This window comes from Streptomyces sp. NTD107, assembly GCF_059510435.1.
Map to the genome: position 1 here is coordinate 1 of NZ_JCAJZV010000006.1, position 57,671 is coordinate 57,671.

Sequence of the window (57,671 nt, forward strand, 5' to 3'; positions counted from 1 at the left end):
ATGAGTGAGCCCTACCGGGTTATCCGGTAGGGCTTACTTGTGTTGTGGGTATACATAGGGCATGGATATTCAGGCACTTCAGCAGTCGCTCGACGATGTTTTTGATCAGGCCCTGGTGTACCACGGTTTCGTTGACTACATGCGTGACTACGAGGTCATTGTCTACGCCACGGCCGACCCCCGGACCGGGGTTCCGCCGGCCCATCTGCGTTATCTCTTCCGGCACTGCGTGGAGGCCCGCTGCCAGAGCGCTGTCGATCCGGCCGTCTGGCAGGAGTCGCTGGACGACCGGCTCACCGTCGATCCGGCTCTCGACCCTGCTGTGAGCCTCATGGAGGGGTATGTGTGGGGCGTGCGATGGCACGCCCTGTACCCGGGGGCGAGCGTTGTCGCCGATTCGACGGCAGCCGCCCGATGGTCGGGTGTCGTCGGGATTCCGTTTCATGAGGTGTGGATAAGGACCAGCGCCCATGATCTGACGCTGGTCTTCTCCGAGCTGGAGGTCAGCGAGGTGGATCCCGGCTATCGGCCCTTTGCCGTCACCTGATGCGAGCCGGGAAGGCTCAGAGCTTGCCGGCCGCCTTCAGCGACAGGTACGCGTCCGCCACGGCCGGGGGGAGATCCGCCGGAGGAGCTTCGACCACCGTCACCCCGAGTTGGGCCAGCCGGGCCTTGGTGTGGCGGCGTTCCGCCTCGTGCTGGGCAGCAGCCGCCGCCTCGTAGACGGCCTGGGCGGTGCCTCTGGCCTTGCGCATCTCCTCGATGCGCGGGTCGCCGACCGCCGCCACCAGCACCGTGTGGCGCTGGGTCAGCTGCGGGAGGACGGGGAGCAGGCCCATCTCGACGGGGGCGGTGTCCAGGGAGGTGAAGAGCACGATCAGTGAGCGGCGCGGGGCGCCGGCCCGGGCGGCGGTGGCCAGGGCGGTCATGTCGCTCTCCACCAGCGCCGGTTCGAGGGGGGCCAGGGCCTGGACGACGGCCGGCAGGACGTCCTTGCCGGTACGGCCGCGGACCGAGGTACGGGCGCGGCGGTCGAAGGCCAGCAGGTCGACGCGGTCACCGGCCTGGGCGGCCAGCGCCGTCAGCAGCAGGGTGGCGTCCATGGCCGCGTCGAGGCGCGGGATGTCGCCGACCCGGCCGGCCGACGTACGGCCGGTGTCCAGGACCAGCAGCAGATGGCGGTCGCGCTCCGGGCGCCAGGTGCGGACGGCGACCGCCGACTGGCGGGCCGTGGCGCGCCAGTCGATGGAGCGGATGTCGTCGCCGGGGACGTAGTCGCGCAGGCTGTCGAACTCGGTGCCCTCGCCGCGCAGCAGCACGCTGGTGCGGCCGTCGAGTTCGCGCAGCCGGGCCAGCTTGGACGGCAGGTGCTTGCGGCTGGTGAACGGCGGCAGGACCCGTACCGTACCGGGGACGCGGTGGCTGCCCTGGCGGGCGGCCAGGCCGAGCGGGCCGTACGAGCGGATGGTGACCCGGGCCGCCTCGCGGTCGCCGCGGCGGGTGGGGTGCAGCACGGTGGTGACGCGGCGGCGTTCGCCGGCCGGGACCGTCAGGTGGTGGCGGGCCGCCGCGTACTGGGTGCCGGGCTGCCAGCTGCTGGGCGGCCAGGCGTCTCGTACATCCGCCTTCAGCTCGCGGCCGGACGGGTTGGTGACCGTCAGATCGACCGGGGCTTCCTCGCCGAGGCGGATCGAGAGGCGCTCGGGGCGGGACAGCCGGAGGGTGCGGATCGGGGCGGCGCGCAGCAGGTCGTACGCGATGGCGGCCAGCAGCGGCAGGCCCACGGCGGCGATGCCGGCCCAGCCGGGCAGCAGGCCGGCGATCAGCGCGCCGAGGGCGGCGATGAGGGCGGTGCGGCCGGTCAGTGCCATCAGCGGGGGACCGGGACGTGGGTGAGCAGGCCGGTGATGACGGTGTCGGCGGTGATGCCTTCCATCTCGCTCTCCGGGCGCAGCCGGACGCGGTGCCGCAGGGTGGGCAGGGCGAGGGCCTTGACGTCGTCGGGGATGACGAAGGCGCGTCCGGACAGCCAGGCCCAGGCGCGGGCGGTGGAGAGCAGGGCCTTGGCGCCGCGCGGGGAGACGCCGAGGGCGAGGGAGGGGGAGGTGCGGGTGGCGTGGCAGAGGTCGACGACGTAGCCGCTGATCTCGGGGGAGACGGCGACCCCCGCGACCTCTTCGCGGGCGGCGGCGAGATCGGCCGGTCCCGCTACGGTGCGGATGCCGGCGGCGGCGAGGTCGCGGGGGTCGAAGCCGGCGGCGTGCCGGTTGAGGACGTCGATCTCCTGCTCGCGGGTGGGGAGCGGGAGGGTGAGCTTGAGGAGGAAGCGGTCGAGCTGGGCTTCGGGGAGGGGGTAGGTGCCTTCGTACTCGACGGGGTTCTGGGTGGCGGCGACCATGAAGGGTTCGGGGAGCGGGCGGGGGGTGCCGTCGACGGAGACCTGGCGTTCTTCCATGGCTTCCAGGAGGGATGCCTGGGTCTTGGGCGGGGTGCGGTTGATCTCGTCGGCGAGGAGGAGGTTGGTGAAGACGGGCCCGGCCTGGAAGGAGAATTCGGCGCTGCGGGTGTCGTAGACGAGCGAGCCGGTGATGTCGGAGGGCATCAGGTCGGGGGTGAACTGGACGCGCTTGGTGTCGAGTTCGAGGGCGGTGGCGAGGGTTTTCACCAGCAGGGTCTTGGCGACGCCGGGGACGCCTTCGAGGAGGACGTGGCCCTTGCAGAGCAGGGCGACGACGAGGCCGGTGACGGCGGCGTCCTGGCCGACGACGGCCTTGCCGATCTCGCCGCGCAGGGCTTCCAGGGCGGTGCGGGGGGAGGACAGGGAGGACGGGGTGGTCACTGGCTCGGGTCCTTCGGGGTGTTGGGGTTGCTGGGCGTGTCCGGGGTGAGGCCGGCTTCCAGGGTGTCGAGGTCGTCGGCGAGTTGGACGAGGGCCGGGTCGTCGGGGGGTGGCGGGCCGAAGAGGAGGGTGTGGAGGTCTGCGGAGTGCATGCCGGTGTGGGCGGCCAGTGCGTGGATGAGGGTTTCGGGGGTGTGGGCGGCGGCGTGGGCGACGCCGGCGCGGGGTGCGAGGCGGGTGCGGGCGGCGGTGCGCAGGGCTTCGGCGGCGCGGTCGCGGGTGCCGTTGCGGTGGTAGAGGCGGGCGCGGCCCTCGGTGGTTTCGGCGGCGCGTACCGAGATGGGGAGCCGTTCGGTGAGGACGGGGCCCAGGCGTCGGCCGCGCCAGAAGGCGGTGAGGGCGGCGGCGATGGCGAGTTGGAGGGCGGCCCAGCGCCAGCCGGGGGCCATGAGGTCGGTGAGGCTGCGTTCGTCGGCGGTGCCGGGGGCTTCGGCTCCGGTGGGCAGGTACCAGATGAGGTGGTCGCGGGCGCCGAGGAGTTGCAGGGCGAGGGAGGCGTTGCCGTACGCGTCGAGGTTCTGGTTGTAGAGGAGGTCGGGGGCGCCGAGCAGCACGGTTTCGGTGGGGGCGCCGGCGTGGTGGGTGACGAGGGTGGGCAGCCCGGGGGCGTACGGGTAGCAGGCCGCGGCGGCGGTGGCCCGGTCGGTGTCGGGTGGCAGGAGGTAGCCGTGGCCGCCGAGTTGGGCGCTGCCGGCCCGGTCGGTGAGGTCGGTGGTGCAGCCGGGGTCGAGTTCGCCGGTGGGGACGTACGGGATGGCCTCGATGCCGGGGGTGAACGCGGCGGTGGTGTCGGGGCCGGCGCCGGCCAGGACCGTACGGGTGCCGGTGCGGAGGGTTTCGCGGCGCAGGGCGGCGCGGCGTTCGGGGGTGAGGGCTTCGGGGCGGGTGATGAGGAGGGTGGCGGCGGGCCAGTCGTTGCGGTCGAGCCGGTCCAGTTCGGCGAGGGCTTCGTCGGCGGTGGTGACCAGGGTGATGTCGATGCCGTGGTCGGTGAGGAGTTGGGCGAGGGCGCGGCTGCCGTGCGGGGTGGCGGATTCGGGGTGCAGGGTGCCGTTGTCGCCGGTGCGGAGCAGGGCGAGGACGAGGCCGGTGATGAGGAGGGCGGCGGCGGCGATGAGCAGGCCCCGGCCGCTTCGCCACAGTCGGCGGGCGTCGGGGGAGACGGAGGTGCCGGGTCCGGTGGCGGTTTCGGTGGCGGTCATCGGGGGGCTCCGGTGAGGTCGGGCTTGGTACGGAGCACCGTCTGGTCCAGGTCGCGGAGTTCGTGGTGGTCGGTGGGGGTGGCGTGGCGGTCGCCGTAGGTGATGGCGTCGAAGGTGGTGGCGGCGGTGCGCAGCCGGGTGGCGAGGGTGGGCATGACGCGGGCGGCTTCGGCTGCGGCCTCGTCGGCGGTGCGGCCGGGGCGGGTGTCGAGGAGGGCGCGTTCTTCGAGGGAGCGGACGAGGGCGCGCAGTTGTTCCTGGACGGCTTGGTCCCACTGGCCGAGCTGGGCGTGCCGGTTGGCGGCGGCGCGGTGTTCGGCGGCGGTGCGGGGGCGGTCGTGGAAGAGGGTGCCGGTGGCGGCGGCGCGGGCGGTGCGCAGGGCGCCGAGGCGCAGTCGCAGGGCGATGAGGAGGCCGGTGACGACGAGGGCGATGATGAGCAGTCCGAGCCAGCCGCCGGGGGCGTGGAAGGCGACGGAGTCGAGGGCGCCGAATATCTGGTCGATGACCCAGTTGAAGACGCGGCGGACGAGGCCGGGTTGGTGTTCGGCGTATATCTGCTTGGACAGTTCGCGTGTCGCCGCTTCGCGGGCGGCGTCGCGGTCGATGGTGAGTGGTGGCTCCGTACTGGTGATCATGTTGGTGTTCCCCCCGTGGCCCTGGCCGCCCCCCGCATGGTGTCAGTTGCCCGGCTGCGGGGCGATGCCGGCGGCGCGGGCCAGCTCCAGGTCGAGGGCTTCGCGGCGGATGCGCAGGTCGATGTAGAGCAGGGCGGTGACGCCGGCGCCGATGGGGAGGGTGACGGCGGAGGCCAGGACGGCGCCGATGCCGGAGATCAGCAGGTAGGTCCAGGTCAGGTCGGTGAGGGAGCCGCTGAGGAAGCTGTCGAGGCTGCCGTCGGAGCCGACGATTTCGGCGATGACGGTGAAGGGGAATTCGAGCATGCCGCCGACGATGGCGATGAGCACGGTGACGAGGAGCTGGATGCCGAAGACGCGCCACCAGGAGTTGCTGACGAGCTTGTAGGAGCGGCTGAGGGCGGTGAAGACGCCTTGGCGTTCCAGCATCAGGGTGGGGGCGGCGAGGGAGAGGCGTACCCACAGCCAGACGGCGAGGATGACGCCGCCGAGCATGCCGACGATGGCCAGGGCGGGGCTGTTGAGCCAGATGCCGAGGAGGACGGGGCCGATGATGGCGGCGGCGATGATGAGGAAGGTCAGCAGGGTGAGGCCGAGGAGCCGGTGCAGCTGGCGGCGGGAGTCGTCCCAGGCTTCGCCGAGGGTGACGCCGCGGCCCAGGACGGCGCGGCTGACGACGATGGTGAGCATGGCGGTGGCCAGCACGGAGCCGATGAGCATGGCGATGCCGGCGACGGCGGTGAAGGAGCCGATGTCGAGGAGACCGTCGCGTACTTCCTCGGTGGTGGGGTTGGGGTTGTTCTCCAGGGCGGCGATGCCTGAGCTTTCGGAGAACCACAGTTTCATCGCGATGCTGGAGAGCAGCTGCATGGTGATGGCGATGCCGAGGGAGATGGTCAGGACGGTGCGCCAGTGGGCGCGGGCGGTGGAGACGGCGCCGTCGAGGATCTCGCCGAGGCCGAGCGGGCGCAGTGGGATGACGCCGGGTTTGGCGGCGTACTCCTTGGAGCCCCAGGCGGGGGGCGGGGTGCCCCAGCCGGCGGGGGGCTGCTGGCCGTAACCTGGCTGTTGTCCGTGGCCGGGGTGCTGGCCGTACGTGCCGGGGCCGCCCTGGGGCGGGACGCCGGGGCCGGCCGTCCAGCCCTGCGGCTGCTGCGGCTGCTGCGGCTGGTGTTGTGGCTGCGCGGGGGCCGTGGTGCTGCGGTCCGGGTCGTGCTCGGGCGGCTGGGAGCCGGGCGAGGTCCAGCCTGGCGCGTCACTCACGGCTTCTGTACTCCTACGCTCGTATCGCTGGTGCTTGTTGTTTCAACGGGATCCGGGTGCACATCGTGCCATGACGGGTCTGATGGGTGTACGGGCTGTGGTACTTCCCGTACCCGGGGCGCCATGCGCTCGCTCGGGATGTGTTACAGATCACGTTCGGGGAAGTCACGATCAGGGGATGGGATGATGAAGGCATGAAGGGACGCGTACTCGTCGTCGATGACGACACCGCGCTGGCGGAGATGCTCGGCATCGTGCTGCGCGGCGAGGGGTTCGAACCGTCGTTCGTGGCAGATGGCGACAAGGCGCTGGCGGCCTTCCGGGAGATCAAGCCGGATCTGGTGCTGCTCGACCTGATGCTGCCCGGGCGGGACGGCATCGAGGTGTGCAGGCTGATCCGCGGCGAGTCCGGGGTGCCGATCGTCATGCTCACCGCCAAGAGCGACACGGTGGATGTGGTGGTCGGCCTGGAGTCCGGGGCGGACGACTACATCGTCAAGCCGTTCAAGCCCAAGGAGCTGGTGGCACGGATCCGGGCCCGGCTGCGCCGCTCGGAGGAGCCGGCGCCCGAGCAGCTGGCCATCGGCGATCTGGTGATCGATGTGGCCGGGCACTCGGTGAAGCGGGGCGGTGCCGCGATCTCGCTGACGCCGCTGGAGTTCGATCTGCTGGTGGCGCTGGCGCGCAAGCCGTGGCAGGTCTTCACCCGTGAGGTGCTGCTTGAGCAGGTGTGGGGGTACCGGCACGCGGCCGATACGCGGCTGGTGAACGTGCACGTGCAGCGGCTGCGTTCCAAGGTCGAGAGGGACCCGGAGCGGCCGGAGATCGTCGTGACGGTGCGGGGGGTCGGTTACAAGGCCGGATCCAGCTGAGGTGAGCGGCGTCCGGCAGTGGCGGCGTGGATCCCGGCTGCTCCCCCAAGGGGCGACGAGCGGCCGGGCCCAGCCCGCGATACGGATATTCGGCCGGTGGGCGCGTGGCCCGCTGCTGCCGGTGCTGCGGCTTTGGCGGCGCAATATCCAGCTGCGGGTGGTGGCGACCACGCTGCTGATGTCGGTGGCGGTGGTGCTGGTGCTGGGCATCGTCGTGATGGGGCAGGTGCGCAACGGGCTGCTTGAGGCCAAGCGGCAGACGGCGCTCAGCCAGGCGGACGGCGGGTTCGCGGTGGCGGAGGATCTGGCGGGCAGCGCGCACGACACCTCGGATCCGGTGCCCGGTCAGTCGGCGACCGATCCGGGGTCGTGGATGACGGGGATCGTGGAGCAGCTGGCCTCCGGCGGCCAGGGGGTCTACTCGGTGGTGGCGCTCAGCTCTCAGCTGTCGTCGACGCCGTTCACGGGGGAGAGCGGCCCGGCGCTGCGCGGGCCGCGGGCCTCGGCGGACATCCGGCCCGAGGAGAGCATTCCGGCGGAGCTGCGGCAGGCGCTGGACCGGGATCCGGCGACCCACCGGCAGTACGGGACGATCGTGCGCCCGGACGGCAGCGCGGAGTCGGCGCTGATCGTGGGGCGGCGGCTGACGGACAACGAGGGCGGCCAGTACCAGCTGTACTACCTTTTCCCGTTCACGCAGGAGGAGAAGTCGCTCAGCCTGGTGATGGGGACCATCGCGACCGCCGGGATCTTCCTGGTGGTGCTGCTGGGCGCGATCGCCTGGGTGGTGGTGCGGCAGGTGGTGACGCCGGTGCGGATGGCGGCCGGGATCGCGGAGCGGCTGGCGGCCGGCCGGCTCAAGGAGCGGATGAAGGTCAGCGGTGAGGACGACATCGCACGTCTTGGCGAGTCGTTCAACAAGATGGCGCGCAATCTCCAGGTGAAGATCTCCCAGCTGGAGGAGCTGTCCCGGATGCAGCGGCGATTTGTCTCGGATGTGTCGCACGAGCTGCGTACTCCGCTGACCACGGTGCGGATGGCGGCCGAGGTCATCCATGAGGCGCGCGAGGAGTTCGACCCGGTCACGGCGCGTTCGGCCGAGCTGCTGCTGGGGCAGGTGGAGCGGTTCGAGTCGCTGCTGGCGGATCTGCTGGAGATCAGCAGGTTCGACGCGGGCGCGGCCAGCCTGGAGGCGGACCACAGCGATCTGCGCGATGTGGTGCACCGGGTGGTGGAGGCCGCCGAGCCGCTGGCGGAGCGCAAGGGCAGCGCGCTGTTGGTGCGCGGGGCCGAGCGGCCGGTGATCGCCGAGGTGGACGCGCGGCGGATCGAGCGGGTGCTGCGCAATCTGGTGGTCAACGCCATCGAGCACGGTGAGGGCCGCGATGTGGTGATCCGGCTCGCGGAGGGCGGGGACGGTACGGCGGTGGCGCTGGCGGTGCGCGATTACGGCATCGGGCTGGGGGAGGGCGAGGCGGAGCGGGTGTTCAACCGGTTCTGGCGGGCCGATCCGGCGCGGGCGCGTACCACCGGTGGTACGGGGCTCGGTCTGTCGATCGCGGTGGAGGACGCCCGGCTGCACGGCGGGCGGCTTGAGGCGTGGGGCGAGCCGGGTGGGGGCGCGCAGTTCCGGCTGACGCTGCCGAAGGTGGCGGGCGGGGTGCTGCGGGGTTCGCCGCTGCCGCTGGAGCCGGCGGACGCGCGGCGGCGGGTGCTGACGTCGATTCCGGCGCAGGGCCGGGGCGGTGCCGGAGGTGCCGGCGGTGCCGGTGGTGCCGGGGCGGGGCAGGCGCCGGCGACGGTGGAGGAGGACAGTGGCCGTGGCAGGTGAGCGGTGGCGTGGCGGGGTGAAGTCGGTGGGGCTGCTGCTGGCCGGCGGGATGCTGGTCGGCGGCTGCGCGGCGATGCCCTCCAGCGGGCCGGTGCAGCGGGTGGACGCGTCGGACCGGGCGGAGAACGAGTCGCCGGTGCGGATCTTCGGGGTGTCGCCGCAGGAGAACGCGACCCAGCAGCAGATCGTGCGTGGCTTTCTGGAGGCGATCACCAGCGATGAGGCGCAGTTCGACACGGCGCGGGAGTATCTGACGGCGGAGCGGCGCGAGGAGTGGGATCCGTTCGCGAGCACCACGGTGCTGGCCGCGGGTTTCCAGCTCATCAGCCGGGTGCCGGACGGGGAGGCGCCGGTCACCGTCACCGAAAGCGGCAGCGGCAGTGGCAGTGGCAGTGGAACCGGCACCGACGCCGACAGCGACGAGTCGGCCACGCAGTCGGCCGTCGCCGAGACGGCGGTGGTCGATGTGGGTGGCTCGCTGCTGGCGACCGTGGACGCGGCGCACGGTTACACGCCCCAGGAGGGCGACTACCGGGAGGCGTTCCGGCTCAAGCGGGTCGAGGGCGAGTGGCGGATCGACGATCTGCCGGACGGCCTGGTCATGGGCGAGGCCGATTTCCAGCGCAACTACCACTCCGTCAACACGTTCTATTACGCGGACTGGGGTCCGGAGGCGGGCAAGGCCGGCGAGAGCGGCAAGGCGCTGGTCGCCGACCCCATCTACGTACGCTGGCGCATCGACCCGGTCGGCGAGGCCGTCACCGAACTGCTCGCCGGGCCCGGCGAGTGGCTGGCCCCGGTGGTCAGAACCGAGTTCCCGCAGGAGGTCGGTCTGGTCCCGGAGCGCAACGCCATCTCCATGGACTCCGGGGTGCTCACGGTGGCGCTCACCGGCGTCGACCCCGGGCTGAACCCCGCGCGCTGCGAACTGATGGGCGCCCAGCTGCTGCACACCGTGCAGGCGCAGTCCTCGGGCGAGGTCTCCGAGGTCCGGCTGACCGACCCGGAGGGCTCCCGGCTGTGCGCGCTCTCCCGCGCCGAGGCCAAGACCCTGGCCCCCGGGCTGCTGGACGCGCGCTCGGGCAGCTCGTACTTCCTGGACGAGGAGGACCGGCTCATGACGGTCCCCGATGTGGACGCCGAGCCGCAGGCGGTCACCGGGGCGCTCGGGCAGGGCGGGCTGCCGCTGCGCGAGGCGGCCGTCAGCCGTGACGAGACCCTGGCGGCCGGCATCACCGAGGACGGCGCCGGGCTGCTGGTCACCGAGATGTGGGGCACCGACCCGGCGCCCGAGCCGCTGTGGCTGAGCCAGGCACAGGGCCCCGACGCCGGTCTGTCCCGGCCCAGCTGGGACGGGCTCGGCGATCTGTGGGTCGCCGACCGCGATCCGGCCAACCCCCGGCTGCTGCGGCTGTCGGGCGGGGTGGGCACCGCGCAGGAGATCCCGGTGCCCGACCTGCCGGCCGGGCAGCACATCGACTCCGTACGGGTGGCCTCGGACGGGGTGCGCATCGCGATGCTGCTCGCCGGGGACGACGGCACCGCCACGCTGTGGCTGGGGCGTATCCACCGGGCCAGCGCCGGGGAGGCCGTCGAGGTCTCGGTCCAGGGGCTGCGCGCGGTGACCCCGGTGCTGGAGAAGGTCACGGCGGCCTCGTGGGCCGGGGTGAGCCGGCTGGTCGTCGTGGGACGCCCGGCGGACGGCGTGGAGCAGTTGCAGTACCTGGCCACCGACGGCTCGCCGGCCAGCACCTCCAACATGCCGGGCCTCAACGATGTGACCGGGGTGGCGGCGGCCGAGAACGACTCGCTGCCGCTGCTGGCCGAGACCAGCGCCGGCATCGTACGGCTCCAGGACCGCGGCCAGTGGAAGCTGGTGACCGATCGGGGCTCCGCACCGTTCTACCCGGGGTAGGGGCCCGTCACGGGCCCGTTCCCCGGTGCTGGTGGTCGTGGTGGTGGTGACGCGTGTTGCGGGTCTGGTGGCGCGAGATGGGGGACCTGGTGCTGCCGGCCGGCTGCGCGGGGTGCGGCGGGCCGCGCACGCTGCTGTGCGTGCCGTGCCGCTCGCTGCTGTACGGAGCGGGGGCGGGGACCGGGGCCGGGGCCGGGGCGCGCCGGGTGCGTCCGGTGCCGGAGCCGGCCGGGCTGCCTGCGGTGTACGCGGCGGTGGAGTACGCGGGCCCGCCCCGGTCCGTCCTGCTGGCCCACAAGGAACGCGGGTCGCTGTCGCTGGCCGCGCCGCTTGGCCGGGCGCTGGCGCTGAGCGTAAGCGCGGCCCGGGCGCACGGCGACAGCACGGTGGGGCGGGCCGGGGGCGAGGTGCTGGCGCTGGTGCCGGTGCCCTCGGCACGGGCCGCGCGGGCGCGGCGCGGGCATGATCCGGTGCGCCGGATGGCGGTGGCGGCGGCGGCCAGGCTGCGCCGCGAGGGGGTGGCGGTGCGGGTGCTGCCGGTGCTGCGGCAGCGGCGGCCGGTGGCCGATCAGGCGGGCCTGGGGGCGGAGGCACGCAGGGCCAATCTGGCGGGCGCGCTGAGCGCGGAGGGTGGCCGGGTGCTGGCTGCCGGTGGTCCGGTGGTGCTGGTTGATGACGTGGTGACCACGGGTGCGTCGCTTGCCGAGGCGGCGCGTGCGGTACGGGCGGCGGGTGGCCGGCTGCTGGGTGCGGCGGTGGTGGCGGGGACACGGAGTGCCGGGCAGGAACGCGGGTAGGGATCTACGCGTTGGTAGGGGTGCCGAAGATGGGCCATTGGAGGTACTTTCGAAACAAGGCGTGGTGGTGCGAACCACCGTAAAAAGTGCATATTCGTTCTGTACCAAGGGGGCCGCTCCGCCGGCGCAGGCGGGGCGATCCGGGAACGGAGTTCTGCGTGGACATCGTCGTCAAGGGCCGCAAGACGGAGGTACCGGAGCGATTCCGGAGGCACGTGGCCGAGAAGCTGAAGCTGGACCGGATCCAGAAGTTCGACGGCAAAGTGACCAGCCTCGACGTGGAAGTGTCCAAGGAGCACAATCCGCGCCAGGCAGACCGCTCCGACCGGGTGGAGATCACGCTGCGCCACCGCGGGCCCGTGGTCCGCGCGGAGGCGTCGGCGACCGATCCCTACGGTGCGCTCGACCTGGCCGTCGAGAAGCTGGAAGCCCGGTTGCGCAAGCAGCACGACAAGCGCAAGTGCCGTCGTGGCAAGGGCCGTATCCCCGCCAGTGAGGTGGGTGACGCCGTGCGCGACGCCGCTGTGATCAACGAGGAGGGCGAGTTCGGCGCCGGCCCCGGGGAGCCGGAGCCCGCGGTGGCGGTCCGCCGGGTCGGCTCGATCGAGGTGCAGGGCGACGGACCGCTCGTCGTCCGGGAGAAGACCCACACCGCCGCCCCCATGTCGCTGGAACAGGCGCTGGAGGAGATGGAGCTGGTGGGGCACGACTTCTATCTGTTCGTCGACATCGACACGAAGCAGCCCAGCGTTGTCTACCGGCGGCACGGGTATGACTACGGCGTGATCCACCTTGAGGGTGATCCGCTGGCGGAGCGGGCCCCGGCCGGCGCGGGAGCCGCGCTGGGCGGCTAGCCGCTGCCGCCGCGGCCGTGTTGGCCGGTGACGGGCGCCCCTTGGCCGGATCATGGACCCGGCGGGGGCGCCCGCCATGGAATCATGGGCCTGCCAACTGGCATACGGTGGCCATCCGTTGTCCGGTGGGCGGTACCGGCCTGTGCAGGGGGATTCGACGATGGTGGACGGCTTCGGGCCCGTGATGCCCCGCACCGGCGCGGAGCTGTCGCGGCGGGAAGCGCCGGACGGCGGGCCGCCCGGGCGGCCGGAGCCCATCCGGGTGCTGGTGGTGGACGATCACGAGCTGTTCCGGCGGGGCCTGGAGATCGTGCTCGCGCAGGAGGAGGACATCCAGGTCATCGGGGAGGCCGGGGACGGCGCGGAGGCGGTGGAGAAGGCCGCCGATCTGCTGCCGGACATCGTGCTGATGGATGTGCGGATGCCGCGGCGCGGCGGGATCGAGGCGTGCACCTCGATCAAGGAGGTCGCCCCCAGCGCGCGGATCATCATGCTGACGATCAGCGACGAGGAGGCGGACCTCTATGACGCGATCAAGGCCGGGGCCACCGGCTATCTGCTGAAGGAGATCTCCACCGACGAGGTGACCGCCGCGATCCGGGCGGTGGCGGACGGCCAGTCGCAGATCAGCCCGTCGATGGCGGCGAAGCTGCTGACCGAGTTCAAGTCGATGATCCAGCGCACCGACGAGCGGCGGCTGGTGCCCGCGCCCCGGCTCACCGACCGGGAGCTTGAGGTGCTGAAGCTGGTGGCCACCGGCAAGAACAACCGGGACATCGCCAAGGCGCTGTTCATCTCGGAGAACACCGTGAAGAACCATGTGCGCAACATCCTGGAGAAGCTTCAGCTGCACTCCAGGATGGAGGCCGTGGTGTACGCGATGCGGGAGAAGATCCTGGACCTGGAGACGGGTTAGCGGCGGCCCGGCAGCCCGGCAGCCCGGCAGCCCGGCGGCGCGGCAGTCAGCGGTAGGCGGCCCGGCAGCCCGGCGGTCAGCGGTAGGCGGCCCGGAAGGCGTCGGCCACCTCGCGCTCCAGCGGGGCGCGCAGTTCGGCCGGGGTGACGCGCTCGACCCGTACGGTGTCGGCGCCCACCCAGGACGCCGCCTCCACCAGGGCTTCGGCCATCGCCGGGACGGCCTTGGCGGCGCGCTGTGCCGGTCCCTCGAAGGCCGTGTGCCGGGCGATGAGCGCCGAGCCCTCGCGGGCCGGGTCCACCCGGCCCAGCAGCTTGCCGCCGGACAGCAGCGGCATGGCGAAGTAGCCGTAGACCCGGCGTGGCCTGGGCACGTACGCCTCAAGCCGGTGCACGAAGCCGAACATCCGCTCGGTGCGGGCACGGTCCCAGATCAGGGAGTCGAACGGGGACAGCAGCGTCGTACGGTGCCGGCCGCGTGGCGGGCTCGCCAGCGCCGCCGGGTCGGCCCAGACCCGGTCCCGGTCCCGGCCGCTGTCGCCGCCCCCGCGCGCGGAGCCCCAGCCGGCCACGGTGACCTCCACCAGACCGGTGTCCTCGATGACGGAGGCGACCTGGGCGGCCTTGAGCCGGTGGTAGTCGGCCAGATCGGCCTGGGTGGCCACCCCCAGCGCGGCGCCCGCCTGGGCCACCAGCCGGCGCAGACAGGCGGCGTCGTCCAGGTCGTCGTGCAGCAGCGCGTCCGGCACGGCCCGCTCGGCCAGGTCGTACACCCGCTTCCAGCCGCGCCGCTCCACACACACCACCTCCCCGAACATCAGTGCCCGCTCGACGGCGACCTTGGCGTCGCTCCAGTCCCACCACGGGCCGCCGTTCTTGGCCCCGCCCAGCTCGGTGGCCGTCAGCGGCCCCTCCGCCCGCAGCTGGTCGATGACCCGCTCGTACACGCCCTCGCCCAGCGCGTGGTACCAGGACTCGCGGGCCCGGAAGGCGCGGCGCCGGAAGGCGAACAGCGGCCACTCCTCGATCGGCAGCACACAGGCCGCGTGCGACCAGTATTCGAACGAGGCGCCGCCCGACCAGTACGCCTCCTCCACCGCCTCCCGGCCGACCGCGCCGAGCCGGGCGTACGGCAGCAGCTCGTGCGAGCGCGCCAGCACCGAGATGGTGTCCAGCTGGACCTGCCCGAGGTGCCGCAGCACCCCGCGCACCCCCGCGCGGCGGTCGGGGGAGCCCAGCAGCCCCTGGGCGCGCAGCGCGATCCGGCGGGCCTCGTCGGTGGTCAGACGCATGGCGGGAACAGTCATGGGGGCGATCGTAGGGCCGACCACTGACAGCCGCGTCGGCGCTCGCATACCATGGCCGGTGCGGCGGGGCCATTCTCGCTGTGCCCGCGACCCAGCAGGCCCGACCCAAGGAGACCAGCCCTCGTGTCCGTCTTCAACAAGCTCATGCGTGCAGGCGAAGGCAAGATCCTGCGCAAGCTGCACCGCATCGCCGCTCAGGTGAATTCCATTGAAGAGGACTTCCTTGATCTCTCCGACGCGGAGCTGCGGGCGCTGACCGACGAGTACAAGGAGCGTATCGCCGAGGGCGAATCGCTCGACGATCTGCTGCCGGAGGCGTTCGCCACGGTCCGGGAGGCCGCCAAGCGCGTCCTCGGGCAGCGTCACTACGACGTGCAGCTGATGGGTGGCGCCGCGCTGCACCTGGGCTATGTCGCGGAGATGAAGACCGGTGAGGGCAAGACGCTGGTCGGCACGCTGCCCACGTATCTGAACGCGCTGTCCGGCCAGGGCGTGCACCTGATCACCACCAACGACTACCTGGCCCAGCGTGACTCGGAGTGGATGGGCCGTGTCCACCGCTTCCTGGGGCTTGAGGTCGGCTGCATCACCGCGGGCATGACCCCGGCGCAGCGGCGCGCGCAGTACGCGTGCGACATCACCTACGGCACCAACAACGAGTTCGGCTTCGACTATCTGCGCGACAACATGGCGTGGTCGAAGGACGAGCTGGTGCAGCGCGGCCACAACTTCGCCGTGGTGGACGAGGTCGACTCGATCCTCATCGACGAGGCGCGTACCCCGCTGATCATCTCCGGCCCGGCGGACCAGGCCACGAAGTGGTACGGGGACTTCGCCAAGCTGGTCAAGCGGCTGGAGAAGGGCGAGGCGGCGCAGCCCACCCGGCAGATCGCCGAGACCGGCGACTACGACGTGGACGAGAAGAAGCGCACGGTCGCCATCCATGACGCCGGGGTGGCGAAGGTCGAGGACTGGCTGGGCATCGACAACCTGTACGAGTCGGTGAACACTCCGCTGGTCGGCTATCTGAACAACGCGATCAAGGCCAAGGAGCTCTACAAGAACGACAAGGACTACGTCGTCATCGACGGCGAGGTCGTGATCGTCGACGAGCACACCGGCCGTATCCTCGCGGGCCGCCGCTACAACGAGGGCATGCACCAGGCGATCGAGGCCAAGGAGGGGGTGAAGATCAAGGACGAGAACCAGACGCTCGCCAAGATCACCCTCCAGAACTACTTCCGGCTGTACAGCAAGCTGTCCGGGATGACCGGTACGGCGATGACCGAGGCCGCCGAGTTCCACCAGATCTACAAGCTGGGTGTGGTGCCGATCCCCACCAACCGGGGCATGGCGCGGCGCGACCAGGCGGATCTGATCTACCGCACCGAGGTCGCCAAGTTCAACGCGGTGGTCGAGGACATCGTGGAGAAGCACCGCACCGGGCAGCCGGTGCTGGTGGGCACCACGTCCGTGGAGAAGTCGGAGTACCTGTCGCAGCAGCTGAACAAGCGCGGCGTGCGGCACGAGGTGCTCAACGCGAAGAACCACGAGCGGGAGGCGGCGATCGTCGCCAAGGCCGGCCGCAAGGCGGCGGTGACGGTGGCCACCAACATGGCCGGCCGTGGCACCGACATCAAGCTGGGCGGCAACCCGGACGACATCGCCGAGGCCGAGCTGCGCAAGAAGGGCCTGGACCCGGCCGAGCACGTCGAGGAGTGGGCGGCGGCGCTGCCGCAGGCGCTGGAGCGGGCCGAGAAGGCGGTGGAGGACGAGTTCGTCGAGGTCAAGGAGCTGGGCGGGCTGTACGTCCTGGGCACCGAGCGGCACGAGTCGCGGCGCATCGACAACCAGCTGCGCGGCCGGTCGGGGCGGCAGGGGGACCCGGGGGAGTCGCGGTTCTATCTGTCGCTGGGCGATGACCTGATGCGGCTGTTCAAGGCGCAGATGGTGGAGCGGGTCATGGCGATGGCCAATGTGCCCGACGATGTGCCGATCGAGAACAAGATGGTGACGCGGGCGATCGCGTCCGCGCAGGGCCAGGTCGAGCAGCAGAACTTCGAGATCCGCAAGAACGTTCTGAAGTACGACGAGGTGCTGAACCGGCAGCGCGAGGTCATCTACAGCGAGCGGCGCCGGGTGCTGGAGGGCGAGGACCTGCACGAGCAGATCCAGTTCTTCATGGACGACACGATCGACGCGTATGTGCAGGCGGAGACCGTGGAGGGGTTCGCCGAGGAATGGGACATGGACCGGCTGTGGGGCGCGTTCAAGCAGCTCTACCCGGTGAAGACCACGGTGGAGGACCTGGAGGAGGAGGCGGGCGGCCGGGACGGGCTGACGCCGGAGTTCATCGCGGAGTCCATCAAGGCGGACGTCCACAAGCAGTACGACGCCCGGGAGGAGGAGCTGGGCGCCGAGGTGATGCGGGAGCTGGAGCGGCGCGTGGTGCTGTCCGTGCTGGACCGCAAGTGGCGTGAGCACCTGTACGAGATGGACTACCTCCAGGAGGGCATCGGGCTGCGCGCGATGGCGCAGCGGGACCCGGTGGTGGAGTTCCAGCGCGAGGGCTTCGACATGTTCACGGCCATGATGGACGGGATCAAGGAGGAGTCGGTCGGCTATCTGTTCAACCTGGAGGTCCAGGTGGAGCGGAAGGTCGAGCAGGTCCCGGTGCAGGCGGCGGCCCCGGGTGGTGCCGCGCCGGGCGGGCCGGTGGGCCAGGCGGTGCCGAAGATCCTGGCGAAGGGCCTGGAGGCCCCGAAGCGGGCGGATCGGCTGCACCTGTCGGCCCCGTCGGTGGACGGGGAGGGCGGCGTCGTGGAGAGCGATGTCGTGGCCGACGGCGACCAGGCGACGACAGGCGGCCGGGCCGACCGCAGGAAGGCCCAGAAGGGCGGCCGGCGCCGCAAGAAGTAACGCGACACCGCTCGCCGCGGCGGGTAGCGGCGAGTGGGGCCCCGGAGGGGCGGTGCGACCCGGCTTTTCAGCCGGCTCGCACCGCCCCTCCGGGCTTTCGCGGTCGAACGCCCGGCCGGGGATGACGGCCGAGGCAGGGGATTGACGGCCCGGCCGTGCCGCCTCGGAACAGAGGGGTGACATGGGGTACACCGAACAATTCGCTCTGGCCGGACCCGATGAAGCGAAGCGCTAAGCCGGGCCGCGAACGCGGCGACCGCCCCGCTGCGGTGGCCGCTGTCGGATCACAGCGTGCGGCCCCGGGGGTGTCCCGCCGGTGCGGGACGCCCCCGGGGCCGTGACGTTCCTCGGTGGGGTGCCGGCCGGGGCTCGCTTCCGGCCGGTCAGCGGCGGCCCTTGGTGTTGCGGCGGCGGCGGGGTGGGATGGTGGGGTGGGGCGGGTCCTGGTGGCCGGGGTGCATCGTGTCCAGTTCCAGCGCCGCGCAACGCCAGTGGCCGTCGGGGCCCTGTTCCAGCCGGAACGCGATCGCTCTCGTGCGGTCGCCCGTGCTCACCCGGGCGAACACCTCCAGGGCGTCCCGGGACGGCCGGGTGGCGCCCACCCGGCGCAGGACGGGGGCGGTGGGCGCGGCGAGCGGGGCGTGGTCGGCGGCGCGGATGAGGACCTCGTACGTGGCGGCCGTGGTGTGTCCCATCAGCAGATGGACCGGACGGCGCCCGCTGAGGATCAGCAGCAGCCGTTCGGCGAACCAGTGCTGCGGGCCGCGTGCCGCTGTGGCGCCGGCGCGGGGCAGGGGGATGCCGGGGCGGCGGGAGTCGGTGCGCCTGGTGCGGGGGGCGCCGGGCCCCGCACCGCCTGCCGGGGGGCGCCGGTCGATTCTGCCCGGGCCGGTGCGCATTGCCATCCATCCCCCTGTGTCTACTGGCGGGTAACTATGACGCAGTGTAGTCACGCGATAGCGGAGCGGCAAGGCGTACCCTGGAGTTCACACTCCTCAAGTCCTGTGATGAAAGCGGCAGTCCATGCGTGTCTACGTCCCCCTCACCCTCCCCGGGCTCGCCGCTCTGCACCGGACGGGAGAGCTGGGGCCCGCCCCGCTGCACGCCTGGGCCGTCACCCCCGCGCTGCGCGCCTGGTACGGCGACGGGGCCGACGAGGAGGAACTGGAGTACGGCGCGCTGGGGGCCGCTGCCGCCGCCTCGCTGGAACTGCTCGCCGCCGATCCGGCGGTCGTACGGCGGCGGGTGGTCGTCGTCGCGGAGGTCGCCGACCGCACGGTGGACACAGCCGCCGACGCCGGCCACGACGCGCCCGGTGCCGTCACACTCACCGCCCCCGTACCTCTGAAGAAGCTGGCCTCCGTGCACGTGGACGCCGCCGGAGCCGGAGCGGACGAGGACGACGAACTGCTGTGGTACGGGGTTCAGGAGATCCCCCAGCTGCTCTGATACCGGTTCGCGACTGTCAGTGCCGCGCCGTACCGTCGGGGGCATGGTTCCGGACACCGATACCGACATCGACACCCAGACTCCCGCGTCGGCTCCCGCGCCCCGCCCGGCCCACATCGTGTGGGACTGGAACGGCACGCTGCTCCACGACACCGAGGTCGTCGTCGAGGCCGTCAACGCCTGCCTCGCCGTCTTCGAGGCCGGTCCGATCACCGTGGAGCGGTACCGCGACGAGTACCGGGTGCCGATACCCGACTTCTACCGGGGCCTGCTGGGCCGCGAGCTGAGCCAGCCGGAGTGGCAGCGGCTGGACGCCGCCTTCCAGCGGCACTACACCACCCACGCCGGCCGGGCCGCCCTCACCGAGGGCGCGGGCGAACTGCTGGTCGCCTGGCGACGGGCCGGCCACACCCAGTCACTGTGCTCGCTGGCGCTCCACGACCAGCTCACTTCGCTGCTCACCCGGCTCGGCATCGCCGGCCACTTCACCCGCGTCGACGGCAGCACCGGCGACGGCAACCGGCTCGGCAAGGCCGAGCAGATGGCCCGTCATCTCGCGGCCCTCGACGCCCTCGGCGCGGGCCCCGTGCCCCCGTCGCGCACCGTAGTCATCGGCGACGCCACCGACGACGCCGTGGCCGCCGCGCACATCGGCGCGCACGCCGTTTTGTATACGGGCGGTTCGCACAGTCGTCGTAGTCTTCAGCGGGCCGGCGTCCCCGTCGTGGACAGCCTGGCCGAAGCGGTCGCCCTGGCAGCGGAGCTGGCGGCATGAGCGGCGCCCCGCCCAGTGCCGCGCCACACCTCCTGACCCGGCCCTGTACTGCGATTTTGTTCACACCGTTCTCATCCGCTCGTCCCATCGGGGGCGATAGCCTTGCTTCCGTGATCAGTGCGATATCGGCAGGAGGCGGTGCCGCCTCCCCTCGGGTCCCGGTTCATGGGGCGAGGTCCGCCACTGATCCGTTCTGCCGGGAGCATCCGTCACGTGAGATCGAGCGCTGCCCGGTGACCGTTTCCCGACGTCACGCAACGGCGCGCGACAGGAGCCTGAGGACATGCACACCAAGCTGGATGAAGCCAAAGCCGCACTGCTGGCGCAGGCCGCCGAGGTAGGGGGAGGGGAAGACGGCCCGGCCGGCATGGACGCCGCCGCCTTCACGGCCTACCTCCAGCGGTACTACCAGTACATCTCGCCCGAGGACATCGGCGAGCGCGAGCCCGTCGACCTGTACGGCGCCGCCCGCGCCCATCTGCGGCTGGCCGCCACCCGCCCGCAGGGCACCGCCAATGTGCGCGTGTACACGCCGACGGTCGACGAGATGGGCTGGACGTGCAGTCACACGGTGGTGGAAGTCGTCACGGACGACATGCCGTTCCTGGTGGACTCGGTCACCAATGAGCTGTCCCGCCAGGAGCGCGGCATCCACATCGTGATCCACCCTCAGGTGATCGTGCGCCGCGACGTCGCTGGCAAACTGCTGGAGGTGCTGGACGCCGGCCGCGACCCGTTCGGCCCGTCCGCCACCACCTACGACCCGGCCGAACTGCCCGCCGACGCCGTCACCGAGTCCTGGATCCACGTCGAGATCGACCGCGAGACCGACCGCGCGGACCTCGCCCGGATCGAGACCGACCTGCGCCGCATCCTCAGCGACGTACGCGAGTCGGTCGAGGACTGGCAGAAGATGCGCGGCGCCGCGCTGCGGATCGCCGACGAGCTGCCCACCGAGCCCAAGTCCGACGAACTGCGCTCGCAGGAGGTGGAGGAGGCACGGGAACTGCTGCGCTGGCTGGCCGCCGACCACTTCACCTTCCTCGGCTACCGCGAGTACGAGCTGACCCGGCACAACGGCGCCGAGCACGACGAACTGCGCGCCGTACCCGGCAGCGGCCTGGGCATCCTGCGCTCCGACCCGCAGCAGCACGACCCGGAGGGCCACCCCGCGTACCCGGAGCCGCTGAACCCGGCCACCTCGCCGGCGTTCGGCCGGCTCTCGCCGTCCGCGCGGGCCAAGGCGCGCGAGCCGCAGCTGCTGATCCTCACCAAGGCCAACAGCCGCGCCACCGTGCACCGGCCCTCCTACCTCGACTACATCGGGGTGAAGAAGTTCGACGCGGACGGGCGGGTGATCGGGGAGCGGCGCTTCCTGGGGCTGTTCTCCTCGGCCGCCTACACGGAGTCGGTGCGCCGGGTCCCGGTCATCCGGCGCAAGGTCTCCGAAGTGCTGTCGGCGGCCGGCTTCGCCCCCGACTCGCACAGCGGCCGTGATCTGCTCCAGATCCTGGAGACCTACCCGCGCGACGAGCTGTTCCAGACCGAGGCCGAGACACTGCGGTCCATCGCCACCGCCGTGCTGCACCTCCAGGAGCGGCGCCGGCTGCGGCTGTTCCTGCGGCAGGACGACTACGGCCGGTACTACTCGGCGCTGGTCTATCTGCCGCGCGACCGGTACACCACCTCGGTACGTATCCGGCTGATCGACATCCTCACCGAGGAACTGGGCGGATCGAGCGTCGACTTCTCCGCCTGGAACACCGAATCGGTCCTGTCCCGGCTGCACTTCGTCATCCGGGTGGAGCAGGGCACCGATCTGCCGGTGCTGACCGAGGCGGACATCGACCGGATCGAGGCACGGCTGGCGGAGGCGTCCCGGTCCTGGAGCGACGGCTTCGCGGACGCGCTGCTCGCCGAGTGCGGGGAGGAGCAGGCGGCCGAGCTGGGCCGCCGCTACCACAACGCGTTCCCCGAGGGCTACAAGGCGGACTTCCCGCCGCGCGCCGCCGTCGCCGACCTCCAGTACGTCATCGGGCTGCGACCCGAGGAGCCGGGCGCCGACTTCGCGCTGAACCTGTACGAGCCGGTGGGCGCGGCGACCGGCGAGCGGCGGTTCAAGATCTACCGGCGGGGCGAGCCCGTATCGCTGTCCGCCGTGCTGCCGGTGCTCCAGCACCTGGGCGTCGAGGTCGTCGACGAGCGGCCGTACCAGCTGCGGCCGGCCGACGGCGCGCCCGCCTGGATCTACGACTTCGGGCTGCGGATCCCCGAGACGCTGGCGCCGCTGCTGGGCGGCGACGCCCGGGAGCGGGTGCAGGAGGCGTTCGCGGCGGCCTGGACCGGGCAGGCGGAGAACGACGGCATCAACGCGCTCGTCATCTCGGCCGGTCTGACGTGGCGGCAGGCGATGGTGCTGCGCGCCTACTCCCGCTATCTGTGGCAGGCGGGCGCGCGGTTCGCCCGCGAGACGATGGAGGCCACGCTCCGCCGCAATGTGCACACCACGCGGCTGCTGGTGTCACTGTTCGAGGCGCGTCTCTCGCCGCAGCGGATCAGCGCCGGGCGGGAGCTGACGGACGGTCTGCTGGAGGAGCTGGACGGCGCGCTGGAACAGGTCGTCAACCTGGACGAGGACCGCATCCTGCGGGCGTACCTCAACGTCATCAAGGCGACGCTGCGCTGCAACTACTTCCAGCGGGACGACGAGGGCCGGCCGCACCCGTACCTGTCGCTCAAGCTCGACCCGCAGGCCATCCCCGATCTGCCGCAGCCGCGCCCCGCCTACGAGATCTGGGTGTACTCGCCCCGGGTGGAGGGCGTGCACCTGCGGTTCGGGAAGGTGGCCCGCGGCGGGCTGCGCTGGTCGGACCGCAAGGAGGACTTCCGTACCGAGATCCTGGGCCTGGTGAAGGCGCAGGAGGTCAAGAACACGGTGATCGTGCCGGTGGGCGCCAAGGGCGGCTTCGTCGGCAAGCAGCTGCCCAGCCCGGCGGAGGACCGCGACGGCTGGCTGGCGGAGGGCATCGCCTGCTACAAGACGTTCATCAGCGGGCTGCTCGACATCACGGACAACCTGGTGGACGGGGTCGTCACCCCGCCGCGCGACGTGGTGCGGCACGACGGCGACGACACGTATCTGGTGGTGGCCGCCGACAAGGGGACGGCCACGTTCTCGGACATCGCCAACGAGGTCGCGCAGTCGTACGGTTTCTGGCTGGGCGACGCGTTCGCGTCGGGCGGCTCGGCCGGCTACGACCACAAGGGCATGGGCATCACGGCGCGCGGCGCGTGGGAGTCCGTCAAGCGGCACTTCCGGCAGCTGGGCCACGACACCCAGAGCCAGGACTTCACGGTGGCCGGCATCGGCGACATGTCGGGTGACGTGTTCGGGAACGGGATGCTGCTGTCGCGGCACATCCGGCTGGTGGCGGCGTTCGACCACCGGCACATCTTCCTGGACCCGGAGCCCGACGCGGCGGTCGGCTACGCGGAGCGGCAGCGGCTTTTCGACCTGCCGCGCTCGTCGTGGGCGGACTACAACACCGAGCTGATCTCCAAGGGCGGCGGGATCCACCCGCGTACGGCGAAGTCCATCGCGATCACCCCGCAGGTGCGGGCGGCGCTGGGCATCAGCCCCGGCATCGTGTCGCTGACGCCGGCCGAGCTGATGAAGGCGGTGCTGAAGGCGCCGGTGGATCTGCTGTGGAACGGCGGCATCGGCACGTATGTGAAGTCGTCGGCCGAGACGCACGCCGACGTCGGTGACAAGGCGAACGACGCCATCCGGATCGACGGGCGGGACGTACGGTCCCGGGTCATCGGGGAGGGCGGCAACCTGGGCCTCACCCAGCGCGGCCGGATCGAGTACGCGCAGGCGGGCGGGCGCTGCAACACGGACGCCATCGACAACAGCGCCGGGGTGGACACCTCCGACCACGAGGTCAACATCAAGATCCTGCTGAACTCGCTGGTGGCGGGCGGCGATCTGACCATCAAGCAGCGCAACACGCTGCTGGCCGCGATGACGGACGAGGTCGCGGAACTTGTGCTGCGCAACAACTACGCGCAGAACGTGGCGCTGGCCAACAGCGAGGCGACGGCGCCCGGGCTGCTGCTGGCGCACCAGCGGCTGATGCGGAAGCTGGCGGCGGACGGACGGCTCGACCGGGCGCTGGAGTTCCTGCCCGACGACGAGGAGATCTGGGACCGGCGGGCCGCGGGGAAGGGGCTGACCCAGCCGGAGCTGTCGGTGCTGCTGGCGTACGCCAAGCTGTCGGTGACCGCCGACCTGATCGGCAGCGCGCTGCCGGACGACCCGTATGTGAAGCGGCTGCTGGCGCAGTACTTCCCGAGCGCGCTGCGGGAACGGTTCCCCGAGCGGATCGAGGGGCACACACTGCGGCGGGAGATCATCACCACGCTGCTGGTCAACGACACGGTGAATACGGGCGGCAGCTCGTTCGTGCAGCGGATGGGGGAGGAGAGCGGCGCCTCCACCGAGGAGATCATCCGCGCGCACACCGCGTCGCGGGCGATCTTCGGGCTGAACGCCATCTGGGACGCGGCGGAGCGGCTGGACAACCAGGTCGCCGCCGATGTCGTCACCCGGCTGCGGCTGCACTCGCGGCGGCTGGTGGAACGCGGCGCGCGCTGGCTGCTGAACAACCGGCCGCAGCCGCTGCAACTGGCCGACACGATCGAGCTGTTCGAGCAGCGGGTCGGCCAGGTGTGGGCCGAACTGCCGAAGCTGCTGCGGGGCCAGGACCTGGAGTGGCACGGCAAGATGTTCGACGAGCTGGTGGACAACGGCGTACCGGCGGATTTGGCGCAGCAGGTCGCCGGGTTCTCGGCGGCGTTCTCGGCGCTGGACATCGTGGCGGTGGCCGACCGCAGTGGGCGTGAGCTGTTCGATGTGGCTGAGGTGTATTACCACCTCAGCGACCAGCTGGGTATCTCGCAGCTCCAGGACCGGATCAGCGAACTGCCGCGGGCCGACCGCTGGCAGTCGATGGCGCGCACGGCGATCCGCGAGGACCTGTACGCGGCGCACCAGCTGATCACGGCGGACGTCCTGGCTGCGGGCGAGGCCGAGGCGGGCCCCGAGGAGCTGTACGCGGCCTGGGCCGGCCGGCACGCGGCGATCCTGACCCGGGCGCGGGCGACCCTGCGGGAGATCCAGTCCTCGGACTCTTTCGACCTGGCCAACCTGTCGGTGGCGATGCGGACGATGCGGACGCTGCTGCGCAGCAACCGCTGAGCGGCGAGCCGGCCTGAGCGGACGGGCCCGCGCATGAGTAGCGGTACTCATGCGCGGGCCCGTTGCGTTGGCTAGCATCCTGCGTTGAGTCGGATGTCCGATATCCGATGGGGAGGGGGATGCGATGACATCGCAGGACGCGGGTGTCGGGACCCGGCTTAACGGGTGGGACGAGGGGCCGGGGCCGGAGGGTGCGGACGGCTCCGGGATGTTCGATCTCCAGATCGACGGCGGGACGCTGACTCAACTGGGCACGGACGCACACGCCCTGGGCGGGGGCCTGACCCAGGTTGTCCTGCCGGGCCTCACCGGGGACGAGGAGGAGACGGGCGCGGGACTGGAGTCGGAGGCGGCGCTGCGGTCGGTGCTCAGCGCCTGGCGGGACCGGCTGAGTGATGTGGAGGCGGAGTGCGTCCGGCTGGGCGAGGGTTTCACCTCGGCGGCGGGCGGGTTTGCGGAGACGGAGGCGCAGGCGCGGGCCGAGATCGAGCGGGTGAACCCGTCGTGGGTGGATGAGGTCCTGGCCGAGGACGGCGCCCGGTGATGACCGTGACCCAGTTGCGGGATCTGCGGACCGAGATCCTGACCGGGCGGGCCGGTGCGTGGCAGACGGCGGCCGAGTGGGGCGAGTTGGGCCGTTCGCATGTGGACCGGCAGATGCTGGCGCCACTGCGCGGCACCCTGCGGGGCGAGACCGCCACGGCCGCCGAAGAGCGGCTGCAACTCATCGCCGACAACTGCGAGTACACCAGGATCCAGACCGGTCTGGTGCACGCCGCGCTGCTGGGCCTGGCCGAAGAACTGGCCGAGGCGAAGGCGCGGCTGCGCGCGGCGCTGGACGAGGCGGCCGGGCACGGCTACCAGGTGGACGACACGGGGGCCGTCTCCTACCCGGAGACCCTGAACGAGGACGGCACCGTCCGCCACAACGCAGGCACCGCCACCCGGACGGGCAGTTGGCTGGACCGGGCGATCGACCGTGGCGGCTTGTTTGTCCACGGCCACCCGGCGGTGGCCCAGAATCTGGCCAACACGATCGGCGGGACACTCCAGTCGGCGAACGACATCGACGCACGCTACGCCCGGACCCTGCGCGAACTGGTCTGCGACCGGGGCATCGTGATCACGGACGCGATGTGGCGCGACGCCCAGTCCGACCTGGAGGTGGCCGCCACCTCGATCCGCGGCCTGGCCGACGTGTCCGACATCCCGTCGGGAGCGACCCCGCAGGAGAACCGGGAGTGGTGGGACGGCCTGTCGGCGGACGAACAGGCCGCATATCTGTCACTCCACCCGGCGGAGATCGGGGTGTTGGACGGCCTCCCGTCCGAAACCCGGGACACGGCGAACCGGGCCGTGATGCAGATGGAGGAGGCCCGGTTGCGGCAGGAGTTGGATGAGCTGTTGCGCGAGGAGCCGGAGAAGGAGGGGCCGATCACCTACAACAGCCAGAAAGAGGGGGTGCAAGTATCTGGGTACGGCGTCACCAGTGAATGGACAGAGTGGAACGAAAGGCGAGAACTTATCGAAGAGCAATTGAATGGAATAGATGCCATTAATGGCCGGTTCGCCGAGACGGGCAAGGACGGATTGCCTGAGGCTTATCTCCTTGGTTTCGATACCGACGGCCTCGGTCATGCCATCATTGCGAACGGAAATCCGGACACTGCGGACCATACTGCAATCTATGTGCCGGGAACCACTGCCCGTCTCGGAGACGCTGATACCGATGTGGAGCGCATGACGCGTCTGTGGCGTGCCACCGAGCCGATGGGTGCCGGCGATGTATCAACAATTACATGGATCGGATATGACGCCCCGCAGCACGTTACCAGGGATGCGACAATTCGTGATTACGCGAACGACGGGGCCCCCTTGTTCGCTGACTTTGCCATGGGCCTTGAAATCGCGCAGGGGGGATCCGATGCCAGTCACACCACCGTGATTGCCCACAGTTATGGGAGTACCGTCGTCGGCGTGGCCTCGCGGCAGAGCCCGTTGCCCGTGGACGACATCATTGCTGTCGGCAGTCCTGGAATGACAGTGAGCCATGCGAGCGATTTGGGCATCGGGCAGGAGCATGTGTGGTCGATGGCGGCCGGCATCCTCAATGATCAAGTGCCGCTCGGAGGCGCTCCTTTCCACGGCGGAATGGATTGGTCCCTCATCAATGAGGGGCCATTTGGTATCCCATACGTCAGCCCCATTCCCAAGCCGATTGTGCCGTCTGCCGACGAATTCGGGGCCACGATCCTGGCTACTGACTCGGGAAACCATGGAGGATATTGGGATGAGAATTCTATCAGCCTTCAAAATCAAGCGAGAATTGTAATTGGCAACTATGATGAGGCGGTCAGTGGATGAGGAAAGTCGGGTCCGTATTCGGATGTCGCGGCGCTCTGCCTGGACTGCTCCTTGTCTTGTTCATGGTATCGGGGTGCCAGGCGATGGATGAGCGGCGGGGGAGCGAACTGGATTATATTCCCACCACCAAGTCAGTGGATCAGGCCCGCGCTGACACCCGCGAACTTTCCAGCAAGATTCTCGATTTCACGGAACTTCGTGGGGAGGTATCTGAACCGGGGCCCGGTATTTCCGTGTGTGAGGCTGATCCAGAAAGAGATCGCCTGTATACGGTTTACCATTACTGGTCCGTCTCGAAGCTCTCCCGGGATGAGCTGAGAAACGGAATGGACAGATTGCGTGAAGTGCTTCCAGGGGAAGGGTGGGAGGTTGTCAGTGATGGCGAGCTGAACAATGCCAATCGGACACCTGAGATTCTCTTCGAGAACACCGAGGTCGAGTACGCCATCAACGTCACACTTCCCGGAAAAACTGACGAGGACTCCTTGTTGTACGTCGCTGTCGTATCCCCCTGCCTGAGCACTCCGGAGGGGGAAAGCCCCAAAGGTTCCTACTGACTTCCCTCCGCCCCCGCCGGGCGGAGTTCGATCAGGGTGACCTCGGGGGGTGCCCCAACCCGGACCGGGGGGCCGAAGAAGCCGGTGCCGTTGGTGACGTACAGGGTGGTGTCGTCCACCTTCCCGAGGCCCGAGACCACGGGCTCCCACAGGCGCGAGAGCTGGGTGATCGGGAAGAACTGGCCGCCGTGGGTGTGGCCGGAGAGTTGGAGGTCCACTCCGTGGCGGGCGGCCTCCGTCGCCTGGATGGGCTGGTGGGCCAGCAGGACCACCGGGCGGGTGGGGTCGCGGCCGTCCAGGGTGCGGGGGAAGTCGGGGCCCCTGCCGTACTCCTCGCCCGTCACGTCCTCCACGCCCGCCAGGTCGAGGATCGCGCCGTTGTGGTGGATTTCCACTCGTTCGTTGAGCAGGCCGCGGACGCCGAGGCCGTGGAGTTCGGTCACCCAGGCGTCCGCGCCGTCGTACAGATACTCGTGGTTGCCGGTGACGAAGAAGCTGCCGTGGGTGGACTCCAGGGAGCGCAGCGGGCGGGCCGCCGCGCCCAGTTCGGCGGGGAGGCCGTCGGCCAGGTCGCCGACCACCGCCACCAGGTCGGCCTCAAGGCCGTTGATCTGCCGGACGATGCGTTCCGTGTACGAGCGGCCCAGCATCGTCCCCAGGTGCAGGTCGCTGACCACCGCGATCCGCAGGCCCGACAGGCGGGGGTCCAGGCGGGAGAGGCCGATCGGGACCCGCTGGATGCGGGGCGGGCCCAGGGCTGAGTTCAGGCCGTAGCCGGTCGTCGCCACCGAGATCACGCCCGCCGTCACGCCTGCTGTTCGGTTCAGGAAGAGGCGTCTGTTCAGTTCGCCCGGTGCGGGTTCGGCGGGGGTCGGCTCCTGCTCCTTCTTCTTTCTTCTCGATTTCAGCCAGGCCGCCGCCCTGATCAGCTCCACCACCAGCAGCGGCAGCGCCAGATACAGCAGCACCGCCAGCCAGATGTACCCGGGCCAGGCCAGCCAGCGGCCCGTGTCCGGGCCCAGCGCCGGGACCAGGATGCGGGGGGCCGCCGCCAGGGTGGCGGAGGCGGCGGTCAGGGCGGTGCCCACCCGGCGGGCGCGGGTGCCCGGCCGGGTGGTGTCGCGGACCAGGCGCTTCCACAGCCACCAGTGGACCAGCGCCGATGCGACGACGATGAGCAGGTTCGTTCCCCAGCCGAGCATGCCGTGCTACCCCGCCACCCGTTCCCGGACCTCCGCCGGCGTCTCCGCCGGCGGGGCCTCGCTCAGGCCGATGCGGTCGTGCAGCCGGCGCAGCGCCGGCGGCGCCCACCAGTTGGCGTTGCCCGCGAGCCGCATGAAGGCCGGCACCAGGATCGTACGGATCACCAGCGCGTCCACCAGTACGGCGAGGGCCATGCCCACGCCCAGCTGCTTGAGGAAAACGACCTGCCCGGTGGCGTACGCGGCGAAGGTCAGGGCCAGGATGCCGGCCGCCGCCGTGATGAGCGGGGCGCTGCGCTGGATGCCGGCGGCGACCGCGCGGGTGTTGTCGCCGGTGCGGTCCCACTCGTCCTTGACCCGGGCCATGATGAACACCTCGTAGTCCATGGACAGTCCGTAGGCGATGCAGAACATCAGGATGGGGATGCTGGGTTCCATCCGGCCGGTGGCGGTGAAGTTCAGCAGCCCGGACAGGTGGCCGTCCTGGAAGACCCACACCAGCGCGCCGAACATCACGGTGAGGCTGAGCACGTTGGCGACCGTCGCCTTGGCCGGGATCAGGACGCTGCCGGTCATCAGGAACAGGATCACGAAGGTGACGATGAGGATCAGCGCGATGACCAGCGGCAGCCGGTCGAGGAGCGCGGAGCGGAAGTCGGTCATCGCGGCCGGGAAGCCGCCGACCAGGACGTCGTACGGGGCGTCCAGCGCGCGCACTTCGCTCACCAGGTCGGTGATGTCTCCCGAGAGCGCGTCCTGGCCGGGGATCACCGTCAGCCAGACCGCGTCGGGTGTGGTGAAGCGGTCCGATGCGGCCGATGGGTCGGCGGTGCGGGTGCCGTCCCGGTACGAGCCGGTGTAGGTGTCGACCTGGAAGACGCCGGGGAGGGCCGACAGGCGCTGGGCGTATTCCTCGGTCCGGCTCGCCAGGTCCTGGCCCTCGCCCACGCCGGTGGCCACGATCTGGAGGGCGTCGGTCTCCTCGGCCGGGAAGTTGTTGCCGATCTGTTCCTGGGTGACGCGGGCCGATGCCGAGGACGGCAGGACGCGTTCGTCGGGCAGGCCGAAGTTGGCGCCCAGGAACGGCGCGCCCAGCGCCAGCAGCAGGATGAGGGCGGGGCCGCCGTACAGCAGCGGGCGGCGCATGACGCGCAGCGCCATCCGGTACCAGCGGCCCTCGCTCACCTCGCCGGTCGCCGCCGTGGGCACCGGGCGCAGCGTACGGTGGCCGACCGCTGCCAGTGCGGCGGGCAGCAGGACCACCGCGCCGAAGGCCGCGGTCAGGACGACGGCGATGCCGGCGTATGCGAAGGAGCGCAGGAACGGGAAGGGGAACGCGAACAGCGCCGCCAGCGACGCGGCCACCGTGATGCCGCTGAACAGGACGGTGCGGCCGGCGGTTTCGACCGTACGGATCACGGCCGCCGCCCGGTCGCGGCCGGTGGCGCTCTCCTCCCGGAAGCGGGCGATGACGAACAGGCTGTAGTCGATGCCGAGCCCAAGTCCCAGTACCAGGGCGAGGTTGGCGGCGAAGGTGGAGACCTCGGTGAAGGCGGTGACGCCGCGCAGGAGCGCGAGGGTGGCCAGTACCGAGAAGATGCCGACGCCCATGGTGAGGGCCGCCGCCGACCAGCGGCGGTAGGCCCACACCAACAGGAGCAGCACGACCGGGATGATGACGAGTTCGGCGCGGATGAAGTCGCGGGCGGACTCCTCGCCGACCTGCCGGAAGATCTCGTCCTGGCCGCCGGGCTGGATGGTCAGCACGCCGCCGTTGTCCCGGTCCAGGAAGTGCTGTGAGATGTCGAGCAGTTGTTCGCGGACGTCGGTCGCGTTGCCCGACAGCCAGGCGACGATCAGGGCCTGGGTGCCGTCCGTGCCGGCCAGGGTGGGGGTGTGCTCGCGGGACCAGTACGAGCCGGTGGTGGTGACCGCGGTCTCGGCGGCGAGTTCGGTCTCGATGGCGGTGGCTTCGGCGGCGACCGCCGGGTCGTCGATGGTGGCGCCGTTCTGGGCGGTCAGCAGCAGCACGTAGTTGGGGCTGTTCTGCCCGAACTCGCGCTCCAGGATCTCGCCCGCGCGGTAGGAGGGCGAGCCCGGGGACTCGAAGCGGGACAGCGACAGGGCGTTCATGGCCCCGGCGCCGATGCCGGCGGCCAGGACGAAGAGCAGCGCGCCGGCGATCAGTACGGCCCGCCGCCGGGTCGCTGCCAGCGTGCCGAGCCGGCGCAGCGGTGTGGGTGGGGGTGGTGCTGCGGGCATGGTCAGTGCTCCTCGGTCGGTTTGATGAGTCGGTCGGCTTGATCAGTCGGAGACACGGTCCAGCCAGGCGGCCAGCGTGTCGTGGACGAGTGGTGCTTGGCGTTCCAGGCCCATGTAGTGCCCGGCGTCGGGGACTTCGAGCAGTTCGGTGTCGTCGGTGCCGGTGAACAGCGCCTCGTGCTCGGCGCCGCCCTCGACCCGGGCGTCCTTCTCGCCGTACAGGAAGAGCACCGGGACGGTGATGTCGCTCAGGTGCCGCAGATCGACGAGGACGCCGCCGAGTTGGGCGACCATGTCGCCGCACGGGTGCGCGTTCTGGTGCGGCAGGGCCAGGCGCAGGACGTCGGGGTCGGTGTCGTTGAAGTTGCCGTCCCGGAATTCCTCGGTGCCCAGGTCGTAGTGGACGTAGCCGTCGCTGTGGCCGCCCGCGCCGTTGAGGCAGGTGTTGAGGGCGGTGAAGAAGCGGGCGTTGGCCTGCGGGGTGAGGCCGAGGTCGGTCCAGTCCATGATGACCAGGCCGTCGATGTCCTGGAAGGAGTAGGCGGCGATCTGGGAGATCTGGCCGCCGTTCGACTGGCCGGCCAGATAGACGCGGTTGAACCGGGTTGCCTCGCCGTCCTCGTTGAGCGTGTAGCTGCCGTCCCGCAGCGCCCGGGTGATCTGGTGGGCGATGTCGGCCTCGCCGCCGATGCAGGCGAGGTAGCCGTCGGGGTGGTCGCTGGCGCCGTAGCCGAGCCGGTCCACGGTGACGGAGGCGTGGCCGCGCAGGGCCATCTCCTCCGCGTGGTGGTAGCCCTCGGCGTCCAGCCGCCAGTACCACTCGCCGGCCGCTATTCCGTGTTGGTAGAGGGTGACGTCCGGGGCGGCTCCCGCTTCGGCCGTTTCCAGCAGGGTGCGGGGTGCCGTCAGGTGGCCCTCGATCCGGTATGTCTCGCCGTCCACCGGGCATTCGGCCAGCGTGCGGTTCTGGTTGACGACGGTGAAGGAGATGGGGATGTCCACGATGTCGGCCGCCGCCAGCCGGTCGGCGGTCGCGCCGGCGGCGATCGCGGCCTCCTCGGGGGAGGCCATGTCGATCACCTCGCCGGCGGCGTCCGTGGTGGTGCCGTCCGCCCCGGGCGCGGCGACGGCCCAGTACACGGGGGCGGCCACCAGCAGCGCCGCCGCCGTACCGAAGGCGAGCACGGAGGTACGGGTCCGGGTCATGCGGCGGGCTCCTTGGTGTCGTGGTCCAGCGCCCCGGTGGCCCGGTACCAGGCGGCCTCGTCGGCGAGGGTTTCGGCCAGCGGCCGGAAGCTGACGCCGAGTTCCCGCTGGGCGCGGGCGGAGGTGATGCGGGTGCGGTTGCCGTCGAGCAGCGCGCGTACCCCTTCGCGGGTGGCGATGGGCGGCCGGCGGCGCAGCTTGGCGCCGGTCTCCAGCACGGTGGCGAAGCCGAGTGCCGCCGCGGCCGGGATCTGCCGGGGCGCGGTGGCCCCGGTGGCCTCGGCGATGCCGGCGGTGGTGGCGGCCAGTGGCTGCCAGCGCCCGGCGACGATGTAGCGGCGCAGCGACTCGCCGCGCTCGGCGGCGCGGACGCAGGCGAGGGCCACGTCGCGGGCGTCCACCAGGTGGTTGCCGGCCCTGGGCACGGCGCGCAGTTCGCCGCGGGCGACGGACAGGAACAGCCGGCCGGCGGAGGTGGGGCCCTCGTCGCCGGGGCCCCACATCCAGCCGGGGAGTACCAGGGGGACGCGCAGCCCGGGGTGTTCGGCGCAGAACCGGGTGATGGCGGCCTCGGCCCGTACCTTGCTGGCCCGGTAGCCGTTGCGTTCCCAGCGCGGCGGCAGGCCGGCGTCCTCGTCGGCGGGGGCCTGTTCGCTGCCGGGGGCGAGGGTGTTGATGGAACTGGTGTGGACGACGGCCGGTACGCCGGCGGCGACGGCCTCGGTGAGCAGGGTGGTGACGGCGTCGACGTTGACGGCGTGCAGCCGCTGGGCGTCGGAGCCGGGCGCGTAGTACTCACGGAAGTACGCGGCGGTGTGGATGACGGCGTCGGCGCCGGGCAGGGCGTCGCGGTAGCCGGCCGGGTCGGTGATGTCGGCGGTCACCACGGTGAGCCGGCCGGGGCCGGTCGGCGGCAGCAGCCGGGCCGCTTTGGCGGGGTCGCGAACCACGGCGATCACTTTGACGTTGTCGTCGCGGGCGAGGAGTTCGCCGACGACGGCCCGGCCCAGCAGGCCGGTGGCCCCGGTGACGACGACCCGGTGGAGGGGTAGCTGTTCTGCGGTGGTCATGGGGTCTGGGTCTCCTTCCGCATGGGTACGGCGTCGGGTTCCTCGCGCAGTCCGAACCGCCGCTGGAAGCGGCGCAGCGGGGCCGGCGCCCACCAGGTCGCGGGGCCGCACAGCCGCATGACGGCGGGCAGCAGCAGCGCGCGGACGACGGTGGCGTCCACCAGGACGGCCAGGGCGACGCCGAGGCCGAGCATCTTGGTGTTGGTGATCTGCGAGGTGCCGATGGCGATCAGGACGACGGACAGGATGAGCGCGGCGGCGGTGATGATGCCGCCGGTGCGCTGGATGCCGGCGACGATGGCGCGCTGTGCGTCGCCGTGCCGCTGGTGCTCCTCGGTGATGCGGGCGAGCACGAACACGGTGTAGTCCATCGACAGGCCGAAGGCGACGCAGAACATCAGCACCGGGAGGGTGGTTTCCACGGTGCCGGTGGCGGTGAAGCCGAGCAGCCCGGACAGGTTCCCGTCCTGGAAGACCCACACCACCACGCCGAACATGGCGCTGAGGCTGAGCGCGTTGAGGGCCACGGCCTGGAGCGGGATGACGACGGACCCGGTGAGCAGGAACATCAGCAGCAGCGACGCGGCCACGATGATGAGGGCCGCCCAGCCGAGCCGGGCGCCGATCGCCGCCTTGGAGTCGACGAGTTGCGCGCTCTGCCCGCCGACCACCGGGGACAGCGCCCGGTGGCCGGGGTCGGCGGCGCCGATGTCGCGTACCTGGCGGACCAGTTGCTGGGCTGCCTCGTCGGTGGCTTCCACGCCGGGGACGGGGGTGAGGGTGAGGTGGCTCATGCCGGCGCCGGCCCGTACCGCGTCGGCCGGGGTGGCCGCCGCGTCCAGGGCGCCGTTCTGGTAGCCGCCGAGGGGGGTGTCGACGCGTTCCACGGCGGGCAGTTCGGAGAGCGCGGCGGCGTAGGAGCGCAGGGCCGCCGCGTCGTCGGGGGCCTGCGAGTCGGCTGTTCTGGCCAGCACTTCGATGGTGCCGGTGGTGGTGTCGGGGAACTCCGCGCGCAGGGTGTCCTGGACGGTACGGGCCTCCGCGCCGTGCGGCAGTTGCCGGTCGTCGGCGGCGCCGAACGCGATCCGCGCGAACGGCAGTCCGGCCAGCAGCAGCGCGCCGGCGACGGCGACGGTGACCAGGGGGGCGCGCCGTACCGCCCAGGTCACCAGGCGCCGCCAGCCCGCGCCGCTCCCGTCACCGCCCGCCACCGTGCCGGGGCGGCGCCGTACCACGCGCAGCGCGTCGACCTTGTGGCCCAGCAGCCGCAGCGCGGCGGGCAGCAGAAGCAGCGCGGCCCCGGCGGCCAGCGCCACCACACTGATGCCGGCGTAGGCGAAGGACCGCAGGAAGTACAGCGGGAACACCAGCATCGCGGAGAGCGCCATCATGATCGTGAGCGCGGAGAACAGCACGGTGCGTCCGGCGGTGCGCACCGTGGTGGAGACCGCGGTGTGCGGGTCGGCTCCGGCGGCGAGTTCCTCGCGGTAGCGGCGCACGATCAGCAGCGCGTAGTCGATGGCCAGGCCGAGTCCCAGCGCGGTGGTGAGGTTCTGGGCGAAAACCGACACCTCGGCGAACTCGGTGATGACGCGCAGCACGGCGTTGGTGCCCAGCACGGCCACGATGCCGACCCCGAGGGGGAGCAGCGCGGCGACCAGGCCGCCGAAGACGACGACGAGGATGAGCAGGGTGATGGGGATGGCGATCAGCTCGGCGGTGAGCAGATCGGCGGCGATGGTGGACTGGAGCTCTTCGAGGACGGCGATGGGGCCGCCGAGTTGGACGGTCAGGGCGGGCAACCCGTCCGGGCTGCCCCGGTAGTCGGGCACCAGCTGCCGGAACACCGCCTTGGCGGCGTCCTCGTCGCCGCGCACCTGGGCGAGGATCAGCGCCTGGCCACCGCTGTCCGACCGCAGTTGCTCGGCGCCGGTCTGCCAGTACGACAGCACACCGGTGACGCCGGGTTCGAAGGCGAGCCGGGCGGCGAGCGCGCTGCCCTGGGCGGCGACCTCGCGGTCGTTCACACCGCGGCCGTCCGTACCCGAGACCAGCAGCACCAGGTTGGGCTGGGCGGCCGGGAAATGCTCGCGCAACAGTTCCCCGGCGAGGGTGGATTCGGCGGCCGGGTCGTCGGTGCCGCCGCCGCGCAGCCGGTCTGTGGCGTCCGCGCCGACGATCAGCGCGTCGATGACGAACAGCAGGCCGAGCAGCAGGACGGCCCAGGGGGCCCGGCGCCCCGGGGGGCGGGCGGCCGGGCCCCCGCCGGGGGCGGCGGCCCGGCCGGGGGAGGTGGCGGTCAGGGCCATGGGTCCGCGTCCCCCTGGGCCGGGATACGGGCCAGCAGCGCGTCGAGCGCGGCGGGCGAGCCGGGCAGGCCCAGTACGGCGCGCCCGCCGACGACGCCGTCGGGCCGTACGTACACGGCCTGGGCGCGGTACCCGTGGGCGGCCTCCGCCCGGTCGTACCGCAGGTCGGCGTCGGCGTCGGTGGCGGTGGCGGTGGCGGCGGTACTTGCCGTGCCGGTGGTACTGGCCGTGCCTGCTGGTTCGGCGGTGCCGCCCGCGCCGCCCGTACCGCCCGCGCCGGGGTGGGTGCCGGCGATCAGCAGCACCTCGCCCGGGCCGCAGCGGCGCGCCGCGTCCCGGCCGGTGTCGGTGGTGTCGGCGAGCACCACGACGGTGTGCCGGCCGGCGGCCAGATACTGGTGCAGGGTCCCGGCGCCCGCCCCCGGGGAGCCGGCCGTGGTGTGCCGCAGGGTGAGCGGCAGATCCGGGACCCGGCGCCCGGTGCGCAACGCGCCGTCGGCGCCGTCCGCCCCCGACACGGCCGGAGAGCCCGTCAGATCGAGGTCCACCTGGGCCAGTTCGGGAACGAACCGCCGCTCCAGTACCCCGCGCCGGGACAGTACGCGCATGGCCGTGTCCCGTACCGCGCGGGCCGGACGCGACCGCAGCAGCCACAGTTTGGTCTGCCGGTCGGCGTTGCGCACCGCCGTGACGGCGGTGGGCCGCCGCTCCGCCTCGTAGGAGTCGAGCAGCGCCGGGTCCGCGCCCCGGCACACCGCCGCCAGTTTCCAGCCGATGTCATAGCCGTCCTGTACGCCGGTGTTCAGGCCCTGCCCGCCCGCCGGGCTGTGGCAGTGCGCGGCGTCCCCGGCCAGGAACACCGCGTCCCGCCGGAACGCGGCGGCGACCTTGGTGTGCACCTGGAAGCGGCTGGACCACCACAGGTCGCCGAGCTGCCAGCCGCCGGGGCCGCGCGCGTCCAGCAGGGCCTGGAGTTCGGCCCGGTCGGGGGGTTCGGCGGCCCCGCCCGCGCCCTGGTCGAAGAACACCCGGTGGCCGCCCTTGGGCAGCGCCACCACCACCAGCACGCCGTGCGGGGTGAGGTGGTACTGCGCCTCGCGCTCCGGCAGCGGCACCGGCCCTGCGGCGCTGAGTACGGCGTCGCCGAGCAGGAACTCCCGCCCGTAGGTGCTGCCTTCGAAGGGCACGCCGAGCCCGGTGCGTACCGTGCTGTGGGTGCCGTCGGCCGCGATCAGCCAGCGGGCGGTGACCGTCTCCTCGCCGCCAGCGCCATGTGCCGCGCGCAGCACGGCGGTTGCCCCGTCCGGGTTGGTGGTCGCGGACTGGACCTCGGTGTCCCACTCCACCGTGCCGCCGAGCTGGGTGAGCCGTTCGTACAACAGTTCCTCGGTGATGGGCTGCGGCACGCACAGCGGGCCGGGGAAGCGGGTGCCGGCCAGCGAGCCGAAGCCGACCCGGGCGACCTGCCGGCCCCGGGACCAGTACGAGGCGCCGGCCAGCGGCAGCGCCCGCTCGCCGAGCGCGGCGGCGATGCCGAGCCGGTCCAGGACCTCCAGCGCGCCGCTCCACAGGATCAGCGCCTTGGGGGTGGTGGAGGGGCCGGAGCGGCGTTCCACCACCCGGACGGGGACGCCGTTCCGCAACAGGGTGCAGGCGGCGGTCAGGCCGGTGGGGCCGGCCCCGGTGATCAGCACCGGCGCCGCGCCGTTGGTGCCGTTCGCGCCGCTCATCGGGTGCCTCCCGCCGCGCTCAGGCCCAGTGCGTCGCGTACGTCGGCGATGGCCTGCGCCGGGTCCTTGAACAGCACCGCCCGCAGGCCCAGCCGCTCGGCCGCCACCGTGTTCTCCTCCGTGTCGTCCAGCAGCAGACAGCTCCCGGCGGGCGCGTGCAGCCGGGCCAGCAGCCGCCGGTAGATCTCCGGGTCCGGCTTGCGCACCCCCTCCTCGCTGGAGTCCACGACCACGTCGAAGAGTTCGTCCACCGGCAGGGTGGCCCGCCAGCGCGGCCCCCACTCCCGTACGTTGTTGGTCAGCAGCGCCACCCGGCGCCCGCTCGCCCGCACGTCGCGGACCAGCGCCAGCACCTCCTCGTTGGCGCGCCGGCCGCGGAACCACAGTTCGCCGAACGGCCGGCCGGCCAGTACCTCGGCGGCCTGCGGCGGCAGCCCGGCCAGCATCCGCTCGGTGAACTCCGCCTCGGTGATGTCGGCGACCTCAAGCGCGGCCATCGGGCTGATCCCGTACCGCGCGGTGGCGGCGGCGAAGGCCGCGGCGATCGGCTCCAGGCCGAGGCCGGTGGCGCGGGCGAAGACGGCGTACGTCTCGGCCAGCGGATTGGTCAGCACCCCGCCGTAGTCGCACACCAGGATCTCGGGCCGGTCGGTGTCGGTCAGGTCCACGGCGCGACCTCCATGGTGATCTCGCTGACGGTGGCGGAGCCCTGGGTGAGCAGCACGGTCACCGGCACGGCGATCACGCCGAGTTCGCCGGCGTGCCGCACCCCGCCGACCTGGGCGGTGGCGGTGGTCGTACGGTCCAGCTCGGCGAACGCCCCGAAGGTCGCGGCGACATCGGTCACCACCAGCGCGGCCGGCGACAGGCCGTGCAGCCGGGCCACGGTGGCCACGGCCAGCTGCCGGGCCGCCTCCAGCTGGAGGTTGCCGGGTATGTGGTCCAACTCGTGGTCGAACAGATGTGGGTGGCCGGTGTTGACGACCAGCCGGGCCAGCGAGTTCCCCGAAGGGTCCACGGTGGGTTCGGTGATGACCACATTGCGCGGGTCGCGGCGGCCCACCGAGCGGGCCTCGGCCGGCATCAGCCGCGGGCTGAGCACCAGCGCCGACGCGCCGCCCGGCTCCTGGCCGCGGCCCTGAGCACGCAGCACGCCGAAGGCGCGGTGGCTGACGAAGGTCAGCTTGCCGGTGGCGTCCAGGGCGGTGTGCCCGTCCACCAGCAGGGCGCCGGTGAAGGAGAACCCGAGGACCCGGCCGGCCCGGTTGCGGTCCGGCAGCACCGTGATCCGGATGACGGCGTGCGCCGGTCTGCTGCCGATCCGCAGGGCGGGCAGCGAGCGGACCGTGAAGCCCAGTTCCATGAAGATGAAGGCGCTGGCCAGCGGCACATCCAGGTGCCGGTGCGCCACCAGCACCCCGGACTGCCGGAGCACTTCGACGAGCAGCAGGAAGTCGTACGCGGCGGAGTGCTCCCCCACGACATGCCCGCGCGGCAGTTGGGCGGCGACTTCGAAGGACAGTGGACCGCCGGCGGCATCGGTGGCGGTGGTGATGGGTACGTCCGTCCCCGTGGCGGCCGAGTCGGTGACGAACACCTCGGCCACGGACATGCGGTGAACCAGCGCTCGCGGCACGGTGGTGTCGTACCGCAGCTGGTCGGACGGGGCGGTCGTGGGGAGTTGGGTGGGCATGGTCACGGCCGTTCTCCTCCAGGTCCGGTGAGCAGCGCCGAGCGGATGATGCGCGCTGCTTGGTACGTCCGGGTCCGACGATGGCGGGGGGCGCTGACCGATCGCTGGAAGATCCGCTGAAGAACGGCTGAAGCGGGCTCCACCCGCCCGTTGCGCATACTCATACGGGGGCTGGTAGAGACATCGGCCGAAATGTGAAGGGTTGGTGCCGCTTCCCGGAGACGGTCTTGTGAACTCTGGGCTTCGGCGGTAGCGGCGCCTGTCGCCAGGAACCTATGATCCGAATCGACTTCAGGGGGAAGCCCATGGCGAAGAACGCGATCCGTTGTGAAGTGCTCGGCCCGTTACGGGCCCTGGACGGAACCACTGAAATCGACCTGGGCCCGCCCCGGCAGCGGGCGGTGCTGGCGGCGCTGCTGCTGCGCGCGCCGCGCCCGGTCACGGTCGACGGGATCATCTCGGCGGTGTGGGGCGGCTCTCCGCCGGGCCATGCCGTCAACCTCGTGCAGAAGTACATCTCGGGGCTGCGCCGGGCGCTGCCGGCCGGCACCCCGATCACGCTCACCGGCACCGGCTACGTCCTGCATCCGGCGGGCGGCCTTGACCTGTGGGAGTTCGAGGAACTGTACGCGCGGGCCCGGGCGTTACGGGAGGCCGGGCGGCCGGCCGAGGCGATCGACGCGCTCGGCCGGGCGGTCGGGCTGTGGCGCGGCGACTTCGTCGAGGGCACCGACGGGCCCGGCATCGAGCTGGAACGCGACCGGCTCACCGAGCGGCTGGTGGCCGCCGAGGAGGAGCTGTACGGGCTCGGGCTGCGGCTGGGCCGGGGCGCCGAGCACGTACCCGAGCTGGTGCGGCTGACCAGCCGGTATCCGCAGCGCGAACGGCTGCACGGGCTGCTGATGCGCTCGCTGGCCCAGTCGGGGCGGCAGACCGAGGCGCTGGATGTGTACACCCGGGTGCGTCGCCGGCTGGCGGAGGAGTACGGCGCCGACCCGGGGCCCGAACTGCGGGACGCCCACCAGTGGGTGTTGTCCGGCGCGGCCGACGAGCAGGTGGCGGAGACCGGGGACGGGGCGGGATACGGGGCCGGGGCCGAGGGCGACACGGTCGCCGCGCGGCCCGCCGGGCCGGTACCGGCGGCGGTCGCGGGGGCCGTTCCGCCGGCCACCAGGGCCGTACTGCCGGTCGCCGAACCCGCCCAACTGCCCTACCCGGTCTTCGGCTTCACCGGCCGCACCGCCGAGGTCAAGCGCATCACCTCACTCCTGCTGTCCGGTGGCATGCCGGTGGTCTGCGTGGAGGGCACCGCCGGCATCGGCAAGACGGCCCTCGCCGTGCGCTGCGCCCAGCAGGTGGCGGGCTCGTTCCCGGACGGCCAGCTCTTCGCCGATCTGCGGGGCTTCGACCCGCTCGCCCCGGTCGAATCCGGCCAGATTCTCGGCGAGTTCCTGCGCTCGCTCGGCGTCCCGCCGCGCCGGATCCCGCCCGCCGTGCACGAGCGGTCGGCCCTGCTGCGTTCCGTACTCGCGCACCGCCGCGCGCTGCTGGTGCTGGACAACGCCGCCGACGCCGACCAGGTGCTGCCGCTGCTGCCCGGCTCCGAGCACTGCGCGGTGCTGATCACCAGCCGCCGCCGGCTGACCGGGCTGGCCGTGCACAGCGGGGCGCACCGGGTGCAGTTGCCGGTGCTCAGCGTCCGGGAGTCGGACGCCCTGCTGCGTACCGTGCTGGGCCCGGCGGCGGCCGGTGACGACGCGGCGATGGCGGAGATCGCCCGGCTGTGCGGCCATCTGCCGCTCGCGCTGCGGGTGGTGGCGGCCCGGGCGGCGATCTCCCCGCACATTCCGCTGGCGGCGGTCGCCCGCCGGCTGGCCGAGTCCGGGCCGCTGGCCGGGGTGTCGGCGCCGGAGCCGGAGGACGAGCGGGTTTCGGTGGCCGCCTCGCTGACCCTGTCCTACCGGGGGCTGGACGCCACCGTGCAGCGGGTGCTGCGGCACATCGGGCTGATCCCGGGTCCTGATCTGACCCAGGCGGCGGCAGCGGCCGTGGCCGGGGTCGCGGAACCGGTCGCCGGGCGGGCGCTGTCGGTGCTGTCGGCGGCGCATCTCATCGAGCAGCACCACGCCGACCGGTTCCGGTTCCCGCACGATCTGCTGCGCGAGTACGCCCGGCAGCGGGCCTACGCCGAGGAGAACCCCCGGGAGCGGGAAGCGGCGATACGCAGGCTGTCCGCCTGGTATCTGCGGACCGCGTCGGTGCTGGGCGGCGGCTCGGGGCACCGCCATGTGGTGGGCCCGCACGGCCGGATGGAGACCGCCGAGGGCGGTCGGGACGGTCCCGTCACCTCGGATTCCGCGCTGGTGAAGGCCGAGGCCGAGCTGCGCAACTACGCGGCGATGGCCGCCCATGCCGCCCGGCACGGTCCGTACCCGGTGGCCTGGCGGCTCGCCGGGCTGCTGCACGACCTGTGCAAGCGCCGCTCGCTGGTGTCCGAGTGGCTGACCATGGCGGAGGCGGGCCTGCGGGCCGCCGAGGAGGCCCAGGACGCGCGGGCCGCCGCCGAGCTGGCGCTGACGCTGGTGGACGCCTCGCTCACGGCCGGTCTGATGGCGCAGGCCGAGCAGCACGCCCAGCGGGCCCTGGCCATCGGGGAGGAGCACGGCTGGCCGCGGATCAGGGCCGCCGCCCACGAGCAGTTGGGGCGCGGCCGGTGGACGGTCGGCGAACTCGGCGCCGCGCGCGAGCAACTGGTGGAGTCGGTGCGGCTGTACGGGGAGGGTGGGGAGGGTGGCCCGCTCAACACGGCGATGGCGCTGTGCGCGCTGGCCCGGGTGGAGGCCGATTCCGGGGTGCTGGAACGGGCTTTCACGCTGTACGGGAAGGCGCTGCGGCTCAGCCGGGCGGCGGGCGTGCCGCATCTGGAGTCCATGGTGCTGATCGAACTCGGCCTGGTACACGCCGCGTTGCACCGCCCCGAGTCGGCGGCGCTGTCCTTCGAGGCGGCGCTGGCACGCAGCCGGGGCAGCTACACCGGGCACCGGCCGCAGGCGCTGGCGCTGGGCTATCTCGCCGAACTGGACGCGGCGCGCGGCCGGGACGAGCGGGCGGGGGAACGGGCCAGGGAGCGTGGCGCGCAGGCGGTACGGATCGCCCGGGACCAGGGCGACCACTGGGCGCTGGCCGAGGCGCACAACGCGGCCGGCCGCGCCCTGGCCGCTCTCGGCGACCCGGTGGCGGCGGCCGGCCACCACCACGCGGCGCTGGAGCTGGCCGGCCTGCTGACCTATCGGCGCGCCGAGCTGCACGCCCTGGCGGGCCTGGCCGCCACCACCGACGACCCGTCCTGGGCCCGCCGGGCCACCGCCCTGGCCACTGCGCACGGTTACGACCTCAGCCGGCTGCTGGGTCCTGCGGGTACGAGCTGATCTCGATCAGGTTGTGGTCCGGGTCCCGCAGGTAGACGCTCAGGATCGGGCCCAGCGCCCCGGTTCTGGTGACCGGGCCCTCCTCCACCGGGACGCCGTACGCCGCCAGCCGGTCCATGATCGCGTCGGGGGGCAGGGTGGTGAGCAGACACAGGTCGGCGCTGCCCGGGGTGGGGTGTGCGGCGCGCGGGAGCAGTTCGTGGCCGGCCAGGTGCAGGTTGATCTTGCTGTCGCCGAAGCGGAGCGCGCGCCGCCCGGTGCCGAAGGTCACCGGCCGCATGCCCAGCACCCGCTGGTAGAAGTCGACCGTGCGCTCGATGTCCGCGACGGTCAGCACCAGATGGTCGAGCCCGGTGATCCCCAGCCCGCTTCGGTCCGCGCTTCCGTTTCCGCTTCCGATTCCGCTTCCGTCTCCGCTTCGGTCCGCGCTTCCGTTTCCGCTCATCGGCCCAGCATCCCAGCTATCGGTCGATCTCCTCGAACAGATTCTCCCAGCGGTCCAGTACCCGGGGCAGATTCAGGGCGGCCACATGGTTCCGGGCCGCCGCGCCGTAGTGGTGCCGGCGTGGGGTGTCGGTCATCAGCCGGGTGAGCGCCGTCGCGAAGGCGTCGGTGTTGCCCGCCGGGACCAGGGTGCCGGTGTGGCCGTCCCTGATCAGCTCCCGGACGCCGGCCGACAGATCGAAGCTCACCGTCGGCACTCCGCAGGCCGCCGCCTCGGCCACCGCCATGGGGCGGCCCTCGCGGTCGCTGGTGAGGGCCAGCAGGGACAGTTCGCGGTAGGCCGCCGTCATGTCCCGCACGCTGCCCCGGAAGTGCACCCGCTCCGCGACGCCCCGGCTCCTGGCGTGCGCCTCCAGCGCGCCGCGCAGCGGCCCGTCACCGAACAGGTGCAGCTCCCATTCACGCCCGCCGGTGTCCGCGAAGGCGTCGATCAGCCGGTCGAGCCGCTTGACCGGCTCCAGCCGCCCCACCGCCCCGATCCGCCGGGTGTCGAGCCGGGCGGCGAGCCCGGGGCTGAACGGCAGCGGGTTGGGGATGGTGGCCGCGTTCGGCAGCCGCTCGCGGCGGAACAGCGCCGCGTCGCCCTCGCTGAGGAAGACGGACTTCTCCAGCTCCGGGTAGTGCCGCAGGATCAGCCGCAGATTGGCGGAGGCCCGGGCCTGCTCGTACGACTCGTGGTACTGGCCGATGCCGCGCAGTCGTGGCCACTCCACGGCGCGCAGCCAGTCCACCGCCCACGGCGAGCCGATGATCAGATAGCCGGTGTCGACCGCCGTCAGCCGCTCCGTCAGCTTGCCCAGCGCCTCCTCCCGGTGCCCGGCCCGCGTCCGCTGCTGCTTCACCCGCGACCAGTTCAGCCGCTCCGCGAAGGTGTTCGCCCGCCACGGCGGCGGCGTCGGCTCCGGGTAGAGCGTGGTGTGCCGGTAGCCCGGGTCGCTGTGGTACGTGTGCGGCTCCGCGCTCGGCCGGATGCCGATCAGCTCCACCCGGTGCCCGCGCCCCGCGAACCCCTGGGCCAGGGTGTGCAGCACCCGCTGCGAGCCGCCCATCGAGTCCACGTCGATGCCGATCAGGAAGATGTTGCGGTGTTTCATCGGACCAGCCCCTCGAAGAAGCGTTCCACCACGGCCCAGGCGGCGCCGCCCGTCTCGTACGTCGTGAAGCGGGCGGCGAAGGCGGCGTACCGGTCCGCGTGTTCCTTCTGCACCCGGTCCAGGTCGTTCACCACCTCCACCACCTCGTCGGTGCGGGTCAGCACCGGGCCCGGCGCGATCTCCGCCAGGTCGTAGTACGTGCCGCGCGCGCTGTTGCGGTAGTGCTCGTAGTCGTCGGCGAACAGCAGGATCGGCCGGCCCAGATTGGCGTAGTCGAACATCACCGACGAGTAGTCCGTCAGCAGCGCGTCCGAGGCCAGCAGCAGCTCGTTGATGTCGGGGAAGCCGCGCCCGTCCCGTACCACCGGGGCCACCTCGCGCGGCACCTCGAACCGCTCGTAGTAGTGCGGGCGTACCACCACCGTCCACTCGTGCCCGATCCCGGCCGCAAGCCGCTCCAGATCCACCCGCAGCGACTCGCCGGTGTTCCGCGCCCCGTCCCGGAACGTCGGCGCGTACAGCAGCACCTTGCGCCCGTCCGGGATCTGGAGCCGCACCCGTGCCGCCTGCGCCCGGTCGCGGGCCTCCACCTCCCGCCAGCGCACCAGCACGTCGTTGCGCGGCAGCCCGCAGCGCAGCAGCTCACCCGTGTAGCCATTGGCCCGCACGAAGGTGCGTTCGAACTCCTCGCTGGGTGCGATCAGCAGATCCCAGCGCGCCACCGCGTCCCGGTGCAGCCGCTGCTTGTCCTCCGGGCCGAACCGCAGCTCCGGGATGTCGAAGCCCATGTGTTTGAACGCCTGCCCGTGCCAGGTCTGGAGGTAGCGGGTGCCGCGCGGTTTGCCGTACGCGGCCGGGAAGCCGTGCGAGTCGACCCAGTAGCGGGCGCGGGCCAGGGTGCGTACGTACTCCCAGCTGCCGCGCCGCACCAGCGGCACGCCGGGCGGGAAGCCGGCCGGGTCGCCCGCGTACGACCACACCGCGTTGAGCGGCAGCCCGCGCCGCACCAGCTCCTCGTAGATGTAGCGGGGGCTGTCGGCGTAGCCGCGCCCCTCAAGCGCCTCGAACACCACCAGATCGCGGTCCCTGGGCAGCCGCTTGAGCTCCTGGTAGCTGAGGGCCTTGAGCCGGGGTCCGGAGAGCCGGCGGCCGAGTTTGGCGGACTTCTCGCGCACCGGGCCGAGCCGGGGCGCGATGACCTCGGCGCCGGCCAGCAGTCCGGAGCGGGCCCAGGTCAGTTCGAGCCGGCCGGCGCCGCGCTCCTCGACGGCCACGGTGATCGAGTGGCCGGCCAGCCGGGTACGGCGGGCGGGCAGGTCGCCGGGGGCCAGCAGCATGTCGGTGCGGCGCAGGCCCAGCCGCTCCAGGGCGATCACCGGGTGGCGGCGGCCCTTGAAGCCCTTGGCGGTGAGCGGCACCTTCCGCAGATCGACCTCCAGTTCCGCCTCGTAGCGGTCGGTCCCGGCCGGCACATAGGCGAAGGGGACGCGCAGCGGCTCGCCGGCGGCGGCCAGCCACAGTTCGGCGGTGACGCCGTCCGGGTCGGCGAGGAGGCGGGCCGGGTCGTACGTGCGCAGGCCGAGCCGCAGCCGGGCACCGTCGGTGCTGACCCGGGTGAGTTCGTGCCGGATGGGGCGGGAGGCGAACGGCTGGGACGCCGGCTGCCACTCGGTGATGTCGAGTTCGGCGAGCGCGGCCGGGTCGTCGGGGAGCGTGTCGCCCCAGTACGTACGCTCCCCGTCGCGCACCACGGCGCGCGGGGCGAGCAGCGGGCGGCCCAGGGTACGGGCGGCGGTCTGGGCGTCCTCGAAGCGGCCGGCGGTGAGCAGGTACTGGCAGATCCGCTGTTCGCGCGGCAGTGCCCGCCGGGCCTCGTCGGTGATCTCCTCGCTCAGATAGGGGCCGATGACCTGGGTGAACTCCTCGATCCAGGGGTGGTCGCGGAACGGCAGGTCGCCCAGGTAGAGCCGCAGGTCGTGCTTGAGGAACTTGGCGTCCTTGGCGGGGCGCAGCGCGATGTTGCCGCTGTCGGTGAGGAAGGTGTCGATGAGCCGGGCGGCGTGCACCCGGTCGCGGACGTTGGCCATCTTGTGCCGGCTGGAGGAGATGGAGAGCTGGCCGGGGTCGTGGCCGAGGTTCCAGGTGTAGACGGGCCAGGGGACGACGGCGAACCGGTCGGCGAGGGTGAACGCCTGGGCGGTGAACAGCTGGTCCTCGTAGTGCATGCCGGCCGGGAAGCGCAGCCGGTGGCGGGCGATGAAGGCGGCCCGGTAGAGCTTGTTGGTGGACAGGTGGTCGGTGAAGAACTCGGGCGCCTGCGCGATGCCTTCGACGACCCGCACATCGGAGTCGAACAGCTCCGGGTACCACAGCCCGGTGGCGCCGTTCTCCTCGTTCACGCGGGTGACCTCGCCGGTGACGAAGTCCACCCCGGTGGCCTCGGCGGTCAGCAGCAGTGACTTGCAGGCGTGCCGGGGGAGTTCGTCGTCGCTGTCGAGGAACATGAGGTACGGGGCGCGGGCGGCGTCGATCCCGGCGTTGCGCGGGGCGCTGCATCCGCCGCTGTTCTCCGGCAGCCGGATGGACCGGACCCGCGGGTCGGCGGCGGCGAGCGCGGCGGCGACCTGTGCGGTGTCGTCGGTGGAGCAGTCGTCCGCGATGATCACCTCCAGGTTGCGCAGGGTCTGCCGCTGTACGGAGCCCACCGCGCGGGGCAGCCGGCGGGCGTCGTTGTAGGCGATGACGACGACCGTGACATCGGGCGTCTGCGTCGGCGTCTGCGTCGGTGTCGGGTCGGGGCCGGGGCCGGGGTCGGTCATGGGGTTGCGCCCCCTCGGGGTTGGGTGGGTTCGATCTGGTCCACGCGGTAGAAGCCGGCGACGCAGCGGGCGGCCCAGTCGCCGGAGGAGTTCTTCGCCATGAACGGCTCGGTGAGCCCGGCGATGTGGAGGGGCGTGTAGCCGACCGTGGTGGCGCCGGCGGCGGCCTCGGCGCGGATCCGGGCGTGCTGCGCGTCCCAGGCGGCGGCGCGGGCCCTGGTGTCGTCGGCGAGCGACCGTACCTGGGGGAGCAGTCCGGCCAGCGCGGCCAGGGTGGCGGCGGTGGCGAGCAGCGCGGCGACGGTGCGGGTGCGGGCACGCAGCCGGCCGGCGAGGGACTGGCCGATGAGCACGCCGTAGCAGCACAGGGCGAGCAGCGCGGGCAGCAGGAAGCTGTTCCAGGTGCGGTAGTACGTCCAGCCGCCGTTGCCGTAGCCCATGCGCAGGGAGGCGACGACGGCGAGGGAGGTGAGGGCCACGGCAACGGCCGGGGCGGCCAGGGCGAGCCGGCCGGGGAGGGCGACCATCCCGGAGTCGGCGCCGGGCCCGCGGACCGGGCTGGCGGCCGGCAGCGGGCGGGGGGCGGACAGCGGGGGCAGCGACAGCGGGGCGCCGCGCAGGGCGAGGCCGAGCAGGACGCCGGCGGTGAGGGCGCCCAGCCACACCCAGGAGCCGGTGGCGGCGGCGAGGTGTTCCCACACCCGCAGCCAGTCGCGGCCGGTGGCGGTCAGTTCGGCGGTGGAGAACGGGTCGCCGGGCGGCGGGTGGACGCGGCGCCGGGCGCGGGCGCCGGGGGAGGTGTAGAGGAGGGCGAGCCCGGCGACCAGGCCCAGGCAGCCGGCGGTGCACCAGGCGAGGACGTACCGGCCGTCCCGGGTGCGGCGGCGGCGCCGGGTGAGGGCGGTGAGTCCGGCCAGGCCGGCCAGGGTGCCGGCGACCGCGCTGAACGCCTCGCTGAGGGTGCCGAGGAAGACCCCGGCGACGAGCACCCCGGCGACCGCGGCGCGGCGGGCGCGCCGGCCGCGCCGCTGGGCCCACAGCGCCCAGTTGACCAGCCAGATCCCGATGATGGCGGGCAGCGTGTGGGAGATGGTGGCCGGGGCCCACAGCAGGGTCTGGTACGGGAGCGGCGAGGCGTAGATCAGCAGGGCGGGCAGTACGAGGGCGGCGGCGATCAGCGCGGGGAGCGGTGCCTCGCGGCCGGTGCGTACGGCGAGGGTGCGGCCGAGGACGACGAGTCCGGTGGTGAGGGTGAGGAGGAGGACGGCGGGCAGCAGTTTGGGGCCGAGCAGGCCGCCGGTGTAGGTGACGCCGTTGAGGAAGGCGTTGGCCACCCGGCCGTTCTGGGTGGTGTAGAAGTCCCAGGTGATGCCGTGGATGCCCAGCTCCCGGGTCTTCCAGGCGGCGCACCAGTCGTCGGAGGTGGGGCGTACGTACCGGCCGAGGACGGCGCCCACCGCGAGCAGTGCGCCGGCTCCGGCGGCCACCGCGAGAGCCGGGCGGCGGCGCGATGCGGCTGCGGTGCGCGGTGTCACCCGGACGCCCTCCTTCGCATGTCGCAAATGGGATCAAATAGGAGCATTGCACCATACTGACCCACGCCGGGCTGTCCACGGCAGCGCGGATCCCGCGCGTTGTGCGGGAGATGAGGGAGATGCCGGATTCCCGGAAGGAAGCTGGGCCGCATGAAGCTGTCCGTCGTTGTCCCCTGCTACAACGAAGAGGCCGTCATCGACCGCTTCGACCAGCAGCTGCGGGCCAGCCTGGACCGCCTCCCCATCACGTACGAGCTGTGCTACGTGGACGACGGCAGCGCCGACAACACCCTCACCCGGCTGCGCGCGCTGCGCGTCGAACACCCCGCCAACACCCGCTATCTCTCCTTCAGCCGCAACTTCGGCAAGGAGGCCGCGATGCTCGCCGGACTGCGCGCGGCACGGGGCGACGCGGTGGTGCTGATGGACGCCGACCTCCAGCATCCGCCCGAGCTGATCGGGCACATGCTGGAACTGCACGACCGCGGCCATGACCAGGTGGTGGCCAAACGCGACCGGTCCAGCGACAAGGCGGTGCGCGGACTGCTCTCCCGGCTGTACTACCGGGCCGTCAACCGCTGGGTGGACGTCCGGCTCACCAGCGGCGTCGGCGACTTCCGGCTGCTGTCCCGGGCGGCGGTGGACGCGCTGCTGTCGCTGCCGGAGAACAACCGTTTCTCCAAGGGGCTCTTCTCCTGGATCGGCTTCGACACCGTCACCTTCGACTGCCGGGACGCCGCGCGGCAGGGCGGCGGCGGCAGCAAATGGCGGTTCCGCTCGCTGCTCAACTACGGCATGGACGGCCTGATCTCCTTCAACAACCGGCCGCTGCGCGCCGCCATCTACACCGGCCTGGCGCTGGCGGCGCTGGCCGCCGGGTACGCCGGCTGGGTGATCGCCACGGCGGTGGGCGGCGGGGTCACCGTCCCCGGGTACGTCACCCTGGTCGCCATCATCGCCGGGCTCGGCGGGCTCCAGATGCTGATGCTCGGGCTGATCGGCGAGTACATCGGGCGCATCTACTACGAGACCAAGCGCCGCCCGCACTACCTGGTGAAGGAGAGCGGCGAGGTACGCGCCCCGGAACGGCCGGCCCCCGACCCGGCACCCGTCGAGGACTTCGAACGGTGAAGGCGGCGCGGCGGGCCCAGCTGGCGCAGTTCAGCCGCTTCGCCCTCATCGGCGCCGTCAACACCGGCACCTTCTACCTGTGCTACCTGCCGCTGCACCGCCTGCTGCCGTACTTCTCCGCCTTCACCCTCGCCTACCTGGCCAGCATGGTCGGCTCCTTCTTCCTCAATACCTACTTCACCTACCGCACCCGCCCCAGCTGGCGGAAGTTCGCCCTCTTCCCGCTGACCCAGCTCACCAACTACCTCGCCCAGAGCGCCGGCCTGTATCTGCTGGTCAGCGGCGCCGGGCTGAACAGCACCACCGCCCCGCTGCTCGCCGCGGCCGGCGCCGTACCCTTCACCTATCTGGTGTCCCGGCGCATCCTGCTGCCCCGTCCCCGTCCCCGTCCCCGCGAGGAACCCGCTCCATGACCGTGCTGTCCCGCCGCGCCCTGATCGGGGGCGGGCTCGCGTCCGTCCTCGGGGCCGCCACCCTCATCGAGGCCCTGCGGACCACCCCCGGGAGCGGGCACGGCGACGGTACGGACCCGGCCGCGCGGCCGGCCTCGGTCATGCAGTTCATCGCCCACCCGGACGACGACCTGTACTTCATGAACCCCGACCTCAGCGGCACGCTGCGCACCGGGGCCGCGCTCACCACCGTCATCCTCACCTCCGGCGAGTCCAACGGCGTCAACGGCAACGGCGGCCCCGGCCGGCCCTCCCCCAGCATCGGGCACGACCGCTTCGCGCGCGCCCGGCAGAACGGACTGCGCGCCGCGTACGCCCACATGGCCACCGGCGACCGCGACAGCCCCTGGCAGTCCACGGTGCTGCCCACCGCCGGCGGCTTCCCCGTCCAGCGCGACACCCTGCTGGCGCGCCCCTCGGTGCGGCTGATCTGGCTTCAGCTGCGCGAGGCCCGCAAGGTCTCCGACGAGGTGCCCGACTCGCTGCGCGGACTGTGGCGCGGCCAGGTCGGCCGGCTCGGCTCGCTGCGGGCGCGCGGCGGCGTGGTCGGCGAGGACTTCACGGTGACCGCCGACCAGCTGACCGCCACCCTCACCGGGCTGCTGCGCACCTCGGCGCCCAGCCACGTACGGTTCCAGGACCCGACCCCGGACCGGCGGCCGGGCAAGAAGGTGTACTCCGACCACCAGGACCACACGTACGGGGCGAGGTTCACCCAGCTGGCGCTGGAGCGGTACGCGGCGGAGGACCCCGCGTACTTCAGCGCGCAGAGCTACCTCGGCTACCGCAGCGGGACCCTGCCGCCGACGCTGAGCCCGGCCGCCGTCGAGGCCAAGGCACGCACCCTACACATCTACGGCGGGGTCGGCGCGACCTGCGGCGACGCGGACGGCTGCGGCGACTACAAGACCGGCGCCACCCCCGACCTGCGCTGGCTGCCCACCCTGCGCGACCCGCGCGAGATGAGCACCGACTGGCTGCACCGTCTTGACGACGGCGGGCTGCTGGCCTGCGCGGTGCTCGGCGGGCGGCTCGCGGTGTGGCATGGGGTATCCCCTGCGGAGTGGGCCGGCCCCGAACTGCTGCCCGGGGCGGGCATCGACGGGGGCTTCGTCCTGGTGCGTCACCCGGACGGGCGGCCCGCGGTGTACGCGACCCGTACGGTCGGCGGCGCGCCGGGTGACGCCGGGTACCGGCGCGAGGTGGTGCGGTCGGTGGACCTGGGCGAGTGGGAGGTGCTGGGCGCGCCGAACGGCGGCGACCACGAGGCGAGCTGGCAGCTGTTGCCGCCGGCGGTGGGCGTGGACGACGCGGGCCGGGTGGTCGTCGCGGCGCGCAACAAGGGGCATGGCCTCAGCGCCCGCACGCTCGATCCGGCGAGCGGGGCGTGGGGCGCGTGGACGGACCTGGGCGGCGTCAACGCGGCGAGCCGCCCGGTGGCGGTGACCGGCGGGGACGGCCGGATCCGGATCCTGGCCGCCACCCACGAGAAGGTGCTGCTGTGGCGGCAGGGCGCGGACGGCGGCTTCGGCGCGCCGGTGGACGCCGGACTGCCGGCCGTCACCGGGCCGCTGACGGCACGCCGGTCGGGGGCCGGGGTGCAGCTGTACTTCCGGCAGCCCGGCACCGGAGTGCTGCAAACGGCGGTGGTGGACGGTGTGGAGGGCGGGCAGCCGAAGGTGACGGAGCTGCCCGGCGGGGTGGGGTACGGCCCGGCGGCCGAGTCGTCCGGCGCGCTGCTCGCGGTGCGCGACGAGGCGGGCCGGGTGGCGGTGGCGGTCTCCCCGTCCCCGTGGGTGACGGCCCCGCAGCCGGCGATCGGCACCCCATCGGCGGTGGCGGTCACCCGCGACCGGGTCACGGTCGGCTATCTGGGGGAGGACGCCCGGCTGTACTCCATGGAGTTCGGCACGGACGGTGCGGGTCAGTAGGGCTGGCTAACGGTTCTTGGGCCGGGCGCGGACGTGCATGCGTTCGCCCTGCGGGCCGAAGAGGCTCAGTACCTCGACGGGGCGGGTGTCGGCGCTGCCGAACCAGTGCGGGAGCCGGGTGTCGAACTCGGCGGCCTCGCCCTCGCCCAGCTCCAGATCCCGGTCGGCGAGCAGCAGCCGCAGCCGGCCGGTGAGAACGTACAGCCACTCGTAGCCCTCGTGGGTGCGCTGCTCGGGGCGGGGCTGGTTCGGGGGCTCGCCCGGGATGATCATCTTGTACGCCTGAAGCGGCCCGGGGCGGCCGGTCAGCGGCAGTACGGTACGCCCGCCCTGGATCTGGCGCGGCGCCAGCCGCACCCGCGGATCACCCACGGGCGGCGCGCCGACGAGTTCGTCCAACGGCACCTGGAACGCCTTGGCCAGCGGCAACAGCAGTTCGAGCGAGGGCCGCCGCTGCCCCGACTCCAGCCGGGACAGCGTGGAGGTGGAGATCCCGGTCACCTCCGACAACGCGGCCAGCGTCACCCCCTGCTCCAACCGCACCCGCCGCAACCGCCCCCCGACCTCGGCCAGCACTTCGGTGAACTCCATACGCACCAGCTCAGCACGCCGTCCCGGTTGTGGCAAGTGGGTTTGCCGGGACGGTCACATCACTACCGTGGTGACATGACCGAACTGCCGGATTGGATGTACCCACCCCACGAAGAAGGCTGGTTCGCCGAGGACCTGGACCAGCTTCCGGAAGCCCCGCGCCACACCGAACTGATCCATGGGGCGTTGGTGTTCCTGCTGACCCCCCAGCGGTCCTGGCACGCCAACACGGTGGTCGCGGTGGATTCCGCCCTGCGGCGGTGTGCCCCGGATGGGCTCCGTGTGGAGTCATGGATGACCGTCCGGCTCGACGCCCGCAACCGACTGGCGCCGGACCTGGTGGTCGCCGACGCCCGGTACGAGGCGGACCGCACCTGGTTCGCCGCCGAGGAGGTGCGGCTGGCGGTGGAGGTGGTCTCTCCCGAGTCGGCACACCGCGACCGGACGGTCAAGCCGCGCAAGTACGCCGAGGCCGGGATTCCGCACTACTGGCGGATCGAGGACGAGGAGCCGGGCGGCCCGGCTGTCCACGTCTATGAGCTGGACGTAACCACCAGCACGTATGTTCCCGTCGGTATTTTCCGGGACACGCTCAGCCGGCCGGTGCCGTTTCCGATCGCTCTGGATCTCCGGTCGCCGGCACCAGCGGGGCGGTGAAGATCTCGGTGTTGGCCGGGACGCCCACGCCCGTCCAGGTGAAGGGGATGCCCTGGGCGCGGTGCGGGTCGGGGTGGGTCATCAGCTGGAAGTGGACGTGGGGTTCGGTGGAGTTGCCGGAGTTGCCGCACGCGGCCAGCAGCTGGCCGGTGGTGACGCGGTCGCCCTCGCTCACCCGCAGGGAGCCCTTCTTGACGTGCGCGTAGAGCGCGTACGTGCCGTCGCCCAGGTCGAGGATCACGTGGTTGCCGAGCACCCGGGAGACGCCCAGGAGATCGCGGACGATGCCCTCGGCGAGCAGATGAACCAGCGCCGGCCAGGAGTTGCGGCTGCGGTGGTCGCGCTGGCGGTCGCGGGCGCGGACCACGGTGCCCTCCGCCACCGCGAGCAGCGGGGCGCCGAAGGCCGGGAAGTCGCGGTTGGGGCGGGACAGCGGCCACCAGCCGAAGGCGGGGCGGGAGCCCTCGGCCGGTTCGGCCGGTTCGGCCGGTCCGGCCGGTTCGGCTGACCCGGCCGGTTCGGCCACGATGTCGATGGCGTGGCTCTGCCCGTAGCCGTACGTGCCGTGGCTGGGCACCTTGTCCGCCGGGCTGTTGAGAGCCAGCCAGCGGCCGGTGACCGGCGCCGCCACCTCCACCGGCGCCGGGTACACGTGCCCCCGGGGCGGCCGGGTCACCGCGTACTGGATCGCGGCGCCGGCCAGCAGGGCGGCCCAGGGCAGAAACCCCCAGACGCCGTACAGCTCGCGCAGTACGGCCAGCGCGAGGAACGCCCAGAAGCAGGTGCGGTACAGGACGGGGCCTATGACACGGAAGGTGCTCATGACGGGTATCTCGCGCCTCAGCTCGGGTTTCGGGTGGTGGCCAGCGCCACCAGCAGCGGGATGACCCGGGTCGGCGGGATCTCGTGGCGGCCCCGGCCCGTGGTGTGCAGCCAGCCGGCCGAGGTCAGCTGCCGCAGATGGTGGTAGATCTGGCCGGTGGTGCCCAGACCCTCCAGCGCGGCCAGCTCGGCGACGGTACGGCGGCCGTGCGCGATCTCGCGCAGCAGCCGCATCCGTACGGGGTGGCCGAGCGCCGCGAAGGACTCGGCGGCCTGCTCCCAGTCGCCCGCCAGCAGATCGTCGGTGGTCAGCGCGTACTGCCACTCGTAGAACTCCTCGGTGGCCAGCCGGGCCGAGCCGGTGAACAGCACACCGCCCGGCCCGTCCGGCGGGAGCTGCTTCTTCAGGCCCTCCAGCGCCCAGAAGCCGCCCCCGCCCGTGCCCTCCAGCGCGGCGAGCCGGCGCTCCAGGGCCGCGACACGCTCCTCCAGGGAGTCACTCATACGGCCGATCGTACATGCTTTTACGTAATTACCGAGTGAATCGCCAGCCCGCCCACGCCGAGGTCACCATCTCCCGCACTCCGCGCCGCGCGCTCCACCCCAGATGCTTCGCCGCCGCCTCGGTACGCGCCACCACCCGCGCCGGATCACCCGGCCGACGCGCTACCACCTGCGGAACCAGCGCCTCGTGATGCGTCAGCCGACCGATCTCCACCGCCATCTCGCGCACCGACACGCCCTCCCCGCGCCCGATGTTCAGCGTCAGATCCCCCGCGAACGGCTGTTCCGCCAGCGCCCGCGCCGCCGCCACATGGGCCTGCGCCAGATCCTCCACATGAATGTAATCCCGTACGCAGGTGCCGTCCGGCGTCGGATAGTCGTCCCCGAAGATCAGCGGCGGCAGCCCGGCCTCCAGCCGCTCGAACACCATCGGGATCAGATTCGAGACCGAGGTGTCCGCCAGCTCCGGGGCCGCCGCGCCCGCCACATTGAAGTACCGCAGACAGGCCGTCGAGATCCCGTGCGCCCGCCCCGCGTCCCGCACCAGCCACTCGCCGATCAGCTTCGTCTCGCCGTACGGGCTGATCGGCGCGCACACCGTGTCCTCCGTCACCAGCCCCAGCCCCCCGTCATCGGCCGGCGTCCCGTACACGGCCGCCGAGGACGAGAACACGAACGTCTCGATCCGCGCCCCGCGCACCGCCTCCAGCAGGATCTGCAACCCGTGCACGTTCTCCCGGTAGTAGCGCAGCGGCTGCGTCAGCGACTCCGCCACCTGCTTCTTCGCCGCCAGATGGATGACGGCCCCCACCTCGTACCGGGCGATGGTCCGGTCCAGCAGTACCCGGTCCAGGGTGCTGCCCTCCACCAGCGGCACCCCCTCCGGCACCCGGGCCCGTACCCCCGTGGACAGGTCGTCGTACACCACCGGCCGCTCGCCCGCCGCCAGCAGTGCCCGTACGACGTGGGCGCCGATGTAGCCCGCTCCACCGGTGATCAGGAAGGTTGTCATCCGATGCTCCATTTCTCCTTCGGACTGCCCGTCAGGTCTTCAGCAGACGTTGCAGAGGCTGCACGCGTTGCAGCCGGGCCGCCGCCACCCCCGTCGCGCCGCGCACCCCCGGCGCGATCCGCAACGCCAGCGCGCCGTGCGAGGTGGTGTACGGCTGCACCAGCAGCAGCCCGTGCCGCCGGCTGGGCAGTACGGTACGGCGCGGCGCCGCACCCACCGGCCGTACCCCGGCGACCACGGTCCGGCCCCGGGCGCAGCGGATGCCCGCCCTGATGTCCCACACCGTCAGCGGGCCGTCGGAGTCCGGGGCGGGCAGCGCCGCCAGATCGAGCCGGGGCGCGGCCACCCAGCCCGCGCCGTCCTCGGCCGGGAACAGCGCCACGCTGCGCCGCTGCCCGAGCCGCCCGCGCTCGCGATGCCACAACTCCACGTCCACGCCGTAGACATCGGCCGCCGCCAGCCGCCCGTACAGCTCGTGGACGCGCAGCCGCAGCACGGGGGACGCGCCCGGCCCGGTGAGTTCGGCGTCCACCGTGAGCGGCAGCGCCTCCACGGGCAGCTCGGCCAGGCCCTCCAGCGGCAGCTCCGGCAGGTCCGGGGACCACACGGGGTGTCCGCCGGCGGTGGCCAGCGGGGGCAGCAGCCGGGGCGGGTCGGCGGTCAGCGCGGCCATCCGGGTCAGCTCACGGGGGGTCGGGGAGGCCAGCAGCAGGGCGGCCAGCCAGCGGTGCACGGGGGCTGCCACGGCCAGCTCGGCCGGCGTGAAGGCGGCCAGGTGGGAGCGGGTGAGGGACCACCACCAGCGCTGGAAGTCGGGGCTGCGGGAGGGGAGTTCGCGTACGTACAGCGGCAGATCGTGGTCCAGGAACTTGGTGCGGGCCGCCGCCGCCAGCCGCTCCGCCCCGGCGGTGCGCAGGATGTCGACGGCCTGCCGGTGCGCTTCGAGCCGGCCGGCCCAGTGCGCGACGCGGCCCCGGTCGAGGGAGATCGACAGCGCGGCGGAGCGGCGGCGCACCTGCCACACGTACACCGGATCGGGGATCACCGCGAGCCGGGGGGCGGCGGCCAGTACCCGGGCGGTGAACACGAAGTCCTCGTAGGGGAAGCGGCCTTCGGGGAAGGTGATCCGGTGGGCGCGCAGGAAGTCCCGCTCGTACAGCTTGTTCACGCACAGCGTGTCGTGCGTCAGCCCGGGGTGGCGGCGCGGCGGGTCGTACACGGCGGGCGCGGCCGGGGCGGCGAACAGCTGTGGCTGCCACGGGCGTTCGGTGCCGGCGGGCAGTTCACGGCGTACGCACAGCCCGGCTGCCACCGGTGCGGCGTGCCCGGTGGCGGCGGTCAGCAGGGCGGCGACGGCGCCGGGCGGCAGGATGTCGTCGCTGTCCAGGAACATGACGTACCGGCCGCGCGCCGCCGCCAGGCCGGTGTTGCGGGGGGTGCCGCAGCCGCCGCTGTTGACGGGGTGGCGGAGGAGGCGCAGGCGGGGTTCGCGGGCGGCGAGGCGTTCCAGGACGGTGGCGGTGGCGTCGGTGGAGGCGTCGTCGACGGCGATCACCTCGCCGACCGCCGGGCCCTGGGCGAGCGCGGAGCGGACCGCGTCGGCGATGTGGGCGGCGTCGTTGTAGGCGATGACGATGACGCTGACGCTACGGGAGGTCATGGGGCGCGCCGCCCTATCGGGCCGGGACGGCGTCGGGGGCGGCGGGGGCGGGGCGGCGGGGCGATGGGTACGCGCCGGAGGCGGGCGGACGGCGGTCGGCGGGCGGGGTCACCGGGGGGAGGGCGCGGCCGTCGAGGAAGAACTCGCGGACGACGCGTTCGGCGGCCCGGCCGTCGTCCCCCGGGCTGAACCGGGCCCGGAACGCGGCCCGTTGCCGGGCGCCGGCCGGATCGTGCCACAGC

The 57,671-nt window shown here is 72.4% G+C and carries 44 protein-coding genes (1 of these 44 running past the window's edge); 19 read left to right on the plus strand and 25 right to left on the minus strand.

The features are described from left to right. The first annotated feature begins 61 nt into the window (after nt 1-61). On the plus strand, nt 62-547 hold the full coding sequence (locus AC5WRL_RS14070; RefSeq protein ID WP_496088828.1) for a YxiG-like protein: 486 nt from the start codon (nt 62-64) through the stop codon (nt 545-547). 16 nt (nt 548-563) lie between these two features. On the opposite strand, the gene AC5WRL_RS14075 is transcribed toward AC5WRL_RS14070, so the two are convergent. The 5 genes from AC5WRL_RS14075 to AC5WRL_RS14095 are packed head-to-tail and all read right to left on the minus strand — an operon-like array spanning nt 564 to nt 6,002. Further along, nucleotides 564-1,871 (minus strand): DUF58 domain-containing protein, encoded by a 1,308-nt coding sequence (locus AC5WRL_RS14075; protein ID WP_496088829.1) that lies wholly within the window; start codon nt 1,869-1,871, stop codon nt 564-566. Next, complete coding sequence (locus AC5WRL_RS14080) at nt 1,871-2,839, minus strand: AAA family ATPase (RefSeq protein WP_496088830.1); 969 nt, start codon at nt 2,837-2,839, stop codon at nt 1,871-1,873. Before AC5WRL_RS14080 ends, AC5WRL_RS14075 begins: the two co-directional genes overlap by 1 nt. Then, a complete protein-coding gene (locus AC5WRL_RS14085) occupies nt 2,836-4,101 on the minus strand; it encodes a DUF4350 domain-containing protein (RefSeq protein ID WP_496088831.1) in 1,266 nt (421 codons plus the stop codon). Before AC5WRL_RS14085 ends, AC5WRL_RS14080 begins: the two co-directional genes overlap by 4 nt. Beyond that, nucleotides 4,098-4,739 carry a DUF4129 domain-containing protein gene (locus AC5WRL_RS14090; RefSeq protein ID WP_496088832.1) on the minus strand — a complete coding sequence of 214 codons (642 nt, stop codon included), beginning with the start codon at nt 4,737-4,739 and terminating at the stop codon, nt 4,098-4,100. Before AC5WRL_RS14090 ends, AC5WRL_RS14085 begins: the two co-directional genes overlap by 4 nt. A 42-nt stretch (nt 4,740-4,781) precedes the next feature. Continuing rightward, nucleotides 4,782-6,002, minus strand: a complete 1,221-nt coding sequence (locus tag AC5WRL_RS14095; RefSeq protein ID WP_496088833.1) for a DUF7544 domain-containing protein — start codon at nt 6,000-6,002, stop codon at nt 4,782-4,784. A gap of 194 nt (nt 6,003-6,196) precedes the next feature. On the opposite strand from AC5WRL_RS14095, the gene mtrA reads away from it, so the two are divergent. From mtrA to AC5WRL_RS14125, 6 genes are all read left to right on the plus strand, one after another. Next, nucleotides 6,197-6,874: a two-component system response regulator MtrA gene (mtrA, locus tag AC5WRL_RS14100; RefSeq protein ID WP_496088834.1), complete on the plus strand. Its 678-nt coding sequence runs from the start codon at nt 6,197-6,199 to the stop codon at nt 6,872-6,874. A gap of 1 nt (nt 6,875) precedes the next feature. Further along, complete coding sequence (gene mtrB, locus AC5WRL_RS14105) at nt 6,876-8,705, plus strand: MtrAB system histidine kinase MtrB (RefSeq protein ID WP_496088835.1); 1,830 nt, start codon at nt 6,876-6,878, stop codon at nt 8,703-8,705. After that, complete coding sequence (locus AC5WRL_RS14110) at nt 8,695-10,620, plus strand: LpqB family beta-propeller domain-containing protein (RefSeq protein ID WP_496088836.1); 1,926 nt, start codon at nt 8,695-8,697, stop codon at nt 10,618-10,620. The genes mtrB and AC5WRL_RS14110 overlap by 11 nt, the downstream gene beginning before the upstream one ends. A 56-nt stretch (nt 10,621-10,676) precedes the next feature. Further along, nucleotides 10,677-11,417 (plus strand): ComF family protein, encoded by a 741-nt coding sequence (locus AC5WRL_RS14115; protein WP_496089149.1) that lies wholly within the window; start codon nt 10,677-10,679, stop codon nt 11,415-11,417. A gap of 158 nt (nt 11,418-11,575) precedes the next feature. Then, a complete protein-coding gene (gene hpf, locus AC5WRL_RS14120) occupies nt 11,576-12,271 on the plus strand; it encodes a ribosome hibernation-promoting factor, HPF/YfiA family (protein WP_496088837.1) in 696 nt (231 codons plus the stop codon). A 160-nt stretch (nt 12,272-12,431) separates the two neighbouring features. After that, nucleotides 12,432-13,187, plus strand: a complete 756-nt coding sequence (locus tag AC5WRL_RS14125) for a response regulator (RefSeq protein ID WP_496088838.1) — start codon at nt 12,432-12,434, stop codon at nt 13,185-13,187. A gap of 76 nt (nt 13,188-13,263) precedes the next feature. On the opposite strand, the gene AC5WRL_RS14130 is transcribed toward AC5WRL_RS14125, so the two are convergent. Beyond that, nucleotides 13,264-14,493, minus strand: a complete 1,230-nt coding sequence (locus AC5WRL_RS14130) for a winged helix-turn-helix domain-containing protein (RefSeq protein ID WP_496088839.1) — start codon at nt 14,491-14,493, stop codon at nt 13,264-13,266. Between the two features lie 123 nt (nt 14,494-14,616). On the opposite strand from AC5WRL_RS14130, the gene secA reads away from it, so the two are divergent. Continuing rightward, entirely contained in the window at nt 14,617-17,412 is a 2,796-nt protein-coding gene (secA, locus tag AC5WRL_RS14135; protein WP_496088840.1) for a preprotein translocase subunit SecA, read from the plus strand. A gap of 383 nt (nt 17,413-17,795) precedes the next feature. Here secA and AC5WRL_RS14140 read toward each other — a convergent pair whose 3' ends face one another. Then, complete coding sequence (locus AC5WRL_RS14140; RefSeq protein ID WP_496088841.1) at nt 17,796-18,317, minus strand: Rv3235 family protein; 522 nt, start codon at nt 18,315-18,317, stop codon at nt 17,796-17,798. Between the two features lie 118 nt (nt 18,318-18,435). Between AC5WRL_RS14140 and AC5WRL_RS14145 the strand changes: the two genes are divergently transcribed. From AC5WRL_RS14145 to AC5WRL_RS14170, 6 genes are all read left to right on the plus strand, one after another. Then, nucleotides 18,436-18,861: a DUF6912 family protein gene (locus AC5WRL_RS14145; protein ID WP_496088842.1), complete on the plus strand. Its 426-nt coding sequence runs from the start codon at nt 18,436-18,438 to the stop codon at nt 18,859-18,861. A 43-nt stretch (nt 18,862-18,904) separates the two neighbouring features. Further along, a complete protein-coding gene (locus tag AC5WRL_RS14150; RefSeq protein ID WP_496088843.1) occupies nt 18,905-19,636 on the plus strand; it encodes an HAD family hydrolase in 732 nt (243 codons plus the stop codon). Nucleotides 19,637-19,919: 283 nt separating this feature from the next. After that, nucleotides 19,920-24,896, plus strand: coding sequence for an NAD-glutamate dehydrogenase (locus AC5WRL_RS14155; protein ID WP_496088844.1), 4,977 nt, complete (start codon nt 19,920-19,922; stop codon nt 24,894-24,896). Nucleotides 24,897-25,020: 124 nt separating this feature from the next. Then, nucleotides 25,021-25,440 carry a hypothetical protein gene (locus AC5WRL_RS14160; protein ID WP_496088845.1) on the plus strand — a complete coding sequence of 140 codons (420 nt, stop codon included), beginning with the start codon at nt 25,021-25,023 and terminating at the stop codon, nt 25,438-25,440. Beyond that, entirely contained in the window at nt 25,440-27,260 is a 1,821-nt protein-coding gene (locus AC5WRL_RS14165; RefSeq protein ID WP_496088846.1) for an alpha/beta hydrolase, read from the plus strand. Before AC5WRL_RS14160 ends, AC5WRL_RS14165 begins: the two co-directional genes overlap by 1 nt. An 83-nt stretch (nt 27,261-27,343) precedes the next feature. Continuing rightward, nucleotides 27,344-27,817: a hypothetical protein gene (locus AC5WRL_RS14170; protein WP_496088847.1), complete on the plus strand. Its 474-nt coding sequence runs from the start codon at nt 27,344-27,346 to the stop codon at nt 27,815-27,817. Here AC5WRL_RS14170 and AC5WRL_RS14175 read toward each other — a convergent pair. Genes AC5WRL_RS14175 through AC5WRL_RS14210 form a run of 8 tightly spaced genes read right to left on the minus strand, consistent with a single transcriptional unit; the run spans nt 27,811 to nt 39,289 of the window. Continuing rightward, complete coding sequence (locus tag AC5WRL_RS14175) at nt 27,811-29,019, minus strand: metallophosphoesterase (protein WP_496088848.1); 1,209 nt, start codon at nt 29,017-29,019, stop codon at nt 27,811-27,813. The two genes, AC5WRL_RS14170 and AC5WRL_RS14175, sit on opposite strands and share 7 nt — an antisense overlap. Before the next feature lie 6 nt (nt 29,020-29,025). After that, nucleotides 29,026-31,281, minus strand: a complete 2,256-nt coding sequence (locus tag AC5WRL_RS14180) for an MMPL family transporter (RefSeq protein WP_496088849.1) — start codon at nt 31,279-31,281, stop codon at nt 29,026-29,028. A 42-nt stretch (nt 31,282-31,323) separates the two neighbouring features. Then, the gene (locus tag AC5WRL_RS14185; protein WP_496088850.1) at nt 31,324-32,487 is read right to left on the minus strand and encodes an alpha/beta hydrolase; all 1,164 of its coding nucleotides are present in this window, start codon (nt 32,485-32,487) and stop codon (nt 31,324-31,326) included. Next, on the minus strand, nt 32,484-33,557 hold the full coding sequence (locus AC5WRL_RS14190) for an NAD-dependent epimerase/dehydratase family protein (RefSeq protein WP_496088851.1): 1,074 nt from the start codon (nt 33,555-33,557) through the stop codon (nt 32,484-32,486). Before AC5WRL_RS14190 ends, AC5WRL_RS14185 begins: the two co-directional genes overlap by 4 nt. Next, the gene (locus tag AC5WRL_RS14195; protein WP_496088852.1) at nt 33,554-35,866 is read right to left on the minus strand and encodes an MMPL family transporter; all 2,313 of its coding nucleotides are present in this window, start codon (nt 35,864-35,866) and stop codon (nt 33,554-33,556) included. Before AC5WRL_RS14195 ends, AC5WRL_RS14190 begins: the two co-directional genes overlap by 4 nt. After that, the gene (locus tag AC5WRL_RS14200) at nt 35,857-37,596 is read right to left on the minus strand and encodes an FAD-dependent monooxygenase (RefSeq protein ID WP_496088853.1); all 1,740 of its coding nucleotides are present in this window, start codon (nt 37,594-37,596) and stop codon (nt 35,857-35,859) included. The genes AC5WRL_RS14195 and AC5WRL_RS14200 overlap by 10 nt, the downstream gene beginning before the upstream one ends. Continuing rightward, nucleotides 37,593-38,264 (minus strand): HAD family hydrolase, encoded by a 672-nt coding sequence (locus AC5WRL_RS14205; RefSeq protein WP_496088854.1) that lies wholly within the window; start codon nt 38,262-38,264, stop codon nt 37,593-37,595. Before AC5WRL_RS14205 ends, AC5WRL_RS14200 begins: the two co-directional genes overlap by 4 nt. Next, nucleotides 38,255-39,289: an AfsA-related hotdog domain-containing protein gene (locus tag AC5WRL_RS14210; RefSeq protein ID WP_496089150.1), complete on the minus strand. Its 1,035-nt coding sequence runs from the start codon at nt 39,287-39,289 to the stop codon at nt 38,255-38,257. The genes AC5WRL_RS14205 and AC5WRL_RS14210 overlap by 10 nt, the downstream gene beginning before the upstream one ends. A gap of 305 nt (nt 39,290-39,594) precedes the next feature. Here AC5WRL_RS14210 and AC5WRL_RS14215 point away from each other — a divergent pair, with 305 nt between their 5' ends. Then, nucleotides 39,595-42,717 (plus strand): AfsR/SARP family transcriptional regulator, encoded by a 3,123-nt coding sequence (locus AC5WRL_RS14215; protein WP_496088855.1) that lies wholly within the window; start codon nt 39,595-39,597, stop codon nt 42,715-42,717. Here AC5WRL_RS14215 and AC5WRL_RS14220 read toward each other — a convergent pair. The 4 genes from AC5WRL_RS14220 to AC5WRL_RS14235 are packed head-to-tail and all read right to left on the minus strand — an operon-like array spanning nt 42,683 to nt 48,669. Next, a complete protein-coding gene (locus AC5WRL_RS14220; protein WP_496088856.1) occupies nt 42,683-43,162 on the minus strand; it encodes a VOC family protein in 480 nt (159 codons plus the stop codon). The genes AC5WRL_RS14215 and AC5WRL_RS14220 overlap by 35 nt on opposite strands. A gap of 16 nt (nt 43,163-43,178) precedes the next feature. Continuing rightward, a complete protein-coding gene (locus AC5WRL_RS14225; RefSeq protein ID WP_496088857.1) occupies nt 43,179-44,315 on the minus strand; it encodes a glycosyltransferase in 1,137 nt (378 codons plus the stop codon). Beyond that, on the minus strand, nt 44,312-47,134 hold the full coding sequence (locus AC5WRL_RS14230) for a bifunctional glycosyltransferase/CDP-glycerol:glycerophosphate glycerophosphotransferase (RefSeq protein WP_496088858.1): 2,823 nt from the start codon (nt 47,132-47,134) through the stop codon (nt 44,312-44,314). Before AC5WRL_RS14230 ends, AC5WRL_RS14225 begins: the two co-directional genes overlap by 4 nt. After that, complete coding sequence (locus tag AC5WRL_RS14235; RefSeq protein WP_496088859.1) at nt 47,131-48,669, minus strand: DUF6056 family protein; 1,539 nt, start codon at nt 48,667-48,669, stop codon at nt 47,131-47,133. Before AC5WRL_RS14235 ends, AC5WRL_RS14230 begins: the two co-directional genes overlap by 4 nt. 150 nt (nt 48,670-48,819) lie before the next feature. On the opposite strand from AC5WRL_RS14235, the gene AC5WRL_RS14240 reads away from it, so the two are divergent. The 3 genes from AC5WRL_RS14240 to AC5WRL_RS14250 are packed head-to-tail and all read left to right on the plus strand — an operon-like array spanning nt 48,820 to nt 52,183. Further along, nucleotides 48,820-49,800, plus strand: a complete 981-nt coding sequence (locus AC5WRL_RS14240) for a glycosyltransferase family 2 protein (protein WP_496088860.1) — start codon at nt 48,820-48,822, stop codon at nt 49,798-49,800. Further along, complete coding sequence (locus AC5WRL_RS14245) at nt 49,797-50,213, plus strand: GtrA family protein (protein WP_496088861.1); 417 nt, start codon at nt 49,797-49,799, stop codon at nt 50,211-50,213. The genes AC5WRL_RS14240 and AC5WRL_RS14245 overlap by 4 nt, the downstream gene beginning before the upstream one ends. Beyond that, entirely contained in the window at nt 50,210-52,183 is a 1,974-nt protein-coding gene (locus AC5WRL_RS14250; protein WP_496088862.1) for a PIG-L family deacetylase, read from the plus strand. The genes AC5WRL_RS14245 and AC5WRL_RS14250 overlap by 4 nt, the downstream gene beginning before the upstream one ends. Nucleotides 52,184-52,189: 6 nt before the next feature. On the opposite strand, the gene AC5WRL_RS14255 is transcribed toward AC5WRL_RS14250, so the two are convergent. Then, the gene (locus tag AC5WRL_RS14255) at nt 52,190-52,774 is read right to left on the minus strand and encodes a helix-turn-helix domain-containing protein (RefSeq protein WP_496088863.1); all 585 of its coding nucleotides are present in this window, start codon (nt 52,772-52,774) and stop codon (nt 52,190-52,192) included. 75 nt (nt 52,775-52,849) lie between these two features. Here AC5WRL_RS14255 and AC5WRL_RS14260 point away from each other — a divergent pair, with 75 nt between their 5' ends. Next, nucleotides 52,850-53,431 (plus strand): Uma2 family endonuclease, encoded by a 582-nt coding sequence (locus AC5WRL_RS14260; RefSeq protein ID WP_496088864.1) that lies wholly within the window; start codon nt 52,850-52,852, stop codon nt 53,429-53,431. On the opposite strand, the gene AC5WRL_RS14265 is transcribed toward AC5WRL_RS14260, so the two are convergent. The 5 genes in view from AC5WRL_RS14265 to AC5WRL_RS14285 are tightly spaced (at most 31 nt apart) and all read right to left on the minus strand, a layout consistent with a single transcriptional unit that may run on beyond the window. Then, nucleotides 53,367-54,254 (minus strand): M23 family metallopeptidase, encoded by an 888-nt coding sequence (locus AC5WRL_RS14265; protein ID WP_496088865.1) that lies wholly within the window; start codon nt 54,252-54,254, stop codon nt 53,367-53,369. The two genes, AC5WRL_RS14260 and AC5WRL_RS14265, sit on opposite strands and share 65 nt — an antisense overlap. 17 nt (nt 54,255-54,271) lie before the next feature. Further along, complete coding sequence (locus AC5WRL_RS14270) at nt 54,272-54,757, minus strand: ArsR/SmtB family transcription factor (protein WP_496088866.1); 486 nt, start codon at nt 54,755-54,757, stop codon at nt 54,272-54,274. 28 nt (nt 54,758-54,785) lie between these two features. Beyond that, nucleotides 54,786-55,769 (minus strand): UDP-glucose 4-epimerase GalE, encoded by a 984-nt coding sequence (gene galE, locus AC5WRL_RS14275; protein WP_496088867.1) that lies wholly within the window; start codon nt 55,767-55,769, stop codon nt 54,786-54,788. A 31-nt stretch (nt 55,770-55,800) separates the two neighbouring features. After that, nucleotides 55,801-57,429 (minus strand): glycosyltransferase, encoded by a 1,629-nt coding sequence (locus tag AC5WRL_RS14280; protein ID WP_496088868.1) that lies wholly within the window; start codon nt 57,427-57,429, stop codon nt 55,801-55,803. A gap of 13 nt (nt 57,430-57,442) precedes the next feature. Beyond that, on the minus strand, nt 57,443-57,671 hold the 3' portion of the coding sequence (locus AC5WRL_RS14285) for a CDP-glycerol glycerophosphotransferase family protein (protein ID WP_496088869.1). 1,940 nt of this gene lie beyond the right edge of the window; only the last 229 of its 2,169 coding nucleotides appear in the window; its start codon lies off the right edge, out of view; it ends in the stop codon at nt 57,443-57,445.

Excerpts from the sequence above, each read along its gene's own strand:
- AC5WRL_RS14145 (WP_496088842.1), top strand. The coding sequence starts at position 18,436 with ATGCGTGTCTACGTCCCCCTCACCCTCCCCGGGCTCGCCGCTCTGCAC.
- AC5WRL_RS14150 (WP_496088843.1), top strand. The coding sequence starts at position 18,905 with ATGGTTCCGGACACCGATACCGACATCGACACCCAGACTCCCGCGTCG.
- AC5WRL_RS14165 (WP_496088846.1), top strand. The coding sequence starts at position 25,440 with ATGACCGTGACCCAGTTGCGGGATCTGCGGACCGAGATCCTGACCGGG.
- AC5WRL_RS14090 (WP_496088832.1), bottom strand. The coding sequence starts at position 4,739 with ATGATCACCAGTACGGAGCCACCACTCACCATCGACCGCGACGCCGCC.
- AC5WRL_RS14180 (WP_496088849.1), bottom strand. The coding sequence starts at position 31,281 with ATGCCCGCAGCACCACCCCCACCCACACCGCTGCGCCGGCTCGGCACG.
- AC5WRL_RS14155 (WP_496088844.1), top strand. The coding sequence starts at position 19,920 with ATGCACACCAAGCTGGATGAAGCCAAAGCCGCACTGCTGGCGCAGGCC.
- AC5WRL_RS14130 (WP_496088839.1), bottom strand. The coding sequence starts at position 14,493 with ATGACTGTTCCCGCCATGCGTCTGACCACCGACGAGGCCCGCCGGATC.
- AC5WRL_RS14255 (WP_496088863.1), bottom strand. The coding sequence starts at position 52,774 with ATGGAGTTCACCGAAGTGCTGGCCGAGGTCGGGGGGCGGTTGCGGCGG.
- AC5WRL_RS14190 (WP_496088851.1), bottom strand. The coding sequence starts at position 33,557 with ATGACCACCGCAGAACAGCTACCCCTCCACCGGGTCGTCGTCACCGGG.
- AC5WRL_RS14215 (WP_496088855.1), top strand. The coding sequence starts at position 39,595 with ATGGCGAAGAACGCGATCCGTTGTGAAGTGCTCGGCCCGTTACGGGCC.
- AC5WRL_RS14160 (WP_496088845.1), top strand. The coding sequence starts at position 25,021 with ATGACATCGCAGGACGCGGGTGTCGGGACCCGGCTTAACGGGTGGGAC.
- mtrA (WP_496088834.1), top strand. The coding sequence starts at position 6,197 with ATGAAGGGACGCGTACTCGTCGTCGATGACGACACCGCGCTGGCGGAG.
- AC5WRL_RS14265 (WP_496088865.1), bottom strand. The coding sequence starts at position 54,254 with ATGAGCACCTTCCGTGTCATAGGCCCCGTCCTGTACCGCACCTGCTTC.
- AC5WRL_RS14200 (WP_496088853.1), bottom strand. The coding sequence starts at position 37,596 with ATGAGCGGCGCGAACGGCACCAACGGCGCGGCGCCGGTGCTGATCACC.
- AC5WRL_RS14210 (WP_496089150.1), bottom strand. The coding sequence starts at position 39,289 with ATGCCCACCCAACTCCCCACGACCGCCCCGTCCGACCAGCTGCGGTAC.
- AC5WRL_RS14140 (WP_496088841.1), bottom strand. The coding sequence starts at position 18,317 with ATGGCAATGCGCACCGGCCCGGGCAGAATCGACCGGCGCCCCCCGGCA.
- AC5WRL_RS14260 (WP_496088864.1), top strand. The coding sequence starts at position 52,850 with ATGACCGAACTGCCGGATTGGATGTACCCACCCCACGAAGAAGGCTGG.
- AC5WRL_RS14170 (WP_496088847.1), top strand. The coding sequence starts at position 27,344 with ATGGATGAGCGGCGGGGGAGCGAACTGGATTATATTCCCACCACCAAG.
- AC5WRL_RS14250 (WP_496088862.1), top strand. The coding sequence starts at position 50,210 with ATGACCGTGCTGTCCCGCCGCGCCCTGATCGGGGGCGGGCTCGCGTCC.
- AC5WRL_RS14225 (WP_496088857.1), bottom strand. The coding sequence starts at position 44,315 with ATGAAACACCGCAACATCTTCCTGATCGGCATCGACGTGGACTCGATG.
- AC5WRL_RS14230 (WP_496088858.1), bottom strand. The coding sequence starts at position 47,134 with ATGACCGACCCCGGCCCCGGCCCCGACCCGACACCGACGCAGACGCCG.
- AC5WRL_RS14085 (WP_496088831.1), bottom strand. The coding sequence starts at position 4,101 with ATGACCGCCACCGAAACCGCCACCGGACCCGGCACCTCCGTCTCCCCC.
- AC5WRL_RS14070 (WP_496088828.1), top strand. The coding sequence starts at position 62 with ATGGATATTCAGGCACTTCAGCAGTCGCTCGACGATGTTTTTGATCAG.
- galE (WP_496088867.1), bottom strand. The coding sequence starts at position 55,769 with ATGACAACCTTCCTGATCACCGGTGGAGCGGGCTACATCGGCGCCCAC.
- AC5WRL_RS14220 (WP_496088856.1), bottom strand. The coding sequence starts at position 43,162 with ATGAGCGGAAACGGAAGCGCGGACCGAAGCGGAGACGGAAGCGGAATC.
- AC5WRL_RS14075 (WP_496088829.1), bottom strand. The coding sequence starts at position 1,871 with ATGGCACTGACCGGCCGCACCGCCCTCATCGCCGCCCTCGGCGCGCTG.
- AC5WRL_RS14195 (WP_496088852.1), bottom strand. The coding sequence starts at position 35,866 with ATGGCCCTGACCGCCACCTCCCCCGGCCGGGCCGCCGCCCCCGGCGGG.
- AC5WRL_RS14125 (WP_496088838.1), top strand. The coding sequence starts at position 12,432 with ATGGTGGACGGCTTCGGGCCCGTGATGCCCCGCACCGGCGCGGAGCTG.
- AC5WRL_RS14280 (WP_496088868.1), bottom strand. The coding sequence starts at position 57,429 with ATGACCTCCCGTAGCGTCAGCGTCATCGTCATCGCCTACAACGACGCC.
- AC5WRL_RS14175 (WP_496088848.1), bottom strand. The coding sequence starts at position 29,019 with ATGCTCGGCTGGGGAACGAACCTGCTCATCGTCGTCGCATCGGCGCTG.
- AC5WRL_RS14270 (WP_496088866.1), bottom strand. The coding sequence starts at position 54,757 with ATGAGTGACTCCCTGGAGGAGCGTGTCGCGGCCCTGGAGCGCCGGCTC.
- AC5WRL_RS14240 (WP_496088860.1), top strand. The coding sequence starts at position 48,820 with ATGAAGCTGTCCGTCGTTGTCCCCTGCTACAACGAAGAGGCCGTCATC.
- AC5WRL_RS14185 (WP_496088850.1), bottom strand. The coding sequence starts at position 32,487 with ATGACCCGGACCCGTACCTCCGTGCTCGCCTTCGGTACGGCGGCGGCG.